This is a genomic window from Myroides sp. TSA_177.3, assembly GCF_052691955.1.
Genome location: NZ_JBQZGD010000002.1, coordinates 230,687 through 288,357, shown reverse-complemented (window position 1 = coordinate 288,357; position 57,671 = coordinate 230,687). Strand labels below are relative to the sequence as shown.

Below are 57,671 nucleotides of genomic sequence, written 5' to 3'. Positions count from 1 at the left end.
CGAGCTGGTGAATTGCGCAATGTTGAATTTTGCCATATTCACACAGAAGGAGAAGCGCCTTATGCAGATCCTGCATTGTCCGAAAGCTTCCACGTCAATTCGTTCTTCATTGGTAAAAACGTACGTCATACATTAGCAGCGGGTAACGGATCGTATACCCCAGTTTTTTTAAGTGAAGTTCCTTTGTTGTTTAGAAAAGGCGTACTAAAAGTAGACGTTGTTTTAATTCAAGTTTCTCCACCAGATGAGCATGGATTTTGTTCGCTTGGGGTATCTGTAGAAGCTTGTGTGGCAGCAATGGAAAGAGCAAGAGTGGTTATTGCACAAATTAACCCGCAAATGCCACGTACATTTGGTGATAGTGTATTGCATAGCTCAAAAATTGACTTAGCTGTGGATTATGATTGTCCAATTTATGCGGCTAAAGAGGTTGTGATTACAGAAAAAGAAGCGACAATTGGAAAATTTGTGGCTAATTTAATAGAAAATGAAAGTACCCTTCAAATGGGGATTGGCTCTATTCCCAATGCTGTTTTGGCTCAATTGAATAACCATAAAAATTTAGGACTACATACAGAAATGTTTTCAGATGGGGTGATTGATTTAATCCAAAATGGGGTGATTGATTGCTCGAAAAAGAAAATTGCCAAAGGAAGAGCGTTAGCTACTTTCTTAATTGGTTCTAAGAAACTCTATGATTTTGTCGATAATAATCCTTTTATTGTGCTAAAAGAATCGAGCTATGTGAACGATACTGCGATTATTCGCAAGAATCCAAAAGTAGTGGCGATTAACTCGGCTATTGAGGTGGATTTAACAGGGCAAATTTGTGCGGACTCTATAGGGCATCGCATGTACTCTGGAGTAGGAGGTCAAATGGACTTTGTTCGTGGGGCTTCTTTGAGTGAAGGAGGAAAAGCAATTATTGCTTTAGCTTCTACGAGTAACCAAGGGCATAATCGAATTGTTCCGTTCTTGCGTCAAGGTGCTGGAGTTGTTACAACACGTGCACACGCACAATATATCGTTACGGAATATGGAGTAGCTGATTTGTACGGTAAAACACTCAAACAAAGGGTAGCAGCGATGGCTGAAATTGCCCATCCAGACTTTAGAGAAGAAATTTTGAAAGCGTATTTCGATAATTTGAAATCGTAAGACTGAATAAGATCTAACTGGAGTTAAAAATAGCACATCATCCTGCTAAGAGGCAAATGGTCATTTGCCTGTTCAGAGGGAAAAAAATAGCGATAGAATAGAAGGAGCGAATAACCATTCGCTCCTTTTTTTTAGACTGTATTCGGGTTTGTGTTGGTTTTGAGGGATTTGTGTATAGTTGTATGAGAAATGGAAAATATTTTTTTTAGATTTTAACCCATAATTTTAAGATTAAGTTGGTTTTTTGTACAATAAAATATAAAGGTATACTGTTTAAAAAGGGTATAAATCGTTATATTTGACACTAAAATAAATAGAAAATCAATGCGTAGAATTAATAGGTTGGCTTGTATAGCTGCACTAGTGGGTAGTATGAGCCTTTATGCACAGCAAACAGCTGTATATACAGGTCCTTATGCAACGTTTAATCATGCAGTAGCGCTGTATAATGAACAAGAGTATTTAGCAGCCCAACTATTGTTTGATAAAATAAAGAAAGAAAATAGTTCAGAGAATAAAGAAATAGAAGCGGATTGTGCGTATTATATCGCCAATTGTGCTATTCGATTGGATCAAAGTGGTGCGGAAAACAAAATTGATGATTTTGTTGCTAATTACCCAACGAGTTCCAAGCAAAATATTGCGTATATCGAAGCAACAGACTACTATTTCACTAGAGGTCAATTTGCAAAGGCAGCTCATTATGCAGCTAAAGTAAAAGATCACGTAATCGAAACAGAAAAAGTAGCTGATCGATTCTTCTTTGAAAAAGGATATAGTTCTTTTTACATGAAGAACAGAAAAGAGGCGAAGAAATACTTAGAAAAAGTAAGTCAAAATGGTGAGTGGGGAGAGCAAGCAACCTATTATTTAGGGTATATCGCTTACGATACCGATAATTTTGATGATGCGAAAAAGCTGTTTGAAAAAGTAGAAAGCAAGGAAAAGTACAAAGAGAAAATGGGGTACTTCCAAGCGGATATGAATTTCAAAACAGGGAATTTTGAGCAAGCGATTGCTGATGGTTTATCGCAAATCAATAAATCCAATCCACAAGAAAAATCAGAACTTTCAAAGATTATTGGGGAGAGTTACTTTAACCTCAAACAATATGACAAAGCCCTTCCTTATTTATTAGAGTATAAAGGGAAAAACGGCAAGTGGAATAATACGGATTACTATCAATTAGGATATGCCTATTATAAGTCGAAAGACTATGAAAAAGCAATTGAGCAGTTCAATAAAATTATCGATGGAGATAATGCGATTGCTCAAAATGCATACTACCACTTAGGAGAAAGTTATTTGCATACGCATAAAAAAACACAGGCTTTGAATGCATTTAAAAATGCTTCGGAGATGCGTTTTGATGCTAGTATTCAAGAAGATGCTTATTTGAATTACGGGAAGTTGAGTTATGATATTGGAAATGCTTACCAAAGTGCACCAAAAGTAATTAGCGGATTCATGGAGAAATACCCAAGTTCACCTTATAAAGAGGAGATGGAAGGTTTATTAATCGATTCGTATATTACTTCTAAAAACTTTTCAGAAGCTTTGGTGCTTTTAGAGAAGAACAAAACAACGGCAAATAAAGAAGCCTACCAAAAGGTAACGTTTTACCGCGGATTAGAATTGTTTGCAGAAGGAAAGTACGACGAGGCTTTAGCTATGTTTACTAAATCTTTAGTAGAGCGTCAAGATGGAGTGTTTACAGCTCGTGCTTATTATTGGCAAGCAGAGTCTAATTATGCGTTGAATAAATTTTCTGAAGCTATATCCTCTTATGTGAGCTTTTTAGGTAGCCCACAAGCTAAAAATACCAATGAATACAAAAATGTAAACTACGGTTTAGGATATACGTACTTCAAGCAGAAGGATTATAGCAATGCAGCAAAGCAGTTTCAGAGTTTTATTGCAACAGCGCCAAAAGATGAGGCAAGACGTGTTGATGCTTACCTTCGTTTAGGGGATAGTCAATTTGTAGAGGGTAGTTATTGGGCTGCTATGGAGTCATATAATAAAGTGATTGAAGCTAATAAGGTAGATGTCGAGTATGCGCGTTTTCAAAAAGCATTGGCTTATGGATTCGTAGATCGTTTACAGAAAAAAGCAGATGATTTAATTGCTTTTACTAAAGATTATTCGAAATCAAGTTTAGCAGACAATGCTTTATATGAATTAGGGATGACGTATGTTGTGATGCAACAACCACAAAAAGCAACGCCTATTTTTGATCAATTATTGAAAAATTTCCCGAAAAGCTCTTATGCTTCTAAGGCCTTATTGCGCCAAGGTTTAATTCACTATAACGCGAATAGACCAGATGAGGCATTGGTTAAATTTAAAGAGGTTGTCGCAAAATACCCTACTAGTGCAGAAGCGATTGAGGCGGTACAAAATGCTCGATTGGTTTATGTAGATCAAGGAAAGGTAGATGAATACGGGGCTTGGGTTAAAGGCTTGTCATTTGTAAGTGTAAGTGACTTGGAGTTAGATAAGGATACGTATGAGTCTGCGGAGAAACAGTATATGCAAAATAATACGCAAGCAGCAATTGCTGGTTTTGAGAAATATTTAGCTGCATATCCAAAAGGATTAAAAGCGTTACAAGCTCATTTTTATTTAGGGCAAATGTATTTTGCAGCAAATAATTCGAAAAAAGCACAAACCCATTATTTAGCAGTTGTTGAAGGCAACAAAAATGAATATGTGGAAGTGAGTTTATCGCGTTTGGCTGAAATATACTTGAAAGATAAAGATACTGACCAGGCTTTATTGATGTTAAGCCGATTGGAAAATGAGGCTGCTCAAGAACAAAATAAAGTTTTTGCGAAGTCGAATTTGATGAAGCTTTATTATCAAGAAGAAGATTATACCAACGCTTTAGATTATGCTGAGCAGGTATTGAAAATGGCAAAAATAGACGATAAGGTTAAGAGTGATGCGCAAATTATTATTGCGAGAACAGCTTTTGCAAATAAACAATACGACAAGGCGAAAAAAGGATATGCAGATGTAGCTAAAATTGCCAAAGGGGAATTAGCGGCTGAGGCCTTGTATTATGATGCGTTCTTTAAGCGTATGGACAACAAGTTCGATGCTTCTAATGAGAGCGTTCAAAAATTAGCGAAAGACTATTCAGCCTATAAGTATTACGGGGCAAAAGGATTGGTATTGATGGCGAAAAACTTCTATAGCTTAAAAGATGCGTATCAAGCGACGTATATCTTGGATAGTGTAATTAAGAATTTTGGAGAATTTTCGGATGTTGTTGCAGAAGCACAACAAGAATTGAACACCATTAAGGGCCAAGAAGCGAAAAGCAATTCATCTGTAGTACAGTAAGGTTTAATCGAATTAGAAAGTAATTATGAAGCAGATAAAAATATTAACCTTTGTATCAAGTGTATTGTTCGTTGGTGCAGCGGTTGCTCAAGATAAAAATAAAAGTGATTTAGGAACAGAAGTTGTGGACGTAGTAAGACGTTATGATGCGACTGTTTCGGAGGCATTCAAAGTGAGAGAAATGCCTAATTTAGACGAAGATGTTAAAGGGAAAAAGAAAGAGGTTGTTTATACGATTACTTCTTTTCCGGTAGCGTCTACCTTTGTACCTACAAAAGGAGAAGCAGCAAAAGTAGAAGCAAAGCGCAATTTAGAGCGTTTTGATAACTATGCCTTATTTGCTATTGGTAATTATACGAATATCAATGGAGAATTGTTTTTGAGTAGTCAAATCGACCCGGATAGTTATATTGCTGGATTCGTAAACCATTTTTCTTCTCAAGGGGGAATTAAGAACTTGTTGTTAGATGATGATTTTTCTAAAACGAAAGCAGGTGTTAATTTTTCTGGACAGAAAAAGAAAATAGGATGGAACACAGAGGTAGGAGGTTCTTATCAAACGTTGAACTGGTATGGTTTACCTCAAGAGGAAATGGGCGATCTGATTCCTCAGAGTACTATAGTTAGCATCAACCCAAAACAAAAGTATAAATCGTTCTATTTTGATGGATCTGTATCTTTTGAAGATTTACCAATCAAAGGAGTGGATGTGTATTACAACAACTTTAGTGATGATTTTGATCGTGCTGAAAACCGCTTTGTATTCAAACCAAGAGTGGAAACGACATTTGATGAAGGAATCATTGGTAAGTTGAACTTGGTTGTGGATTATGTGAGTTCAGATTATAGAAAACAAAACTTTTTAACGGACCAAGGTTGGGACCATGCTAATACTGCTATTGCGACGCAAAAAGTAAGTGATAAGCATTTTAATTTCGGTGCAGAGCCTAGTGTTGTTTTAAAAGGAGATGATTACTTCGTACAATTAGGGGTAGGTTTATACTACAACAATGGTAAAGTAGGAGGAAGTTCAGATAATAGTTTTAAATTTTACCCACAAGTAAAGGCTTCTTATAACTTAGTGCCGAATATTGTAATTGCTTATGCTGGGATTGACGGACGTTTGACGCAAAATTCATTTAAAGATTTCGTTGATCAAAATCCATTTGTATCACCAGAAGCGATGCTTTTACCAACAGATAAGACCTATGATTTTCACGTGGGGATGAAAGGAAAATTAGATCATACGATTTCGTATAATATTAAAGCTTCTTATTTAAAGGAAAATGACAAAGCATTATTTGTTTCTACTCCTTATTCATCAAATACAAAACGTTTAGGGTATTTATATGGCAATGCTTTTAATGTGGCTTATGCTGAGGTAGAAACGCTTCGTTTGTTTGGGGAATTGCGTTTTGATATTGACAATACCTTGCTTTTAGGTGTTCATGGAGAATACAACCACTATGATACGAATACAGCAGAAGCTTGGGGATTACCTAAAATAAGAGTGGGTGCAGATGCCTTGATTAACTTTACAGAGCAATGGTTTGCAGGAATGGATTTACAGTATGTCGGAGAGCGAAAAGATATGTTTGTTAACCAAGATTCTTCATTAGATGGTGGAAATGTAGCGGATGTAGTGAGAAAAGTTGATGGATATGCAGATTTGAACTTAAAAGTAGGGTATAGACCAACGAAAAATTGGACCGTATTTTTAAAGGGAAATAACCTGTTAAATGAAACGTATAATCAGTGGGGAAGCTTCAAATCTCAAGGTATACAGGTAATGGGTGGAGCTATTTATAAATTCGATTTTTGAGAATAATTGCGACTTAAATATTGTTAAAAATCATATTTTTTTAGTTTAAAGCCGTTTTATTCTCAATTTTTAATTTTTTTTCATAGTTTATTGGACTACTTTTGTTGCTCAAACAGCAAAACAGAACCTATAAGGTATTTAAGAAATTAGAAATGACACTAAAACAAGAATTAAAGGCTACATTTTTACAGCGATTAGATGATAAGATTGATGCCCTCCGAGGTATTGTCGAAGATTTAGCGGTGGATGCTCAAACAGATGCAAAAAGCTCTGCAGGGGATAAACACGAAACAGCTTTGTCTATGATGCATTTAGAGCAAGAAAATATTGCCAAAAAAATTAAAGAGAGCCTTGATCTAAGAGAGGTTGTCAAGCGAGTAGATGAGCATAAAAACTCAGATATCGTAGAGTTTGGAAGCATTGTAAAAGTCAATACAGTTTATTTATTTTTGGCTGCTGCCTTGCCGAAAGTATCCGTAGACGACGTATCAGTTTTAGGTGTTTCTATGGATGCACCCATTGCGAAAGCATTGTTGGGACGTAAATTACACGATTCATTTTCTTTTAATAATTGTGATTTTACGGTTAATTTTTTAGAGTAAAAAAAAGAATTAGATTGATAAATAAAACAGGTGTAAGCGAAAGTTTACACCTGTTTTTTTTTGAATCAATACAGCAAAAAATAAAGTAGAACTTTTTTGTGAAAAGATGGAATATTATTGTAATTTGAGACCTTCCGTTTTTTGTTAGAAATGTTTAAATTAAATACGAAAAACGTTGAGATAAGGAGAAGAGAAGTTGATAAATTGTTTAAAAAAAGCTATATTTGTACGTTACTTATTTTAGAAAATTATTATGAGCCAAGAAGTAAATAAGGGAAATTATTCAGCCGATAGTATTCAGGCACTAGAAGGAATGGAGCACGTAAGAATGCGTCCTTCCATGTATATTGGAGATGTAGGAGTGCGCGGATTACACCACCTTGTATATGAGGTAGTAGATAACTCTATTGATGAGGCATTAGCGGGACATTGTGATACCATTAATGTAGTTATTAACGAAGACAACTCGATTTCTGTTGAAGATAATGGTCGTGGTATTCCCGTTGATATTCACAAAAAAGAAGGAGTATCTGCTTTAGAGGTAGTAATGACCAAAATTGGTGCAGGAGGAAAGTTCGATAAAGATTCATACAAGGTATCTGGAGGTTTACACGGGGTAGGGGTATCGTGTGTGAACGCGTTATCTGATTTATTGAGAGCAACTGTTTACCGCGATGGAAAAATCTATGAACAAGAATATTCAAAAGGTAAAGCTTTATTTCCAGTAAAAGTTATTGGTGAAACGGATAAGAGAGGGACAACTGTAATGTTTAAACCCGATCCGACCATCTTTACACAAACATTAGAATACTCGTATGATACATTAGCGTCTCGTTTACGTGAGTTAGCTTTCTTGAACAAAGGATTGACTATCACTTTGACGGATGCACGTGAAGTAGATGAGAAAGGACAGCAAAAAAGTGAGGTTTTCTTTTCTAAAGAAGGATTGAAAGAATTTATCAAGTTTTTAGATGGAAACCGTACGCCTATTATCAATGAAGTAATCTGGATGGAATCAGACAAAGGAGATGTTCCAGTTGAGGTTGCTTTAGTGTATAATGATACGTATTCAGAGAATATCTATTCGTATGTAAATAATATTAATACACATGAAGGAGGTACACATTTACAAGGTTTCCGTATGGGATTAACTCGTACGTTGAAAAAGTATGCAGATGCTTCTGGATTGTTAGATAAGTTGAAATTTGAAATTAGTGGGGATGATTTCCGTGAGGGATTAACCGCTATTATCTCTGTGAAGGTAATGGAACCACAATTCGAAGGTCAGACAAAAACTAAATTGGGGAACAGAGAAGTTGTTTCTCCAGTGAGTCAAGCTGTTGCTGAAATGTTGGAGAATTACTTAGAGGAAAATCCAAATGATGCAAAAATCATCGTGCAAAAAGTAATCTTAGCTGCACAAGCTAGACATGCTGCAAAAAAAGCACGTGAAATGGTTCAGCGTAAAACGGTAATGACTGGAGGAGGTCTTCCAGGTAAATTATCGGATTGTTCTGAGCAAGATCCAACCAAATGTGAGGTATTCCTTGTCGAGGGTGACTCGGCGGGTGGAACTGCCAAACAAGGACGTGATCGTAATTTTCAAGCAATTTTACCCTTGCGTGGTAAGATTTTGAACGTTGAAAAAGCAATGGGACACAAAGTATTCGAAAGTGAGGAGATTAAAAATATCTTTACTGCTTTAGGGGTTACTATTGGAACAGAAGAAGATAGTAAAGCCTTAAATCTTGAAAAACTGCGTTACCATAAAGTAGTGATTATGTGTGATGCCGACGTGGACGGTAGCCACATTGCAACGCTTATTTTGACTTTCTTCTTCCGTTATATGAGAGGATTGATTGAGAATGGACACGTATTTATCGCAACACCACCGTTGTATATGGTGAAAAAAGGACAGCGTAAAGTTTATGCTTGGAGCGATGAAGAGCGTATTGATTTAATGGAAGAGATGGGGAATGGATCAAGTGTACAACGATACAAAGGTCTTGGAGAGATGAATGCAGAACAATTGTGGGAAACTACAATGAATCCTGAACACCGTATCTTAAGACAAGTTAGAATTGACGATTTAAAAGAAGCCGATTTGGTTTTCTCAATGTTGATGGGGGATGAAGTTCCACCACGTAGAGACTTTATTGAGAAAAATGCAACGTACGCGAAAATCGATGCTTAATTAAAAATATCTATAATAAAAGGTCAAGCATATTTGCATTGACCTTTTTTTGTTTAACGAAAACTTTAAAAGCCATTTAATTATGAAAGTATCTGTAATTGGAGCAGGTAACGTTGGTGCAACATGCGCTGAAGTTATCGCATTTAGGCAAATAGCAAGCGAGGTAGTACTCGTAGATATTGCTGAAGGATTAGCTGAAGGTAAAGCGATGGATATCATGCAATGCGCTGCTAACTCAGGATTTGACACCGTAGTCAAAGGGGTAACAAAACAGTATGCCCGTACTGTAAACAGTGATGTTGTTGTGATTACTTCCGGAATTCCAAGAAAACCGGGGATGACACGTGAAGAATTAATTGGAACAAACACCGCAATTGTGAAAAGTGTGATGGAAAATGCATTGACAGTTTCGCCTAATGCGATTTTTGTTATTGTGACCAATCCAATGGATACTATGGCTTTGGCTGCCTTGAAAATATCAGGTTTAGCTAAGAATAGAATTATTGGAATGGGAGGCGCTTTGGACTCAGCTCGTTTCAAGTATTTCTTAAGCCAGAAATTAGATAAACCCGTAGCGGATATCGAAGGAATGGTGATTGGTGGACATGGTGATACAACCATGATTCCGCTTATTCGTTTAGCGACGTATAAAGGAATTCCTGTTACACAGTTGCTTTCAGAAGCTGATCAACAAGAAGTGGTAAAACAAACGATGGTTGGTGGAGCGACATTGACGAAGCTTTTAGGTACATCCGCTTGGTATGCACCAGGAGCAGCAGTTGCACATTTAGTAGATAGTATCTTGCACGATAGAAAAAAATTAATACCTTGTTCAACTTTATTGGAAGGGGAATATGGTGAACAAAATATTTTTATTGGTGTTCCTTGTATTATCGGAAAAAACGGAATTGAAAAAATCGTTGATGTTACTTTAAATAAAGAAGAAAAAGACGAATTTCGTAAGAGTGCGGAAGCTATTAAGGAGGTAAATAAAGAACTTCACAATATACTTTCATAAAATAATTATAACATGTCGAGCAAATAGAAATGGAAATCCTTATTTTTTTAGCGATAAACTTGCTAAAAGAATTGGTTAATCTAGCATCATATTTTATATTTGCTCGTTTTAAAAAAATAATTAATTAATTTTTAGTAATAATGCAAAACAAGGGACTTGTTAAATTTTTTGCAATAATTTTTGCTCTGGTAAGTATTTATCAGTTGTCTTTCACCTTTGTTACAGGCCATTATGAGGACAAAGCGAAAGCTTTTGCTAACGGGGATTCTGAGAAAGAATTACACTATTTAGACTCTATTGGTAATCAAACAGTTTTTTTAGGACAGACATTTAATGAAGTAAGAGCTAAACAAATCAACAAAGGTTTGGATTTAGAGGGAGGTATTAACGTTACGTTACAAATCTCAATCAAAGACATCCTTAAAGGATTAGCGAATAATTCAAAAAATGCTGTTTTTAATAAAGCATTGGCAGAGGCTGAGGCAATGAGACAAGGTAATCAAAGTTACCTTGATGCGTTTTATGCTGCTTTTGAAAAAGAATCAAAAGGTAGCGTGAAATTAGCTTCTGGAGATATTTTTGCAAACAGAAATTTAAGTGAGATTACAGTAGGTATGTCAGATAACCAAGTAAAGGCTATCTTAGACAAAAAAGTAAAAGAATCTATTGAGAGTGCGTACCGCGTATTCAGAGAGCGTATTGACAAATTTGGTGTTTCACAACCGAATATTCAGATGCTTGGTGATACAGGACGTATTTTAGTTGAATTGCCAGGTGCAAAAGATGTAGATCGTATCAAGAATCTTTTACAAAGTACTGCTCAATTAGAGTTTTGGGAAACGTATAAAGTTGAAGAAATTGGAAACTACTTAGCTTCTGCTAATGAGTACTTAAAATCAACGGATAAAGCGGCTAAACCTGAAACAAAAGAAACTGAACAAGTTCAAGATTCAACAAAAACAGATGTTGATGCATTATTAGGTGGAATCAAAGCTGATTCTACTGAGACGGATCAATTGCAAGAATTAGGTCCTTTATTCAGCTTATTCGTTGGAGGTGGACAGCAAGGAAGTCCTATTTTAGGATATGTTCAAACAAAAGATACAGTAAAGGTAAATGGTTTATTAAAACGTCAAGACGTTAGAAACTTATTGCCAGCTGATCAAAAATACGCTCGTTTTGTTTGGGGTAAACCAAGTAAAAAGGCACCAGATATCGTTGAGTTATATGCATTGAAAACAAACCGCGAAGGAGTTCCTCCTTTAAGTGGAAGTGTTGTAACAGGTGCACAAGATGAGTACGATAACTTTGGTCGTCCAGTTGTTGGTATGACAATGAGCCCAAAAGGAGCTAAAATCTGGGAAGAATTAACAGGAAAAGCATTTGCTGAGCGTTCGAATATCGCAATCGTTTTAGATAACGTGGTGTATTCTGCTCCTGGTGTTACTAACGGAGCAATCTCTGGTGGTAGATCATCTATTTCTGGTGACTTCTCTGTTGCTGATGCAAAAGATTTAGCGAATATCTTACGTGCTGGTAAATTACCTGCAGGTGCGGATATCGTTCAATCTGAAATCGTAGGACCATCATTAGGACAACAAGCTATTGATGCAGGTATGTTATCTGCAATCGCTGGTTTAATCGTTGTTTGGTTATGGATGGCATTCTACTATGGTAGAGCAGGTTGGTACGCAAATATTGCGTTATTAGCTAACTTATTGTTCATGTTTGGTATTTTAGCAAGTTTAGGTGCTGTATTGACATTGCCTGGTATTGCTGGTATCGTATTGACCATGGGTACTGCAGTAGATGCGAATATTATTATTTCCGAACGTGCGAAAGAATGTTTGCGAAAGGGTATGAGTTTGGCGGATACAATCAAAGAATCATACAGCTGGCATGGTGCTATGCGTCCAATCGTAGATGCTAACGTAACGCACATCCTTACAGGGGTTATCTTATTCGCTTTCGGATCAGGACCTATCAAAGGATTCGCAACTACTTTATTAATTGGTATCGCTACTTCATTATTTACTTCTATTTTCATCGCTCGTATCTTCATGGATAGAGATGTGAAAGCTGGAAGAACATTAATGTTTGCAACGAATATCACGAAAAACTGGTTTACAAACTTCAACTTTGACTTCTTGAAAATGAAGAAAGCAACGTACGGTCTTTCAGCTGTAATTGTTGTTGTTTCTTTTGCTTCATTCTTTATCAATGGATTTGATGAAGGAACGGATTTCGTTGGAGGTAGAACGTTCCAAGTGAAATTTGACAAAGAAGTTTCTGCTAATGATGTAAGTGAAAAATTAGGAGAGGTATTCGGAGTAAACGTTGAGGCTAAAGTTTTTGGTAACAAAGAGCAGTTAAAAATTACTACGAAATACAAAGTAGAAGAAGAAGGTGCTACAGTTGACCAAGAAGTAAACGAATTGTTATACAAAGGATTGAAACCTTACTATGCAAAAGATATTACATACGAAGAGTTCGTTAATGCTACAGAAGGAAAAGTTTACGGAGTTATTCAAGCTTCTAAAATCGGACCAAGTGTTGCAAAAGACGTGAAACAAAACGCATATTGGGCTGTTTTAGGTTCAATGGCTGCTATCTTCGTTTACTTAGTAATTTCATTCCGTAAATGGCAGTATTCATTAGGTGCTATTGTATCTGTTGCGCACGACGTAATCTTTGTATTAGGAGTTTACTCGTTGACTTACAAATTTATGCCTTGGCACATGGAAATCGATCAACACTTTATTGCAGCAATCTTAACTGTAATTGGTTACTCGATGAACGATACTGTAATTGTATTTGACCGTGTACGTGAATTTATCGCTGGTAAAACAAAAGGAGATTTCAATAAGATTGTAAACGATTCAGTGAATACAACATTATCAAGAACAATTAATACTTCATTGACTTTAATCTTTGTATTATTAATCATGTTCATCTTTGGTGGAGATTCAATCCGCGGATTTATCTTTGCTATGTTGATTGGTATTATTGTAGGTACTTATTCATCTCTATTCTTAGCTACGCCTGTATTAGTTGATACAATGCCTAGAAAAGATAAAGAAGAAATCGAAAGATTACACCAAGAAGCTCAAGAAGAATTAGCTGTTGAAAAAGCATAATAGCTAGCTTCAATCTATAAAAAGAAAACACTCTACGTCAAGTAGGGTGTTTTTTTTTTGCGGATAAGGGGCAAAAATGGAAAATTAGAGGGCATATCTAGACTAATAAACCTCCTTGAGCTAACTATTTATAGGGGTTTGCGCAAAAAAAATGTGTTAATTATTTTTAATTGTTGTATTTTTGATACACGAAAAAGAAAGTTGGTTGAATAAGGATGATAGATTCTTCTCTACCTGCGAATGGAATTAATAGTAACCGTATAGATCCAATTAATAATTGAAAGGGCAAGGCAAGTAGGATTGGCGTTGTTTTTTCATTTTTGGAAGTTATACAAACAAACGAATTGGAAAAAAAGTGCTAGAACATTCTTTACAACAAGCCATCAAAGTATATGCGAATGCAGATGAAGCATCTGCATACGTAGCTGATAAAATTGCGCAAATAATTAAAGCAAAGCAAGAGAAAGGCAACCTTGCTATTTTGGGATTAGCAACTGGATCTACTCCGAAAGGGGTATATAGAGAATTGGTGCGTTTGCATCAAAGTGAGGGGCTAAGTTTTCAAAATGTAGTGACCTTTAATTTAGATGAGTATTATCCTATGCATCCCGTAGAGGAACAAAGTTATGTTGCCTTTATGAAGCAAAATTTGTTTAACCATATTGATATTCCGGCACATCAGATTCACATTCCAGATGGGACGCTAGAATTGAGTGCGATACAAGCTTATTGTGATTTATATGAACAGAAGATTGTTGATTTTGGTGGGTTAGATATGCAGCTATTGGGTATTGGGCGCAGTGGACATATCGGATTTAACGAACCAGGGTCATTGCAGGAGTCTTTAACGCGTTTGGTACAATTAGATGCTATTACACGTGAAGATGCCGCAGATGACTTCGGAGGAGCTGATAAAGTGCCTACGCAAGCAATTACAATGGGAATTCAAACCATCGTACAAGCGAAGCAAATCTTTTTATTAGCGTTGAGTGAGCGTAAAGCTGCAATTATTCAGAAAGCTTTAAAAGGAGAAATTTCGACTGCAGTACCAGCAACTTTTTTACAGCAATTGGAACATGTTGAATATATTCTAGATCAGAAAGCTGCAGCTTTGCTGTAAGAACTAACTGAAAAAGAACGTGATAAAATATAGATAAGCCAATCCTGAGGATTGGCTTTTTTTATCGTTAGTAAGTGGTAAATAGTTTATGAGGCATTATTCCAGTCTATAGGTATCCATAATCGAGCGAAAAAGTTCAGCGTTCGATGGAGGAGTTAAGATGACTGCGCTAATTTTCTTATTTACAATAGAGTGTAGGGAGTCGAAGGTTTTGCCTCCGGTTGAAATAATAGGAAAATCAGGGTAGTTGCGTTGTAAATGTTCAACGATGGCCACCGTATTAGGGCCTCCTGTAACGTTAAAACAAGATACTCCCGCTTGTATGCGTTGATCAAAATCAAAATTCAACGTGGATACACTCGAAATAATAGGGATTGATAATTGCTGTTTCAATTTGGCAATATCTTCATTTTTAAAAGGTTGATTAACGATAACCGCCGCTGCACCATATTTTTGAGCCTGAATCGCTATTTCAATAGCGTGTTCCCCTTGGGTCATTCCACCACCAATACCACAAATAACAGGTCTATTCGAAAATTCGATGAGTGTTTTGATAATCTGTATCGAAGGGGGAAAAGGATATACGGCTAATAGGGCATCTGCATCGTTATTTTCAATCAATGCTAAATCAGTGGAATAGAGAATAGTTTTAATTTTATTTTTCTGCAATTCCAATCCTTTACAGTTTTGGGTGATATGTTTAGGGGTCGGTATTTTGGCTTGTTTCTTAGGCAGAGATTTCCAAAATAAAAATAAGTTCCAGAAACGCCTTTGAGGCATCTTGGAATTCCATATAGAATTTAGATTGGCTGTTGTAGACATGGCTTGCGTGTTTAAAAGATACAACGCAAAGATTTAAAATTTAGGCAATTCTAGAGCTTTACTGTAATTAGTTTGCGTAAAACTGTAATGAATCTCGAATTTTATGTAATGTAATTTAGGTGAAAAATGCAATAATGGGGTTAAATTAAATGGTGATCAGTAGCTATTTTAACCAGTTCAATCATATTTTTAGCCTTAAATTTCTGTAAAAGATTTCTGCGATGGGTTTCGACAGTTACAAGAGAGATAAATAAATTTTGAGCTATAATAGCGGACGTATCTCCTTGAGCAATAGCCAAGAGGATCTGATGTTCTCTTTTCGTTAATCTTGGAATCTCAAAGTGGGTATGCGTAGGTCGAACCATAATTTCTTGGACTTCTTCGCTCAGTGCTAGCTTACCTTCAAGGGCTTTTTCAATGCCTTCGAGAATTTCTTCTGAATCTGCATTTTTTAGGATATACCCCGATGCACCGTGTTCTAGCAATTTAAAGATGATACTGCGTTCCGTTTGATTGCTTAGTCCAATCACTAAAATATGAGGATACTGTTGTTTGATGCTTTTGCAAAAATCTAAACCATTCCCATCACTCAAAATAATGTCAAGCAGGACAAGGTCAACCTGGTTGGTTTGGATAAAATCCAATAAAGCCGTTCCTTTCGTAAACGAAAAGATTTGAAAATTAGAATCACTCAATAGGGATTTTATTCCAGCTATAATCATCGGATGATCATCCACAATTGCTAAGGTGAGTTGTTCTTTTTTATGCATGACAAGTAATGTTTAATGTGGTGCCTTCACCAGGAGCCGTGTTGATTTCTAAATGCCCTTCAATGAGTTCGACGCGATGGGCAATGTTTTTTAAACCTAGACCATAGGTAATCGTTTCTTGGTTGAACCCCATGCCATTATCTTCAATGGTTAGGCTGAGTTCCCCTTCATTTTGACTGATTTGCACAATAATACTAGAGGCCTGAGCATATTTAAGTACATTGCTAATAGCTTCTTGTGTAATGCGATAGAGGGCGAGCTGTATGGAGAAATCAAGACCATCTTGTATATCATAAGCTTCAAATTGAATAGGAAGATGCGGGTGACTCATGGATTCACACAATTCTTGAAGCGCTATTTCAAGCCCAAGGTTTTTAAGTGTTTCAGGCATTAAATTACGAGAGATTCGCCTCATTTCTGCAATGGAGTAATCCAATTTACTCAGTAGATCTTGTTTCGATTCTGGCTGTGTTACATCTTTCGAAACCTTCATTCGAATATTCGCTAAGATACCTCCCATACTATCGTGTAAATCTTGAGCGATGCGCTGTCTCTCTTGTTCTTCGCCTTGTAATATAGCCTGCGTTGCTTCATATTTGCGTTCGTTGTCAATGTGGAGCAGTTGCTCTTCATGTCGCAGGCGAATTTGTTTGTTGAGTTTCTTCTGATTTTTAAAGTTAATCCACGCCAAAAAGGCAATAATCAAACATAAAATAAAGGCAATAATCAGTAAAGTAAACTTTAAATTTTTATTCTTATTCAGCAATTCACTTTCCTTTTTTTCTTGCTCCAATTGGTCTATTTCCTGCTGCTTTTCAGCCGTTTGAAGCTGAATTTCCAATTGATTCATCTTTTCAAACAACTTTTGCTGATGTAAGCTATCACTTAAGATACTCGCTTTTTTCTGCCAATCATACGCACTTTTGAAATCTTGAAGGACTTCATTGACCGATGCTAATTGCGTATAGGTTATTTTGCGGTTGACGGGCTCTTTGACGATGATATTTTCCTTGAGAATTTGCTCCAATAGCGCTTTGGCTTGGAGGTAATCCTTTTGCATCAAGTACACATTATACAGACGGAAATACAACATATTGAGTACTCTCAACTGTTTTTTACTTTTAGCCGAAGCTATCCCAAGATGCAGTGTTTCTAAAGCTTTTTTAAACTCTTGCCGTGTCGTATAGTACATGGCTACTTGGTAGTAGTAGTTGGGATAGTGTTGAGAATTAGGGAACTTTTTTAGCAGCTTCGTTGCTTGATCCAAGTAGATTTTAGCCGATTCACTATCTGGTTTATAGCAATAATTACTTACTAAATTCAAGTAGGTAATTAAATGTACCGTGCTTTGGGGTTCAATTTCACTTATTACCTCTAAGGCTTTATCATGATATTCTTGAGCAGTATCCAGTTGGGCAACAGACATAAAGACAAGTCCCAATTGAGTATAAAAATAGGCGAGTGCCTCTTTATTTCCTGTTTCTTTGGCCCATGGAATACAGGTTTCAGTTAGTGTTTTGACCAAGATATCATAACCTTTCTCTTCAATTTGAAGGTAGGCGTAACTGTATTGGGCTTTGATGCGAATATCTGCTAGATAAGCTTTGGATTTAAGTTGCTCTATGGCCTGGAGATAAGACGCTTTAGCCTGGTCTTTTTTACCCGTATTGGCATAGTATATTCCTTGGTAATAAGCAAGTGTACCTGTGTGAAGTTGTTTAGCAGTAGGTGCTTGAAGAACCTTTTGTAAGGCCTTATAACTTTGAATACTATCAGTCGGCGCCCAATATTCCGCTAAGAGGAGGTAATTTTTTAGTGCAATTGTATCCTGTCCATGTGCTTGGATTTGAGTATTAATTTGCGACAGGTATTGTTCCTCATCTAGAGGAATTAAGTACTGAGCACAGGTTGTATTACAACCCAAGACGAATAGAAATAGAGATAATAGCGTTTTCGGCATTCGATGGTAATTAGGAAACAAATATCTGAATAAAAAAAAAATATTCGCAATAGGTTGTAAAAATCAGGGTAAACCCGTAGAAAAAAATCACGGTATGCGATGATTGTCGAAAAAGTAGAAGATAAAGAAATTTGTCTCTCACAACAAAAACAAAAATTAGTATGAAAAAACTCCAAGGAAAAGTGAGCCTATTAGCAGCGGTAGCTGTTATGGCTACCAGCGCATTTGTTACAAGCTGTAGTTCAAGTGATGACAATGGCGGAATTGATTTACCAGAAAGAGGATCAATTGACGCTGCTGTTGGAACGTATAAAGGATCAATGAGAGTCTATGATGATTTCACAGGAACAGGAAAGTATGAATTTTTCGATGTAATTATCCAGGTGACTAAAGTTGATGCACAACACGTGAAAGTAACAGCAAAATCAGGTGAAATTTATTCTCGTGTTACTGAAAAAGTAATGAAAGTAGAAGGAAATTACAACAATGATATCACTACTGTTACAGGGGATCTATCGGGAATATTTTGGTATCATGCAGATACAAAAACCATGGATGTTCACACAACAAAACAGGCAGAAGGAGAGATTATATACGTATTTGAAGGCGCAAAACAAGCTGGAAAATAAGCAATTCGGATGTTCCCATTAACTGATAAAAACTAGAATTAGTAAGAGGAAAAGCTCTTTTCTACACCTTGTAGGAAAGAGTTTTTTTATGGTGTATTCTGAGGAATGGTCCATTGTGCCATATGCCAATTAACCTGATTAGGATACGATTCGTAATAGGCGTCATCTTCATTGATGGTATAGCCTTGTTTGGCGTTTTCTTGCGCCGCTAGCATGAAATTTTGCGCTTCTGTTTTGTTGTTTTGAGCGAGAAAACACATCCCTTTATAATACTGAGCATCGGAGAATTTAGGGTATTCTATCAATGCTTTATCCAAGTAATACTGGGCTTGGGTGTAATGATAACGATAAGCACCCTGGGTAAGGTATTGATCGATTAATTTTTCTTGCTTGGATTGCCCCCAACTAGCGAAAGATCCCCATAGAAAAAATAACAGTATAAGTGTTCTCATTAGTAGGTGTTAGTGAAGCGTAGGATGTGACGTCTAATGTACAAAAAAAGTATTTTCTCTTTTTATTTTTACTTTTTTAGCTCGTTAATTTTGTATCTTGTTAGGATATAGTGTTTTATGTTGTATAAGCTAGCAATGACTTTATAGGATGAATAAAATAAAAAGTATGCATTAGAACGGTTACTCCCTCAACAACATCATATTTCACGACCTCGCAAAACTCAAAATCTCCCTCCTAATTATTTATCCTATGATAAATGTAATGTAGGGTACGGATCTTAATTTTGTCCCGTTATTTTAACTCAAAAAATAAAAAAATGACAACTAAAAAAGTACTATTATCCGAGATTTTTCCAACTAAAACTAGAATTCGATTAGTAGCTGTATGGCTAATTGTGATTTTATTCCTGCTTTTTGGGCAAAGCTTCTTAGGTGATTCAATCACGGGGATGATTGCATTAGGAACATTCTTAGTTTTACTTTTTACTATTATTGGTGCAGCATTTGGTGTGGTGAAAGAAGCCGATGAATTGGCGCATAAATTAGGTGAGCCTTATGGAACGTTGATTCTAACTTTATCCATTGTGTCCATTGAAGTAATCTTGATTGCAGCAGTGATGTTGGGGCCTGGAGAAAATCCTACTATCGGGAAAGACTCTATTTTTTCCGTGATGATGATTATTATGAACTTGGTTATTGGACTGTGTATCCTTTTAGGCGGTTTAAAGTTTGGTGAACAAGAATACAATGCCCAAGGAACGCTTTCCTATATGGGGATGATTATCATGCTTGGAGGAATTGGATTGATGCTACCTAACTTTATTCAAGGAGCAGGTGGAGGTCAGTTTACAACAACACAAGCTGTAGTATTAGCTGGATTGGTGATTGTACTCTATGGTTTTTTCTTGTTGTTGCAAATGAAGCGCTACAAGCATTTGTATATTCAACCGAAGGCGGGAAACATGGAAATTTTGTTTGCACAACGCCATGAAGTAGAAGAGAAAGAACATGCAGATGTAGAAGCAGTACCCGTGAATAAGAAAGAGATTTGGGTGCGTACCTTGATTTTACTAGGGATGATTCTACCTATTGTTTTGCTTTCTCATAATATGGCTGTAGTGGTAGATTACGGTATTAAAGCAGCAAATTTACCTCCTTTATTAGGTGGAGTGTTGATTGCTATTATTGTTTTTACGCCAGAATCCATGACTGCTGTTAAAGCCGCTTTAAACAACGAATTTCAACGTGCAATTAACTTGTGTCATGGGGCATTTGTATCTACTGTTGGGTTAACAATTCCTGCTGTATTACTTGTAGGGTTAATCACAGGGAAAACCGTGTTGTTCGGAATGACGGCCACAGAGACCATTCTCTTTGTCATCACTTTATTGTTGAGTTTGATGACTTTTATTGGCAAGCGAACCACACCCATTATGGGAATGATGCACCTAGTGCTCTTTGTTGTATTCATGCTTTTAATTTTTAATCCTTAATATAAAAACGCAAAATGGAACAGAATAAAGGACCCGTTTCACAATTTTTAGCAAGTAATTTTTTACATTTTAATGCTGCTTCAACGATTGATGCTGCCAAAGGTTATGAGGCACATCTAGCGGCAGGAGGGAAGATGTTGATTTCATTAGCTGGTGCAATGAGTACCGCTGAGCTTGGTATTTCATTAGCTGAAATGATCCGTCAAGGTAAAGTAGATATTATCAGCTGTACAGGTGCCAACTTAGAGGAAGACATCATGAATCTAGTGGCACATTCACAGTATAAGAGAATACCTAATTACCGCGATTTAACGCCTCAGGATGAATTGGATTTGTTGCAAAATAAATACAATCGCGTAACGGATACTTGTATTCCAGAAGAGGAAGCTTTCCGCAAGATTCAACATCACATTGAAAAAATATGGAAAGATGCAGAAGCACAAGGAGAGCGTTATTTTCCACATGAGTACATGTATAAATTGTTGTTGAGCGGTGTACTAGAGCAAGAGTATGAAATTGACCCTAAAAACTCGTGGATGCTTGCTGCAGCAGAACGCAATTTGCCAATTGTAGTTCCAGGATGGGAAGACTCAACGATGGGGAATATTTTCGCTTCTTATGTAATTAAAAGAGAGCTACAAGCCTCAACAGTAAAAAGCGGTATTGAATATATGGTTTGGTTGGCTGAGTTTTACGAACAAAATGCTGTAGACCAAGGGATCGGATTTTTCCAAATTGGAGGAGGTATTGCAGGTGATTTCTCGATGTGTGTCGCTCCAATGCTCGTACAAGATTTAGAGAAAGACAACGTATTAAAATGGAGATATTACTGTCAGATTACTGATTCTACAACTTCGTATGGTTCGTATTCTGGTTGTATTCCAAATGAAAAAATAACTTGGGGAAAACTCGATGTCGATACGCCAAGCTATGTCATTGAATCTGATGCTACTATTGTAGCCCCACTTATATTTGCTTGGATTTTAGGTAAATAGTTTAATTCTTTACCCGTAGTTTGTCTGTGTTGTCAAACTACGGGTTTTCTTTTGTTATTCCCCTTTATTTTTAGTGATTGATGCCCTACTATTGATGAAAAAAGCCTACATTAGTTCTGTATGCTAAAGGACACACCATCATGGCTTTAAAAATTTATCCCGAATACCCTCTTGATGAATTAGAACAACTGATTATCAACGGCAATAAAGTACCCTACGGGGAATTTTTAATTTATGGAGACTTGGTGGAATCGCTGAGTAAAAGCGAACACGATTGGTATGTGTGGTACAGCTTGCGCTTGCCTTTTCACGATAATACGAGAATTCAACGGGCCAAAGCCGATGCAGAACTCGATTTTATCATTGTTTCTCGTTTTGGTATCATTGTGTTAGAGGTAAAAGGAGGGAATGTCTTTATTGACCAAGGACGTTTCTGCTTTAAAGATGGTGATCACACCAAATGGTTGCCTCAAAACCCTTTTGAACAAGTAAAAGGCTACAAATACACCTTAATGAACAAGGTGTTTCCAAACTTCAAGCAGGTGCAATTTTGTGAAGCTGTTGCTTTTCCAACGACTAAAATAGCGATTGAAAGTACCATTTACGATAAGAACTTGATTTACAGTGATTATACACGAAAAAATGACTATGAAAACATAGAGCATTTTCTCTTGCATATCTATAAATACACCAAAGAAAAACTAGAAAGTGTGCACCCTATTTCATTTAAAAAGTTGAAGAGGAGTGACTTGAGCTATATCGTAAATACCTTTAGCCCTAAAGTACAAGATACCAATGTATTTGCTTCGAGAAATTCATTCCAATGGCTCAAAGAGCGAAACTTAGATTATTTGTACTCGTTGGCAGAGAATCCGCGCTTGATGATTGAAGGATCTCCTGGAACAGGAAAAACAACAATGGCAATGGCCTATGCAGAGATGCAAGTGGAGCGCGAAGGAATTTACCTGTGTTGGAACGCTTTACTTTGTGCATATAATCAACAACGATTCAAAGAGCGAAATGTGCGTATTGATTGCATTACTTTCAAACAATTTATTGCAAAATATCACCCTCATGTAAACGAAAAAGAGGTGTACTATTTAAAACCATTGTCTTGTGCCAAATTAGTACAAGAAACAATGGAATATCTAGAGCAGCAAGAACAATTGCCCGATTATGATTATATGATTATCGACGAAGCCCAAGATCTATTTGATCGAAATTTAGCGCTTTTGATTGACAAGCTTTGTGGTGATGCACAAGGATTAACACAAGGTAATGTGATGTTGTTGTACGATTTAGACCAAAGTTTTTCTCTTTTTGGCCGTGACGTCACGGAATATGCGTACTTTTTGAAAGACTATTTTACCCATTTCAAATTGCATAAAATAAGGCGAAGTGCACAGAAATCGCAAATTCGCCAAATTGCAGAACACATTCAGGAATCGCCAGAAGAATGGGAAGAGATAACGGTACATCAAGCGGAATACGATGAGATAGAATTGCGTTCTTTTGATGAGGTATCCGTATTAAAAGAGGCGATTAAAGCTGTGATTGACAATATTAATGATCCGCATTCGTCTCTAGAAGCTCAGGATGTAATTGTCTTGGTGCAAAGTAAAGTTTGGCAACGCAGAAACAACGTAGCGGATTTGATCGCCGAACTACAAATGGAAGAGCTAACACCTGCGAATTTGACACTTGAACCTACGCAATTACAGTATACAACAGCATTGAAATACAAAGGACTAGAGCGTAAAAACGTGATTCTCATCGTCGATAAACCCGATCAGTTCACTCCTTTTGAATGGTATGTAGGCTGTACGAGGGCGATTGATAATTTAAATATTTGGCAGTTGCATACGTATCAAGAGCTTGAGGAAGACTAATAGATTTGTGCGATTTCGTTGAAACAAGTATTTTTGCCCTAGAATAACCCGTGAACTATGAGTGTAGCAGCATTATTAAAAAAGAGAAAAGAACAGTTAGAACAAGCCAATAAAGAAGAAGGAGCTCAATTTTTAGCTGCTTTTGCTCAAGGTGAAGAGGTGGTCGTTTTACCCTCGGGAATTGCGTATGAAATTTTGACTTTAGGAACAGGGGAAAAGCCTACACTTGCAGATAAAATCGTTTGTCACTATCATGGAACTAATACTAAAGGAGAAGTGTTTGATAGCTCTATTGACCGTGGCCAACCGAGTACATTTACGTTGCAAAAATTAATTAAAGCTTACCAAGAAGTGGTTCCTCTACTGCCAATAGGAACGAAATTCAAAATGGTTACTCCACCTGAATATGCGTATAAAGAAGAGCATATCAGCAAACAAATCGGACCATATAGTACCTTGATGTTTGAAGTGGAGTTACTCGAAATTGTATCTTAACCAGTAGAATATAAGCTATTTATATATTGCCTTTCTTTGCCTTTTGACGTAAGACATACACATATAAACTTTCCGTTTTTTCTCTGGCCCACGGTGTTTTTCTCAAGAATTTTAAAGCAGAATTAATACTTGGGTCATGGGTGAAACAGCGGATATTAATTTGCTTGCCCAAGCCTTCAAAACCTTGATAATAATCGACTAATTCTTCGAGAATATCAGCGAGTTTTTTTCCGTGTAAAGGATCTTTTGAAGTTTCCATACGAGTTGTTTTTTGGCAAATATACCGTTTATTCTTTGTTTGAGGATGAGAGGATGCATTTCAAGTCAAGATAAACTTGGTTTTCACGCTAATCAAAAATTTAATTCCAAGGCTACTCTAGAGTCTTTTCTGCTAAGATAAAAATAACAAAATGAGCGTTTCAAGCAATCGAATTTGAGCTTTTGAGGGAAGTTGTATTGTAGTTTTACCACTACTTTTACTTCAATTTAAATCCAATAAAAACGTGAAAAATAAAAGGAAATACGCCAAAAGAATCGGATACTTTTTTGTTGGATTATGTGTACTAACCAGTTTATATATGATGCATCCAAAGTTTGGTAAACGCCCATCAGGAGAACGTTTACAACGAATCAAAGAATCTGTAAATTACAGTCAAGGGAAATTCCAAAATCAAAGCCATACCCCTCAATTAACCCAATCCATAACGACAGCACTGTACGACTATTTCTTTGCAAAATCAACCGAGACTAAACCTCTCAATCAAATTCCGACTCAGGTTATTGATTGGAAGGCATTGGAAGGAGATCAACCGCAATTAGTTTGGTTTGGTCATTCGTCTTATTTGATGCAGATAGAAGGTAAATTTATCTTGGTGGATCCTGTGTTGAGTGGTAGTGCTTCTCCTATACCAGGAGGAACTAAATCGTTTAAAGGAACGGATATTGCAACAGTGGCTGAATTGCCAATTATTGATGTATTGTTTCTTACCCATGATCACTATGATCACATGGATTATGAAACATTAAAAGCTTTGAAAACGAAGGTAAAACAGGTTGTTTGTGGGTTAGGAGTAGGTGCACATTTGGAGTATTGGGGGTATTCTCCTCAACAACTTATTGAAAAAGATTGGTGGGAGGAGATTGTATTGGATACTGGGTTTAAAGTAACGCTAACTCCAGCGCGTCACTTTTCAGGACGAAGTATTTTTTCAGCCAATACGCTGTGGACTTCCTTTGTATTAGAAACAGCGCATAAAAAGATTTTCATTGGTGGAGATAGTGGATATGATACGCATTTTAAAGAAATCGGAGAGCAGTTTGGCCCTTTTGATTTAGCAATTTTAGAGAATGGACAATACGACAAGAGTTGGAAATACATTCACATGATGCCGGAAGAAGTTGTTCAAGCTGCTAAAGATTTGCAAGCACGTGTTTTATTTCCCGTTCATTCCGCAAAATTTGTATTGGCCAACCACGCTTGGAACGAACCTTTAGAACGCATAGCTTTAGAGAGTGTAAAAGAAAAGATGCCTTTGCTGACTCCTCAAATTGGAGAAAATGTTAATTTAGATGCTATGCATACCCAACCAACGTATTGGTGGAAAAACTAATTTGTTTATGGTACAATCAATCGACTTATTTGGCATTCAATTAGCTTGTTACACACAGAGTAAAAAATCTGGGGAGCAACTCATGAAACACCATGGGGTTTCTTTTTTGATTTCAGGTGAATTAGAAGCATTTGACGGTAAAACAAAATACTACTATCGAAAAGGAGATCTAATTGTATACCGAAAAAACACGCTCATCCGATTCGTTAAATACCCGTATAAAGGGGAAGCTTTTCAGGCTATTTCTGTCGTCTTGGACGATGCGATGTTACAAGAGTTTGCTTTAAATCAAGGCTATAAAGCAGAAAAGAAAACGGAAGCTAATCTCATTCGCTTAGAGCAAGATGATTTACTACAAGGTTATTTTACTGCTTTGAGAGGATGGTTTACCCAAGCAATAAAGGATAAAAACCTAATTGATCTCAAAAAGAGAGAATTGATTTATTTGCTCTTGCATCACAATCCTAATTTAGCCTCCACCTTGTTCCATTTTGCACAACCTGGAAAAGTCGACTTAGAAAACTATATGAATACGCATTTTCGCTTTAATATTCCTTTAGTTGAATTTGCTTTTCTAACAGGAAGAAGTTTGGCGACATTTAAACGAGACTTCGAAAAGATTTTTCATCTTTCTCCCAATAAATGGTTAGTAAATAAACGATTGGAAGAGTCGTATTACTTGTTGGAACATAAAAAAATGAAGGTAAAAGACGTGTATGTAGAGGTTGGATTTGAAACGCTATCTCACTTTTCGCATGCCTTTAAACAACGCTTTGGAGTGAATCCGTCGACTATTTAGCCACCAAACTTCAATGTAACCAATACAACACTAGAAGTTACGAAAAAAAAAGGGATATAAAGCTGTTAAGTATCATGTTTTTACAATTTTTATAGGGGGAACTTTATCCTAGAAAATAAGAAAACTATGAAACAAAGAGTACCCATTTCGCAAATCATGACGAAGGTATTAATTGCAGTACCTACGACTAAAAAAATTAGTGAAGTCAATCAATTATTTACCGATTACAACATCCGACATATTCCCGTAGTAGAAGGGGAGCAGTTAGTCGGTATTATATCGAGTAATGATATTTTAAAGATTGGGTATAGCACTGCTAATATGGATGTAGAAGCAATCAATGCCATTTATGACGCTTATAAATTAGAGGATATTATGACGGTTAATCCCGTTGTAATTGAGGATGATGTAACGATAAAAGAAGTAGCCGAATTATTAGTTGAACAACAATTCCACTCATTACCAGTGGTGGATAAAAACAAAGCCTTGGTCGGAATTGTTACAACAACAGACCTCATTAATTATTTAATCGCTCAGTATTAAACAATACATGAGATTTGCTTTTTTGCCTTCTATTCTCAGAATAGAAGGCTTTTTTTGTGGATAAACAGCAAGGAAAATGAAAGGATACAAAAGGACAAGCCGTAAAAATCCCATAAAAAATAAAGGATGCCGTACAAAAATCCTACCTTTGTGGGGAAACCAAGTGAAGTGAAAATGAATTCTTTTGTTGCTTTAGATTTTGAAACCGCCAATCAACATAGAAGTAGTGTATGTAGTGTTGGGTTAGTCTTTGTTGAGAATAGACAAATTGTCGATAAGTATTACGAGTTAATCAAACCTATCCCTAACTTTTATAGCTATTGGAATACCAAAGTGCACGGATTAACGGAAAGAGATACCGCCCGAGCGGAGGAATTTCCTGAAATATGGGATTATTTACGCATGCGTATCAAAGATTTGCCTTTGGTGGCGCATAATAGTGCATTTGATCAGAGTTGTTTGAAAGCGGTATTAGCGAGTTATAATCTACCCATTCACCAAAATCCATTCTATTGTACGTTTCGAAAATCGAAGCAAGTATTTCCTACCTTGCCCAATCACAAGCTCAATACCGTATCAGAATATTTGGGCTTTACACTAGATAATCACCACCATGCACTAGCAGATGCAGAAGCTTGTGCGCATATTGCATTACACGTTTTCTAGTTGATGCTTGAAGTAAACTACGAATTGAAAAAGGTAAAAATTAACTAGATTAAAAAGATGAATTACTTCATTATAGGTGATATTCACGGGTGCTATTATACGTTGAATCAGCTCTTAACTCATTGGAAGAAAGAAGAAGAAACGTTGATTTTAGTCGGTGATTTAATCGATCGCGGAAAGTATAGCGCTGAGGTTGTTTTAAAAGCGATGGAATTAACCAGCACCTATGACAACTGTATTGTTCTCAAAGGCAATCACGAAGCGGAGCTCATTCAATATATTATAGAGGGAAGCAATGAAAATTGGACTCGTCAAGGCGGAGAGGAAACTTTAGCTCATTTTGCACAAAAGGGGATTCAAAATGAGGTTATTTTACCTTGGCTTGTACAGCGCCCGTTGTGTTATGAAACCCCTCATTTTATAGTGACACATGCAGGTATTGCTGAAACGGAAGATCCTTTTTTAGAAGAAGGAGATGACAGTGTACTCTGGAATAGAAAACCCTTGAAAGCGATAGGAAAATTGCAAATACACGGACACACTCCTTTGAAATCGAATCAAGCGCAATATACGCCTGATTCTGATTCGTGGAATATTGATACTGGAGCGTATTATGGGTATGGGTTAACAGGACTTAGAATTGCTGCTGATGCCACAGTAAGAGAATGTTTGACCATTCCTACAGATCAACGCGATATTCGCTAATTAGCAGTTTAAAAACAAGACGATTGCCATTCCTTGCTGCAGGTTGGATTGAATCTTTAATTCCGCTTGAATAAGGGTCGCTCGTTCCGCCATATTATTTAAACCAATCCCGCGATGGGTTGTTTTTTTCATCCCAGAACGATTATCCTTTACTTCAAAAATAAGATGGGTATCATTCGTGTATATCTTCAATTTGCAGGTACTCGCTTGGGCGTGTTTATTGACATTTTGAAGTGCTTCTTGAATAATTTGATAGATGTTTACCTTTTGTAACGTCGATAACTGATTCAGGCTTACATTATCCTCAACTACAATAGAGAAATCCGTTTTGTATTTATTCGATTGCTTGTGAACCAATTCTATTAATAAGTTTTCAAACGATTTATTTTTAAAAATATTAGCCTGTGAAAAAGAATGAGAAATATCGCGGATTTTATTTTCCAAATATACCAATTCATTCACTAGCATTTCTTTTAAACTCTTGTTGGGAATTTCGAGCAATTGCGTATTAAAACGCAAGGTAAATATGCTGTTGATGACCCCATCATGGAGATCTTTGGCAATGCGATTGCGTTCTTTTAGTGTCGTTACATGTTCGATAGAGTTATTCTCAATCAGTAAGTTTAAGATTTGTTCGTTTTTAGATTTTTGACTATTGGTGTGCTCTAATTCTCTATTCTTTGATTTTAGTCGAAACCAAATAAGGAAGAAAAGCAAACTGCCAATCACAGCAAAAGCACTTACATATAAGAGGTATATTTTTTGCTTCAACGTCTCGTTTTCTTGTTCCAAAAGAAAAGAGTTGTATTCAATTTTAGCAAATTTACTTTTGGTTTCAACCTGTGTGTTTTCTAAGAGTTGTGTTAAGTCAACTAATTCTTTAATTAACTCGGTCGATTGTTGATCAGCATGAAAGAGCAGGAGTTCTTGTACAGCAAATTTCTTTTGCTTGTAAAACTTATTCTCATCCGCTAAATTATAGGCTTTTTGTAGCCAAAACAATGCTTGTTCGGGTTGATCGAAATCGTTATATATATTTGCAATTTCATGACAGATATCAATGGCATAAAAGGGGTGATTGAGTTTGGTATAAATTTCATAAGATTCAGTCAAATGCTCAATAATATTGTCGTCTTTCCCCTGATTATAGAGGGAGAGGTAATACGTCGTTTTTAGATGGGCATATAATTGTTTTGGGGCATTGCTCTTCTCAAAGTATTCAAGGGCTTTTAAAACAAAAAATTCAGCTTGTTTCAAATCATTTAACTCTTCATAATAGACGGCTATATTACCTAATAAATTAGACATTGCCAGATTGTATTTCTCTTCGGGCAGCGTTTTGTATTTTCCTTCGTCTTTTTTCAATATTTCATAGGTATCCAAAAGCGTTTGCAAAGCCTCAGGATGTTGAAAAAGATCTGTTACATAGAAGGTTTTTAATTGATTGGATTCGATGTGAATGGGATGGTCAGGCGTTTTTTCCAATAGTTTTAATGCCTGATATAGCTTGTTTTCAGATTCCTTGTGAAAACCCACCTCGTATAATAATCGCGCTTGATAGTAAATGTTTTCAGCTAAGGCTAAACTATCCGCACTTTTGCCATAAAATCTTTCTGCTTTTAAGTAGTATGCATATACGCTATCCAATTGTTGATTGTCGTGATAGAAAACAGCAATATCTTCATAGATATCAGCTAAACGGGTATAATCTTTTTGTTTTTTCGCCTGTTTTTCAGCCATAGTAATCAAAGTGAAAAAGGCTTCTTGATTGCTGCTCCAACGCAATTGATTAATTAAATGATCCAATTGTTCACGAGGCTGATCCTCGGATTGAAGGAACGTAGTAACTTCAGCTTCATATTTTTGTGAAATGCTGTCTTTTTGAGCCGATGTTCGCTTATAAGCAAAGAGGTTGTCTAAATCCGTTTCGTGTTTGGATTGCTTGGGCTGACAACTGCTGCAAAGAAGTGACACAATAAACAAGATGTAAAAGGAGGGGGCTAATATCTTTTTGTAAATCATGAAAAAATAAGAATGTTGTTGTTTATGTATTGCAAGCTATGCTTTAGGTAGTCGAATGGTAACTAAAGTATAGTGTTCAAGTTCAGATTCAATTGTTAAATGTCCTTGATGTATCGTTATAATTTTAAAAGCTAATGATAGGCCTAATCCCGTTCCTTGAATAGGAAATGCATTCGATGAACGATAGAAAGGCAGCGTTAATTTTTCCAAATCCTCCGCTTTAATTCCGATGCCACTATCTTTAATTTGGATGATAATCGACGTCTCTGAACTATCTAAAAGAAGGTCTATGGTTTGATTAAAGGAGAATTTATCTGCATTTAATATAATATTGGATAGGGCAAGACCTAACAGTTGTTGGTTGCCTTGAAGGTGTAATTTATGTAACTCTTCTTTTGTTTTTAGAATGAAATTTAGTTTTAAATCCTTGTGATGAAGCATGAGGTTGTCAATCGTCTGCCACCAAAAAGACTCGAAATCAATAGGGGATACATCGTAATTTACTTGATCTAGTTTAGCTAATGTGAGCAAGTTATTGATGATTTGATCCGTGTAAATGGTATCCTGAATGATGGATTGTAAAGCTTGCTGATAGGCTTGCGGATCTCGCTCTTGGGTTAAGGTAATTTCTGCGGTTCCCAATACAGCGGCAATCGGCGTTTTTAATTCGTGTGACGCATGGGCAACAAAGGCTTTTTGACTTTCAAAGGATTCGTGTAATCGCTCAAATAAGGTATTAATTGCCTCACTCAAGGTGCGGATTTCATCCCTGGACATTTCCGTAGTCGAAATCGGCTCCGCCAAAGTATCTACATTTCTCGATTGTACGTGATGAATGATTTTCTTGATGGGTTGTAGAAACGACTCTGCAAAGAAGCGAGATAGAATAAAAGTAATTAACAAGGCAATCAACAAGCTGATTAACATGATAGAACGCAACTGTTTTAGGGCATCTAATCCCGTTTGGTCAACAGCCTTAGCCATCACGATATAATCACCAGAATTATCTTTGTACAATACACCGAAAACGTATTCGTCTCCCTGTTTGAACCACACCTTATTGTCATCCACAACTGCTTGTAATACATCCTTATCCCATTTCAATTCATTTTCTGCAATGAAAATAGGATTAAAATCAAGGGTATAAATTCGAATTTGTTCTTGGGGGAGTGTGCGTGGAAATTTGCGCAATACTTCTTGAAATTCTGCATACGTAAAATTGTCTTCTGCTAAATAGTTGTGTCCAACAATATACGCTCGGTCCTCCAGTTGTTTGAAAAAGTTTTTCTGCCAATGATTCGCTACCACAAAATAAATAGCGACTAGTACAATAGAAAGTAATATGGTGAATAGACCTAAGAATTGGAGGGATAGTCGAGTGCGAATTTTCATTACAAAGTCTTTGTCTGTTAGTTCCAGTTCATCTTCCTAATTGGAGGGTGAATTGTTCTTCTTTAGTATTCGTTTCTATCTCAAACGCATAGCCTGTCTCTTTCTAGTTGGACTACAGTAGCAACTTTCAACTAGCTAAGGAATGAATGACCCCTAAAGTAAGCATTTATCCTTAAATCACAACTGCATTCAATAGGGTTTACGTTAATTCATTGGACAGCGCAAATGTATGATTTATTTTTAATGCTCCAGTAGGAACTAATAAAAGCGGATAAATAGTTATATCAGAGTGGAATAGGTATAAAAAAACGGAGTAAAAGATAGCTTTTACTCCGTTTATAAAGGACCACATCAGGGTGTTGTCTTATTTTTTTATGCGAATTTCTTGTGCTTCGTATTCGTCTTGATCTGCTGTAAAGATTTTAAATTTTACGTCAAATCCTTCTGGTACGTAAATTACGATAGGCATTCTTCCATTGTAACGTGTTGTCTCTGGTTGACCTGATACAAATAAATTTCTTTTTGGAGCATCAGGACACCCCATTTGAGTAGAGAATGCATCCCCATTGCTTTGGAATACATAGTAGTCATACCCCCAACCTTGTAAGTCTTTTTTCTCTAAAGTTCCCATTAAGCCGTAGTTGTTGCAACCATCTACTTCCATCATTTTTCCTACTCGAAATTCAATCTTTTTATTGCCATCTTGAGCAGAATGAGGTACTTCAATTACCATTTGTTTGTACCCTTTTTCTGGCTTTGGAAAAACAGATACATCTACTTTTTGCGCCATACTTGCTGTAGTTAAACTTAAAAAAACAATTAAAAATCCGATTACTTTTTTCATACTAAACTTTTGTTATTAAGAATTAATATGATAAAAGTAGTGAATTATATGCCCACATGTGAATTTTTAATAAAAGATTATCGTTTTACATTTACTGTTTGTGTAGAGATTCAACGTGAGACTTCGCAAATAGAATAGTAAAACAATGGCGATTAGCGGTATAGGAATATTGAATGGTCCATTGGTGTAATTTGACAATTTCACTTACAATGGCTAAACCTAATCCTGTTCCATTTTTCTCTTCTGTTGCTCGATTAAAACGCAGAAAAATACGTTCAGGATCCAAGGCAGCCTCTCCGGTATTATAAAGTTGAACACCTGTATCATTCAAGTTGAGGTGAATACTTCCTCCAGCAGGACAGTATTTAATTGCATTGGATAATAAGTTACTAAATAGCGATTCAAGCAAGAAGTAGATGCCTTCTACATTGATGGTTGCATCTAGTGTTTGGGTAATTTGAATCTCTTTTTCAGCCGCTAATTCTTCGAAAAAACTCCATTGCGTAGCGAGTAACTCCGCGAGGTTGATGTGTTGGAACTGTTGAAATTGATTGTTTTCAATTTTAGCGAGCAGCAAAAGATTTTTGTTTAATCGATTGAATCGAGAGGAAACGTTATAAAGCGATTGCAACAAGTGCATTTGTTTTTGCGTGAGATCTGTATCCTGTAAAAGTAAATCCAATTGAGAGCGAAAAACGGCCAAAGGCGTTTGTAACTCATGGGAAGCATTGTCTATAAATACTCTTTGCTGTTTGAAAACAGCCAAGTTGTTTTCAATTAGATGTTGTAGGTTGTTATTTAATCGATTAAATTCTAGTGTCTTAGTAGGTTTGAAAACAGGCACATTGCCTTTTTCCAAGTTGTAATGTTCAATTTGATTCAACGTTTGATAAAAAGGAGACCACAGTTTTTTGGCTAATAATTTTTGAATCAAGACAATGGATAAAAAGAAAATCAACACGATTAACCCATATTCATACAGTAGGGTATGGAATAAGTCAATGGGTTCCACCATGGCAATTCTCGAGAGTAGGAGATAGGGTTGATTTTCAATGGTAATAGGCGTGTATAGGGTTCGATATCCTACTTCATATCCTTCTGCTGGGTTGAAAAAGGAAATCAATTGAGGTTCATTAACAAGGATAGCGGTATCATGGGGGATAATTTGCAAATCGTAATTGTATTTATTCCACATGGTGATGTCTTGCTTCGTAAGCTCAGGCAGTTGATTATGCGTAAAATCATGGGTGCGATATTCGATTAATTCATCTAAATCTTCCGCATAACAAAACTCCATGACCCAATAAAATAAAGGAGCACAACCCATCAACAAAAGACTCGTGTAAAGGATAAAATAACGCTGATATGTACTTAATAAACTCTTCATTCTTCGATCCATTGATAACCAATTCCGTATATGGTTTTTATTGTACAGTCACATTGATGATCCTGTAATTTTGCTTTGACATTTTTGATATGAGCATAAACAAAGTTTTGATTGTCTAGCATATCGGCCATATCTCCAGAGAGATGTTCTGCAATCGCATTTTTTGAAACTACTCGTTTCTTATTACCAATAAGAAATAAAAGTAAAGCATATTCCGATTTGGTCAACAAAACGGGGCTATTATTTACAGTTACTTGTTTACTCAATAAGTTAATAGTCACATTACCGGAGATTAAATCATTGGTGGCAGTAGCTAATCGACGTCTTAATTGAGCGTGAATGCGGATGCTTAACTCAGGTAGAGCAAAGGGTTTCGCTAAATAATCATCGGCTCCTAATTCAAGACCTTGAATTTTATCTTCTAGGGCATTGCGAGCAGAAATAATCAAAATAGAACTGTCGATGTTTAGTTTCTTAATTTCTTCTAGTAGTAAAAGACCATCACCTCCAGGTAGCCCCAAATCCAACAAAATGCAATCATAGGTATATAATTTCAATTTATCCATGGCTTCACGGAACGTAAAAGCTTGTTCACATACATAATTAGCCTCTAAAAATTGAACTATGTTGTGGGATAGTTCGCGTTCATCTTCAACAAGTAATAGCTTCATAAGGAATGAATTTGAAACAAAGATAGTAGGCAAATTTATAGAAATTTTGAATTTCAGTTTTTGTTCTGCTTTTGGATTAAAAAAGTGAAATTTTTCTAAAATTCAAATTTTCTACAAAATGAGTTCTTCCTTTTGTATATAAATTCTAACGAATAGAATGAATTAAATGTACAACTAAATTTAAAATTACTTGTCGTATGATGCATGTAAATCGCTGGAGCAACACATCCGCAACTTCTTGTTTTGACTTACTTGGACGCACGGTTAAGCGCTTAATTGGGCTTGCAGTCGTGATTGGTTTCTTACTTCGAATGGTTTTAGCTTTTCAAGTAAGGGAAGATTTGACTTTACTCTCTCTCTTTAAATTGAGTGTGCTAGGCATCATCAATGATGTTAGTTTGACGTTACTAGTCTGCTTGTTTCTCGGAATACAATTCGTGGGAGTTTCCCATTTTAAATATAAAAAACCTTGGGGCTATCTCATTTTTGGATGCTATGCGTTGTTACTTGTTTACGTGTTATTCTTTACAACTATATTTCATGAGTATGGCAGTGTAGTACCAACAATTGCTCAAGGTTTTTTCTTGTATAAAACGCTGAGTTTTGGTTTGCGTTTATTTATACCTAAAATTCGAAGCGCTTGGAGCTATGGCATTTATTGTGGTATTATATTTATTTATGCGGTTGTTTTTGTTCAATTTGTAGGGTTAGGAGAGTATTTGTTTTGGGATGAATTTGGGGTGCGTTATAATTTTATTGCGGTTGATTACTTGATTTATACCAATGAGGTTGTCGGAAATATTGCGGAATCATATCCCATAAAAACGATTCTGATTGGCGTTGCAGCCATAGCAGGTGTATTGACCTATTGGATTATAAGAGGAGCTCGTCCCGCATTTGAACAACCAATGGAAGCGAAACAGAAGGTGAGTGTTGTACTGGGATATTGTATCTTGAGTTTAGGTTGTGTCGGAATTCTGAACTATACCACGAAATTCCAAGCCACAGATAATGTTTATTACAACGAATTACAAGCCAATGGCGGGTATAAGTTTTATCAAGCATTTAGAAGTAGTCGTTTGGATTACAACCATTTTTACGAAAAATTAGATGAAAAACAAGCACAAGCTATTGTCAATACCATGTACAATAGTAAAGGCGTTGAAAATATACAAACCATCGTGGATTCTTTACCTGCGCGTAAAAAAAATATTGTTTTAATTACGGTGGAGAGTTTAAGTGCTTCCTTTATGGAACGCTATGGAAATACAGATCAAATCACACCGCATTTGGATCAATTAGCCAAAGAAAGTTTAGTCTTTGACAATTTATTTGCAGTGGGAAATCGCACCGTTAGAGGGTTAGAGGCTGTGACCTTATCTCGCCCACCTAGTGCGGGTGAGAGTTTGGTGAAACAAGAAGATAATGCTGATTTGTATTCGCTAGGGAAAGTATTAAAAAATCAAGGGTATCAAGTACAGTATTTATATGGAGGTGATAGTTATTTTGATAATATGAAAACCTTTTTTGGAGGGAATCACTATGAGATTATTGATAAAAGCGATTTAAAACCCAATGAAATTACGTTTAGCAATATTTGGGGTGTTTGCGATGAGGATATGTTTGATAAGGCGTTGAAAACGTTTGATGCCAATAGTGAGAAAGGGCAGCCTTTTTTCAGCCATATTATGACGGTAAGTAATCATAGACCTTATACATATCCAACGGGTAAAATTACTATTGATGGAGAGGAACAATCCCGTGATGGAGGAGTCAAATATACGGATTATGCGATTGGAAAGTTTATCGAAGAGGCAAAAACGAAACCGTGGTTTAAAGACACTGTTTTTGTTGTAATTGCAGATCACTGTGCATCTAGTGCTGGAAAAGCAAGTTTACCCCTAGAGCGCTATCGTATCCCAGCCATGATTTATGCGCCAGGATTCATTGAGCCGAAAGAAGAAAAGCGATTGGTTTCTCAAATTGACGTAATGCCCACTTTGCTTGGCTTGCTACATTTTTCGTATGATTCTCGTTTTTATGGACAAGATATCTACAAGAAACAATATGAAGAAAGAGCCTTTATTGCTACATATCAGAATTTAGGGTATTTGGAAAACAATGTTTTAACCGTTTTATCGCCTAATCGAAAAGTAGAACAGTTTCAAGTATCTGAGAATGAAGAGGGCGGTTATCTCATGGAAAAACAAAATCAATTGGATGAATATTTAGTTCAACGAGCAGTAGCGAATTATCAAATATCGAGTATAGTAAGGTGAGGTAGGTGAAGATTGAAGACGTGAAGTTGGAGGTGAGTTTGACATTTTTGTAGTTTGGTTTTTAAGAGGTTATTTGTGATGTTTTTGGTTCATCACAGATAGCCTCAATTTTTAGTACAAAATAGTCTACTTTTACGACAAAATAGATTTAATTAAATACTTCGACTATGTGGTTTGTTTACGCCTTATTATCTGCTTTTTTTGCTGCACTAACAGCAATATTTGCCAAAATAGGAGTTGCTAATATTAATTCCAATCTGGCAACGGGAATTCGAACCATTATTGTATTATTTATGATTTGGGGAATTGTCTTAGTTAAAGGAGAGGCTAAAGGAATTAGTAGCCTTTCCAAAGAGAATTTAATCTTTTTAACCATTTCAGGTGTAGCTACTGGTCTATCCTGGATTTTTTACTTCAAGGCACTACAGCTTGGTGATGTTTCACAAGTAGCTCCTGTTGATAAATTAAGCGTAGCCTTGTCTATTATTCTTGCCGTTTTATTTCTAAATGAATCACTTACGTTGAAAACCGCAATTGGTGCTGGTTTAATTATCGCTGGAACTATTGTATTGGCAATAAAATAGAGAGGGGTGTTTCTTTTTGTGTGAAGTGTTTTTTGGAGGTTGCTTTTTTGTGGACTTGTATGACAATAGGTGCGTTTACGAGATGATTCATAAAAAAACAACTTTACGACTTTACAAATAGCAACTTCACTCAATAAAGACTACTTCCACAATTCCTTTAAAAACACCGTTTAAATTTTATTAGTTTTCAAAGAAAGATTGATTATAATCAATGATATACTTCTGTTCTATATAATCTCCCGATTTAAAAAATTTTCTTACTTTACGAAAATCTATACTTATGCTATCACCTTTATTATTCAAGTATTTCTCGTAATAACGAGGTAAATCTCTTTTAAATTCTTTAAGCGTGATACCCTCTATTAAATTATCTCTGCTCTTTCCTTTCTTTTTAAAATAATCCCTAATCTGATTTTTATCTTCCTTCTCAATACAATGCAAAATACCATAGTAGTAATAGCAATAATCGTCTTTTATCATTACATTTCTTCCGTGATAGGGTACAAATCTATCTACTTCCTCTCTTTCTATAGGATAAACAGAAAGATTATAACCACCACTACAACTGTAATATTCTCCTTCAAAGCTTACTAAGGTTATACTAATAATATCTGAAGGTTTTCGAGGTGTTATAGATAATTTTATTTTATTATCCAGTTTATAGATTGTATCTATAACCTTATCATTCTCAATCTCCAACTCATATTGTAAAGCAATAGAATCTTCTATTTCAAATTTCACCTTAATTCCCTTTCTACTAGTACAACTACTGAGTAAACAAAAACAACACAATAGTAGAACCACTTCTCTCATATACTAATCTTTTAAAAATATTGAATCAATTATACTTACTTCCGGTCCTCGGCGTTTGGCTATAATCTAAAAATACTTTTGCAAGTACATTTTCGGATATTCCTAACAATTTATAGCTATACTTCTTTGCTGTTAGAGTTTTTAAAAAATTGTTCTGCAAATTTCTCCCTCCTCTATTTGTTATAAAAGGCACATGTTATGAAGGTGTGCTATGAAGTATTAAAAGTAGGTACATCGAATAATTGAAATTTCACTCATAACCTTAATCCATAACCCATCACCCTTTTCCATCAAGAAATATAATTCCAGATGCTAGTACTTTGATTCAAGCGGTTTAATTTCTCTTTGATTTTCGCGTGATTGGGTTGTTCCAAGGTTGGATCTTCTTTGAGTAATTGAATAGCTTGATGTCTTGCGTAGTGTAAAATCTCTTGATCTTGTACAATATCTGCAATCTTTAGCGGTAGGGTACCACTTTGTTGAGTTCCCATAATATTTCCAGGACCACGGAGTTTTAAGTCTACCTCCGAAATCTCAAAACCATCGTTGGTGCGACACATGGTTTCCATGCGTATTTTACTGTCGTTACTCAATTTATCCCCTGTCATAAGGATACAGAAACTCTGTTCAGCACCTCGACCAACACGGCCTCTTAACTGGTGTAATTGCGATAAACCGAAGCGTTCCGCACTTTCAATAATCATAACGGAAGCATTGGGTACATTTACACCCACCTCAATCACTGTAGTGGCAACCATGATATTGGTTTCACCACGAGCAAAACGATCCATTTCTTTGTCTTTTTCTGCGGGAGTCATTTGCCCATGAACAATACTCACGCTGTATTGTGGAAGGGGAAAATCTCTTGAAATTCCCTCATATCCTTCCATTAGGTTTTTGTAATCCAAGGTTTCACTTTCCTCAATTAGAGGATAGACAATATACACTTGTCGACCTTTTGCTATTTCTTGTTTGATAAAATGCCAAACAGCCAAGCGTTTTCCCTCAAAATAATGCATGGTTTGAATCGGCTTACGACCTGGAGGTAATTCATCAATCACAGAAATATCCAAATCTCCATATAAACTCATGGCTAAGGTTCGCGGAATAGGTGTAGCCGTCATTACTAAAATATGCGGTGGAATTGTATTTTTCTTCCACAGTTTGGAGCGTTGTTCAACTCCAAATCGATGCTGTTCATCAATAATGGCTAACCCTAAGTTTTTAAAGATTACTTTATCCTCAAATAGGGCATGTGTACCAATCAATATCTGTAGGCTACCTTCTTCTAAATCGTGATGAATTACTCGTCTTTCTGCTGTTTTAGTGGATCCCGTGAGTAATTTTACCTGAATTCCCAAGGGAGCAGCTAATTCAGAAATACCAATAAAGTGCTGCGTTGCTAAGATTTCAGTAGGTGCAACAATACACGCTTGAAACCCATTATCTAAAGCAAACAGCGTACTGATAAACGCCACAATGGTTTTTCCCGATCCTACATCTCCTTGTAATAGGCGGTTCATTTGGGCGGGAGCTCCCACGTCATTGCGAATTTCTTTAATTACCCTTTTTTGAGCATTGGTCAGTGGAAAGGGAAGGTGATGGTTGTAAAACGTATTGAAATACTCGCCTACTTGCGTAAAGGGAAAACCTTGAATCTTGCCTTTACGCGCAATATTTTTAATCAGCAATTGCATTTGAATGTAAAATAACTCTTCAAATTTCAAACGAAATTGCGCTTTGTTTAATTCATCTGGATTTTTAGGGAAGTGAATATTCACCATGGCTTGATTCATTGGCATTAATCCCAACTTCGTGCGAAAATCTTCTGGTAAAGAATCGCGAAAGAGTGGGTGCGTTTCTTGAACCAATTGGTGCATTAATTTATTCATGGCCTTATTGGATATTCTAGCGCCAAGTTTCTCTGTAGAAGGATAGACCGCTTGCATACTTGAGGCGATATTATTCTTGTGTTCTTCTACGGTTTCCATCTCAGGATGAGGCATCGAATACACATAGTTAAAATGGTTGAGTTTACCGAAAATAACATAGGGTGTATTGAGCTTTAAATTTTCTTGTATCCATTTGAACCCTTGAAACCACACAAGTTCCAATTGGCCGGTGCCATCCGTAAACGTAGCGACTAATCGTTTGCCTCGTTTTTGTTCCACCGTTTTGAGGTGAATAATTTTACCCACCAATTGCACTTCTGCTAATGTAGTTGCAAGCTCATTCACCTTGTAATAACGCGTGCGATCAATATATCGATTGGGATAGAGGTGCAGCAAATCACTGTATTTAAAAATACCCAACTCTTTTTTGAGTAAATCACCACGTTGAGGTCCAACGCCTTTCAAGTATTCAATAGGGGTGTCAAGTAAATTATTATACATTTTGGATGAATGTCAAATTAAAAACCTCTAAGATACGGGTTTTTCAGTGAAAAGATAAAGGAGTTTTGGATAGAATCTGTCGCAATTTATTCTATTAATTTTGTTTTGTTTATGTTTTTATTTAGTTAGATTTAACAAAAAATAAAAGAAATGAAATACTTTGCTTTGTTGCTGATGGTGTTGCTGTTAACTTCTTGTGCAACAGTTCTTAATAAAGATTTACGATCCGTTTATTTTTATTCTCAAAAAAATGTGGAAACTATAAAGGTGAAGGATTCTATTTACGAATTACCTGTTCAACTTAATTTACCTCGTGCAAAAGAAGATTTGAAGGTTGTTATGATGACCGATTCAACCGATTTAAATTATTCAATCAAATCGCAACTAGATAATAAATTTATTGCTTTAAATTTAACCGGACTTATATTTGCGCCAGTCAATTATGCTGTAGATTTAACGAATCACAGGCGATTTGAATACCCGCGTATTGTTTATTTGGATCCGATGATGGCTGATGGAATGCCTCTCATAGAGGAGCAAATACCAAAGCGCATAAACAAATATATGGGCTATAAACCAAACACGAAAAAAGGTGAGATCTATTTTTATGGAACATTTACGCCGTATAGTTATATGTCTTTAGATATTCCTGACGTGAATGACAGACAAGAAGGGATAGGTTCTGGATTGGGCGAAATTGGATTTTCATATTACTACAGCAATACAAGTTATCTTAGTTTAGGGGCTGGATTAAATACCACAATTAGGATTTTACCTATTTTTAATGATTTTATTTTATATGCTTATACTATTAAACTAGCTAATTTTCATCAAATTAACCGTTTAAATGTAGGTTATGGTGTTTTTTGGGGACGCAACCAACGCAGCGAAGATACTGAAGTAATAGGACATGGTGATGACGACTACGTCAAAATTAATAGCCATAATACTGTAGGATTAGTAGCCGCAGCGAATGTTGAAGTGCTGAAAAATTTTCATATCGGATTGAGTTATAAACCCTCTTTATATCGTGTAAGTGCACCTAAAGGTCACGTGAACAATCACTTACTTAGTTTAGAGCTTACTTATAAATTGCGATTGCGCAGCAAATAGGAAGTTATCTTTAAATTCCTATACTTCACAAGAAGTTAACAGGATTAATTGGCATAGTTGGGTTATTTGGCGTATTTTAGAAGGAAACTTAACGTAGGTTAAGTGCTGAGGTAAAAAAAGGAATGTAGTTTTACTTCAGAGAAAAATAAACGTTTAAAAAACCACGCAAATTATGTCAAATGTAGATTTAGTTATTGAAGAAAGAGCGGCAAGTATTGGTAATTTTCTAGTAGGACGATTACTGCCTTTCCGTCAAAAGAGAACCGTAGGTCCCTTTGCCTTTATTGACCACATGGGTCCAGCAGCAGTAAAAGAACATGATAATTTAGATGTTGACCCTCATCCGCATATTGGTTTATCCACGTTAACCTATTTATTTGAAGGCTCCATCATGCACAGAGATAGCTTGGGGAGTCATGTCGAAATTACACCTGGCGCTGTCAATTGGATGACTGCAGGTCGTGGGGTGGTTCACTCAGAACGCATGCCTGTCAATATACGCCAGGAAAAACCAGATACCGTATTGCACGGTTTGCAAATCTGGATTGCTCTACCTAAAGAGCTAGAAGAAATCGAACCTTCATTCGTACATATCGAAGCTAGTGAATTGCCAAGTTGGCAAGAAAATGGAGTGGATTATAAATTAATTGCAGGAAAAGCTTTAGGGCATGAATCTCCTGTTCCTGTGCACAGTCCGTTATACTATATCGAAATTAAATCCAAAGACGCAGCAACAATCAATATTGGTGCGGGTTTATTTGGAGAAGCAGCTCTGTATATTCTCGAAGGAGAAGTGAAAAGCGGGGAACATACCTATGGAAATAAAAATATCTTAATCGCCAATGATAGTACGTTGTGTGAATTTGAGATGGCTCCGAATACGACCGTTTACATTTTTGGAGGAGATCCCTTACCAGAAGAGCGCTACATTCTTTGGAACTTTGTTTCGCATGATGTAGAACGCCTAGAAAAAGCAAAGCAAGATTGGATTGACCAAAATTACGACGCTTTCCCTCTTATTGAAGGGGATGATAAGAGTTATGTCCCTTTCCCAGAAGGAATGAAGAATTTTAGAAACAAAACGAGTTAAATCAGTAAAAAAAACATGGAAGTAAAAGTAATAGCCACATTAGGTAGTACCCTATATCAAACAGAAGTAAAAGCAGGAAAAAACAGCATCATCAGTGACGAACCAGCCGATTTGGGTGGTGGAGATACAGGATTGAATCCATTTGAATTATTAGCCTCTTCTTTAGCTACGTGTACAGCGGCAACATTGCGCATGTACATCAACATGAAGAAATGGGAAGTAGGCGAGATTATCGTACAGGTAGAAATGGAGGATGATAAACCCAATCAAGTTGCTAATTTTAAACGTGAAATTACATTTACGGGTGCTTCTTTGGATGAGGCACAAGAAAAAAGACTATTAGCAATTGCTGAAAGATGTCCTGTACATCGAATTATAACAGGGAACGTAACAGTTGCAACAACCCTAAATAACTAAGAAGTGATGGAAATAAAACACGAACAAAACGAAAGTAAAGGTGCTTTTACCGCTTGGATTGACGGTAAAAAAGCCGGAGAGATGACGTATAGCGTTGCAGGAACTGCTATGATTATCGTTGATGCGACTCACGTAGATGAGGCCTTTAAAGGTCAGGGGGTTGGACAAAAACTGCTCCAAGAAGGGGTTGTGCCATTCGCAAGAGAAAAAGGAGTGAAAGTAATGCCTTTATGTCCTTTTGCTAAAGCCATGTTTGACCGACATGCAGAATTAGCAGATTTACGTGCATAAACAGAAAAATAAGTAGTAATAATTGAAAGAAAAGACTTAGTGGACAAAAAAGGAGGCCAGGCATTCCTTTGTCTGCTAAGTTTTTTTACCTTTGCACCTACGTTTAACTGCTAATAATATTGCTTTATGAATGAAAAAACATCATTTGGATTAACCACAACAATAGAAGTACCTTTTGCTATTCAAGCTATGGGAAGTTGTTGGGCTAAAAAAGGGTTATTAGTAGCGAACTATGTATCAACAGATGCAGAAGATCCTTCCGCTTTTGAATTGGTGTATACCTTGATTGATGAGGAAGGAAATAAAAGAGAGATTGTAGAATCAGAAGGGGTTTTACCTACGTTGTTTTTAAACCCATTAGCTGCAAATTACGTGGCTGTAGTAGGGGATAAGGACGAAAGTGAATCTCGACAAATTCTGCCTATTTTTAAACGCAATACAGTAGAACAGTTTTGTTTTGATAAGGATTTAGCAGGGCGTTTTGTCGGTTGTACAAAAGCATCTACTATTTTCTATGAAGTGGATATCTGGAAAGAAAGCAAACAAGACGTTATGACTTGTTTGACTTTTAATGAACATGCAATTGTAGGATGTAAACAGATTACGGTACCTATGCCTAAAGGCAATAAGGTATGTGTGCAAAACAATGAAATACACCTGATTACGGAAGTGGAATCAGGCTGGTTACACCGTCAAATTAACGAAAGCGGACAAGAAATCCGCAGTCGTGTTTTAGATTTTGATTTTCCTTTTGTACATGAAGCTTTAAGCCTGTCTTTTGATCATAAATCATATTTATTATGTGAGGAAAATGGAGAAATTGGCTTGGTAGAAATTGATGAAGAAGGCAATTGCCTTTATGCTGAATTGTATAATTTAGGAGATGAATTCTTCGGTACTTGGCATCCTCAACACCTTAATGCGGAAACAAGTGCCATCCAATTTACAACGGAACACGGGAATGGCTGGTTAGTTGTACGCAACGATAGCTTAGTGGAATTGGTGTACAATAAAAATAAAAGCGGGTATAAAAACCTACTGTCTCAAGAGGTGTTAAACCTAGAGACGAATGATTTGGCTGTTTCTTCGATCAGCCCAATCTCAGATACTAAAATCGGAATTGTATTCCACCCTCGTAAATCACGTAAAGAAAAATACCAGAAGATTTTCGTGTTGCAACATGGGGTTTAGTTGATGGTTTTTTGTGAGGTTTGTTCTTTGTGAGGTTTGTTCTTTGTGAGGTTTGTTCTTTGTGAGGTTTGCTCTTTGTGAGGTTTGTTCTTTGTTAGATTTATCGATTAAAGTAGCTTATTGCAAAAAAGCGAAAAAGCAAAAAAACAACTCTCCACCCTGTATCCCATTTAGTATGTCATGCTGACGAAGGAAGCATCGCATCCGTTACTCAACGCTTGTTATATGAATCAGTCGCTCTACAGTATTTTGTGGGGCTTGCGCTTTGTGAGGCGGTGAGATTGGTGAGGCGATGAGGTTGTAAGATTTATTGATTAAAGCAGATTGCTGCAAAAAAGCCTCTTGTAAAAAACAACTCTCCACCCTGTATCCCATTTAGTATGTCATGCTGACGAAGGAAGCATCGCATCCGTTACTCAACGCTTGTTATATGAATTAGTCGCTCTACAGTATTTTGTGGGGCTTGCGCTTTGTGAGGCGGTGAGATTGGTGAGGCGATGAGGTTGTAGGATTGATCGATTAAAGCAGATTGCTGCGAAAAAGCAAAAAAACTCTTCATGAGGCGATGAGAGGATGAGGTTGTAAAGTTGTAGGTCGCTTTTTTGTTTTTTCGTGAAGTCGTAAGATTTATCGATTAAAAAAATCACCTTTAACTCCTAATCCAAAACTCCTAACCTATAACCCTTAACCCACAACCCTTAACCCACAACCCTTAACCCACAACCCATAACTCTTCACCCATAACTCTTCACCCATAACCCTCTACCCCCCACAAAAAAATGTTAAGTTTTCTGTTTTTCTTTTCAATTCCTCTACTTTTGGAAACTTGAGTAAAAAGTAGAGACAAAAGAAAACAGATGAGTATAAGTTTAGCTACGTGGAACGTAGATCCAGAGATTTTTAGAATAGGGGATTTTGCTGTTCGCTATTATGGTGTATTATTCGCTATTGGTATGATTTTGAGTTATCAATTCATGAAGCGAATTTTTAAACGAGAGCAAATCGGAATTCAATATCTAGATAAACTTTTGATCTATATTGTTGTAGGAACGGTAGTAGGGGCTCGATTAGGGCATTGCTTGTTCTATGATTTTGCCTATTATTCACAACATCCTTTAGAAATCATTTTACCTATTGCCAAAGTAGATGGCAGTTACCATTTTGTCGGCTTTATGGGCTTAGCGAGTCATGGAGGAGCTATTGGTGTATTATTGAGTTTGGCGTTATTTTGTAAAAGATATAAAACGAATTTATTACAACTCTTGGATCGCTTGGTGATTGCAATTCCTATCACTGGTGCATTTATTCGCTTTGGGAATTTTATGAATTCCGAAATTTACGGTAAACCGACAGATTCTATCTTTGGAATTGTCTTTTTACGTGATGATACTATTTCGAGACATCCAACCCAATTATATGAAGCTTTCGCTTATTTAGCTGTAACGATTCTCTTGTATGTTTTATATCAAAAGAAATACAGCGAGTACAAAGGATTGCTTTTTGGACTTTTCTTGATTCTGATGTTTACAGCGCGTTTTGTTCTGGAGTATTTCAAAGAAAATCAAGTTGCTTTTGAGAATGAGATGGCTTTGAATATGGGGCAGATTTTGAGTATTCCATTTATGATTGTTGGATTGGGCTTGGTTATTTGGAGTTTGCGAAAACCCAAAGAGGAGTCGAATCTGCGTATTGTAGATCCAAAAGGGATACAAGATAAAGCGGAAGATACTGAAGCAGATGCAACACAGGATAAAACACAGATTTAAATAAGCGATACAATCGAATAATATAACACAATCAAACCTTCTAACCACTGCGGTAGAAGGTTTTTTTTATAGGAGTGAACTTAATGTAGGTTAAGCATTTTATTGGTTTAGATGTCGTAATTTTATAGTGTACTAAAAAACAAGAAGTTATGGAAATAGGAATCAGTATGTTTGGAGATTTGCGTTTGAATAAACAAACGAATACTTATCAAGCTCCACAACAACGTTTAAACGAGTTAATTGAAGAAATCAAACTCATGGATCAAGTGGGACTTGATGTGTTTGGAATAGGGGAGCACCACCGTCCGGATTATGCCGTTTCAACTCCCGATATTATTTTAGCTGCGGCAGCTAGTGTTACGGAAAAAATCAAGCTAACCAGTGCAGTAACTGTTTTGAGTTCTAATGATCCGGTTCGCGTGTATCAATCGTTTTCAACTATTGATTTATTGTCGAAAGGACGCGCTGAAATTACGGTTGGACGTGGTAGCTTTATCGAATCATTTCCGTTGTTTGGTTATAATTTAGACGACTATAATGAGTTATTTACAGAGAAATTAAATCTCTTATTGAATATCAATGCTACGGAAGAACCCTTGACTTGGACAGGGAAGCATCGTGCTTCACTACAGGCTCAACAAGTATTTCCACGTGCAGAAAAGCCATTGGATGTTTGGATTGCAGCTGGTGGAACGCCAGAATCGGTATTGCGTGCTGCTAAATTAGGTTTGCCTTTGGTATTTGCAATTATTGGAGGAATGCCAGAACAGTACAAGCCTTTCTTTGATTATTATAAAGCAGAATACTTGGCGGCAGGACATGATCCTAAAGCGATGCAAATTGCGACGCATTCCCACGGTTTAGTTGGGGTAGATGGTAGTCAATTGTCTAAAGAATACTTTGATTTATACAAAGGACAAATGGACCGCATTGGTGCATCAAGAGGATGGCAACCGTATACGTTTGAGCAATATGAAGGGGGTAGAAGTAGAGATGGGGCTTTGTTTATTGGTGATGCCAATCAAGTGACAGATAAAATTTTGTACCACCAAGAGATGTTTGGATTAACCCGTTGGTTGATGCACATGGACTTAGGGGCACCGGATCATAAAACGATGATGAAATCCATCGAATTGTTGGGAACTAAAGTAGCTCCAGCAGTTAAAAAAGCACTGCAACAATAAGAAAATTCAACGAAATAGTTAAATTTGTTTTTTATAGATTTTTGGTTCGAAGAGATTGGAGTATTCCAATCTCTTTTTGCTATTTAACTAAGACACCATGATATACATAGAAACAGAACGATTAATACTCAGACCCTACAAACAAGAGGATGTAGCGGCTTTTATTCGCTTGAATAGTGATCCAGAAGTGATGCGCTATTTTCTTGAAAAGAAAACACCTGAGGAATCGGAGGTAATGATACAAAAATTTAACCGCAACATAGAAGCGGATGGATTTGGGGCATTTGCAGTAGAGGAGAAGGCAACGCAACAATTTATCGGTTTTATTGGGTTGAACACTTTTACTTTTGAGGCGGATTTCGCTCCAGCAGTAGAAGTGCTTTGGCGTTTATTACCTGAATTTTGGAACAAAGGCTATGCGACAGAAGGAGCTAAGGCTTGCCTGGATTTTGCGCAGAAGCAATTGAACTTGAATCGCGTATATGCTTTTACTACGGTGTCAAATAAGGCTTCAGAACAGGTGATGATCAAAAGTGGTATGACGTATGTCAAAAATTTTAATCATCCGTTGGTTCCTATAGATCATCCACTCTTGGAACACAAACTGTATGTAAAAGAATATAACTAGAACCCATAAAAAAAGAGCACCTAAAGTGCTCTTTTTCTGTATTAAATCGTTTGATTATGCTTTCGTTTTTGAAATTTCTTTCACTAAGATATAGCGAATAGAAGGTGCATCAGCAGGAGGGTTTGGTACGTCTTCTTTGCGTACTTCTAACGTGTAGTTATACCCTTCTTCGTATTCAAAACCTTGGATTGATGAATAGAATAACGTCCATTCTCCATCTTCTGTTTCTCTTACTTGTAAACATTTCATAGGTCCAACTCCTGTACAATCTACTTGTTTAGGTCCTACATACATCGTTACAATGTTTTGTACTTCTTTTGTTTCAGGTGTTTCTGTTTGATTCATCGTTTCTTCTACGATTACTTCTTCTTTTTGGTCTTTTTTCTCTTGACAGCTTACAAAAGCAAACATACCTACCAAACTAGCAATTAAAAATGTTTTTCTCATAGTAACTAAAAATTTTACTGTAAAAATACGGATAATATTTAAGAAAATTTACTTTTTTTAGTTAATTGTATGGTAATTAGGGGGTGGTGAGATCGGTGAGGGGGTGAGATTGGTGAGGTTTGTGCTTTGTGAGGTTTGTGCTTTGTGAGGTTTGCTCTTTGTGAGGTTTGCTCTTTGTGAGGTTTGTGCTTTGTGAGGTTTGTGCTTTGTGAGGTTTGTGCTTTGTGAGGTTTGCGCTTTGTGAGGTTTGTGCTTTGTGAGGTTTGTGCTTTGTGAGGTTTGCTCTTTGTGAGGTTTGCTCTTTGTGAGGTTTGTGCTTTGTGAAGTCGTAAGATTTATCGATTAAATGGGAATATGCTATTTGTTACTGCATCCAATTATTCCAATCCGTTAATCCGTTCAGTTAATCCGTCTAGTCAATCCGTTCAGTATGTCATGCTGACGCAGGAAGCATCGCATCTGTTAGTAGGTTGCTTTTTTGTTTTTTTGTGAGTTGTGGGTTATATCGATTAAATGGGAATACGCTATTTGTTACTGCGTTCAGTTATTCCAATCCGTCAATCCATTCAGTTATTCCAATCCGTCAATCCGTTCAGTATGTCATGCTGACGCAGGAAGCATCGCATCTGTTAGTAGGTTGCTTTTTTGTTTTTTTGTGATGTTGTGGGTTTTATCGATTAAATGGAAATTCGCTATTTGTTACTGCATCCAGTTATTCCAATTAGTCAATCCGTTCAGTTATTCCAATCCGTCAATTCGTTCAGTATGTCATGCTGATGCAGGAAGCATCGCATCTGTTAGTAGGTTGCTTTTTTGTTTTTTTGTGAAGTCGTAAGATTTATCGATTAAATGGGAATATGCTATTTGTTACTGCATCCAATTATTCCAATCCGTTAATCCGTCTAGTCAATCCGTTCAGTATGTCATGCTGACGCAGGAAGCATCGCATCTGTTAGTAGGTTGCTTTTTTGCTTTTTCGCGAAGTTGTGGGTTTTATCGATTAAATGGGAATACGCTATTTGTTACTGCATCCAATTATTCCAATCCGTTAATCCGTTCAGTTAATCCGTCTAGTCAATCCGTTCAGTTATTCCAATCCGTCAATTCGTTCAGTATGTCATGCTGACGCAGGAAGCATCGCATCTGTTAGTAGGTTGCTTTTTTGTTTTTTTGTGAAGTTGTGGGTTTTATCGATTAAAGAAAAATTCACCTCACAAAATGCAAAGCACAAACCTCACAAATAACAAACCTCTAGATGCGTTGTTTTTTCAAGGATTTAACGAGTGGACTGACGTGTTAATTAAAGTATTTTACCTACTAAAGTGTTAGTTTTATTACTTATATTTGCGTTTATTTTAAAACTAAAACCGTATTAAAATCTAGATAATGAGTTTAGACGAAAAATTTCATGACGATATGGGAGATAACCACATTGCTTCTAGCGATGCGACTCCATTAAGAAGTGATGCGTTTGATCGCACAGACGAAGAAAAGATAGAGTTAATTAAAAAAGACGTTGAAAATATTTTAAATACACTGGGGTTAGATCTAACTGATGACAGTTTGAAAGGAACGCCAAATCGTGTAGCAAAAATGTTCGTGAAGGAAATTTTTGGTGGATTAAATCCAGCAAAAAAACCAAGTTCTTCTACGTTTGATAATAAATACAAGTACAACGAAATGCTGGTAGAAAAAAACATCGTTGTTTATTCTACTTGTGAGCACCACTTATTGCCAATCGTTGGACGTGCGCACGTAGCGTATATTTCAAATGGTACGGTTGTTGGTTTATCTAAAATGAACCGTATTGTTGATTTTTATGCAAAGAGACCGCAAGTACAAGAGCGTTTGACGATTCAAATTGTAAATGAATTAAAACGCGTATTGAATACAGAAGATGTTGCTTGTGTAATGGATGCAAAACATTTATGTGTAAATTCTCGTGGAATTAAAGACATCGAAAGTAGTACGGTTACTGCTGAATTCGGTGGGCGTTTTAAAGAAGAAAGCGTAAGAAAAGAATTCTTAGATTATATTAAATTAGATACTACATTCTAGTATTCCCTTATTAAATCAGAACTATGGCATTATATCAAGAACAACAATTAAAAGTTTACAACTCTCTTTCGGGAGAAAAGGAAGTTTTCGTACCGATTCACAATGGAAAAGTAGGAATGTATGTTTGTGGACCAACGGTTTACAACTATGTGCATTTGGGAAACTGTAGAACTTTTATCTCTTTTGACTTGGTATTCCGCTATTTGAAACATTTAGGATATCAAGTGCGCTATGTACGTAATATTACGGATGTGGGGCATATGGTTGACGATGCGGATGAAGGAGAGGATAAAATTGCTAAACGCGCGCGTATTGAGCAAATTGAACCGATGGAGATCGTACAGAAATACACAGTGAATTTCCATAATATCCTGAAACAATTCAACAACTTACCACCGAGTATTGAACCTACAGCAACAGGGCATATCATTGAGCAGATTGCTATTATTCAAGGAATTATTGATAATGGTTTTGCTTATGAAGTAAATGGATCTGTTTACTTTGATGTAGAGAAATACAACAAAGAACACCATTACGGTATCTTAAGTGGACGCAAGATTGAGGATTTACTGTCAAATACAAGAGATTTAGATGGTCAATCGGATAAACGCAATCCATTGGATTTTGCGCTTTGGAAAAATGCAGAGTCTCAACACATCATGCGTTGGCCTTCTCCATGGGGAGATGGATTCCCAGGATGGCACTTAGAGTGTACCGCAATGAGTACTAAATATTTGGGTAATCACTTTGATATTCACGGAGGAGGAATGGATTTAAAATTCCCTCACCACGAATGTGAAATTGCTCAAAATGAAGCTTGTACAGGTAATACACCCGTAAATGTTTGGATGCATGCTAATATGTTGACGTTAAACGGCAAGAAAATGGCAAAATCTACAGGAAATAATATTTTACCGAATGAGTTATTCTCTGGAGAGAACGCTATTTTGAGTAAAGCATTTGCACCTGCAGTTGTTCGTTTCTTTATGTTACAAGCACACTACAGAAGTGTATTGGATTTCTCTGATGAGGCTATCTTAGCTTCTGAACGCGGATTCAATCGCTTGATGGAAGCGGTAAAACACAGCAGTGAATTGCCTGTTTCTGCTCAATCTACGGTTGATATTCAAGGATGGAGACAACAGTGTTATGACGCAATGAATGACGACTTTAATAGCCCGATTTTAATCTCTCATCTTTTTGAAGGGGTGCGTTTAGTGAATGTAATTAAAGAAGGAAAAGAGCAAATCAATGCAGAAGACTTAGCCTTGTTTACTTCGTTGTTACACGCATTTGTATTTGATGTATTGGGATTAGAATCAACTAACATCATGGCAGCAAATAACGACAAATTAGAAGGCGTTGTGAGCATGTTAATTCAAATGCGAAATGAAGCCAGAGCAAATAAAGATTTCGCTATGTCTGATCACATTCGAGATGAATTAGCAAAACTAAATATTCAATTAAAAGACGGCAAAGAAGGAACATCCTTTTCTTTATAATCTCATAAAAGCTATAGGAGTGATTCTATAGCTTTTTTTTCTTAATCTCATAATCTTATTTTATGTTGCGAAAGATACTCATTGCACCTTTTATCTTATTGGTGCGCTTTTACCAAGGGGGGATTTCACCGTTTTTTCCACCAACATGCCGCTACACGCCCACGTGCTCGCATTATACGATTGATGCATTGAAGAAACACGGCTTGTTTAAAGGGGGATGGTTAGCAATAAAGCGAATCAGTAGTTGTGGACCCTGGGGAGGGAAAGGGTATGATCCGGTACCTTAATGTTTTTTTACCCTTGATTGTTAAATAATTTTTCTATTTTTACGTATTCACTGAAGCGGAATACCGCAATAACAATATAACAAATTCGAATAGTATGATTTGGAATCCTTCGGAAGGTTTTGATTTAGGTTTTATGCAATTGCGTTACTACAGCTTGATGTTTGTAGTGGCATTTGGTTTAGGTTGGGTCGTAATGAAAAAGATATACGACCGCGAAGGATTAAGTGTAGATAAATTGGATAAGCTATTCATTTATACCGTGTTGGCAACTTTGATTGGTGCGCGTTTAGGACACGTGTTTTTCTATGATTGGGATTATTTTAAAGATCATTTACTTGAGATTATCTTGCCTGTTCGCTTCTCACCTAAATTTGAAATCGTTGGATTTAGCGGGTTAGCAAGTCATGGTGCTGCTATAGGGATTATCGTTACGATGTACTACTACAGCAAGAATGTCATTCAAAAACCAATTTTGTGGATTCTAGACCGCGTAGTTATTCCGGTAACATTAGGGGGAATCTTTGTGCGTTTAGGGAACTTTTTTAACTCAGAGATTGTTGGACACGAAACGACAAATGCAATGGGAATTCGCTTCATTCGCGATACGTATAGTCCGCGTAAAGCGATGGAAATAACGGGATTAAACAATCCAAATGCAGCTTATGATGCGATTCAACACAATCCGCAATTTGCACAAGCATTAGCAGAAGTATTGCCTAAACACCCCACGCAACTATACGAAGCATTCGGATATGTGATTGTGTTTCTAATCTTATACTTTATGTATTGGAAAACTGATGCTAGAAAATACGGCGGATATATCTTTGGGGTATTCTTAGTATTGCTATGGACCGTGCGTTTTATTGTGGAGTTTGTAAAGGGAAGTCAAGGTGGATTTGAATCTACTTTAGGATTACTATCAACAGGACAATGGTTGAGTATTCCATTTATCCTTGCAGGGGTTTACTTGTGGGCAACAGCTAAAAAGAGAGTATACGCATAGTATATTCCACTATTGATATCAGATAGCACTTCTTTATTCTAAGAGGTGCTATTTTTTTTTGAGTGTAATTGTTTTGTTCTAAAATACTTACGATTTTACCTGATAAAAAGAGTAAAAATTATTGCGTTATTGTTTGCCAAAGTCAGTAAATGCGCTATATTTGCACTCGCAATACAGAAGTAAAGCAGACTACTGGAGAAATGGCAGAGTGGTCGATTGCGGCAGTCTTGAAAACTGTTGACTGTAACAGGTCCGGGGGTTCGAATCCCTCTTTCTCCGCTGATTTATAAAAGATAACTTTTCAAAAGTCATCAAAAAAGCACAAAAACCTATGATTCACAATGAGTTATAGGTTTTTTCTTTTTTAGGGGTATCACATTCTTTTTAAAAGTGCACCTAAAAATATTCTTGATTCGGTGCACAAAAAAATATCCAAGCAATGTGCACCTTTCAACTTGGCAAACCTAGACGCCAAAGAGTGCCAGAGAGTTTTAAACTGTGTTTTTGGAACGTTTTAATTCGACATTTATTAATATTTAAAAACAGTTGAATTATGTTAGAAAAACAGTTATCAATTAATTTCTTTCTCAAACCAACTAGAGAGAAAAGTAATTTAAGAGGTGTTTACCTTAGAATTACAGTAGATGGTATTCGCAAAGAGACTTCTCTTAGTCACAAATGGGATATCAAAAGATGGAACCAAAAAGCAGGTCGTGCTAATGGCTCTAAAGAAGATGCCAAAACGCTAAACTATATTTTAGATACAATCGTATCTAAGATTACTAAGTACAAATTAGAGCTCTTAAGTAATGAAGAACCTATTACAGCTAGCGTGCTTATGGATTATATCCAAGGTAAGGGAACAAGTAAAGCTAAAGTTTTAGAAGAATTCCAAAAGCATAATGATGAAGTTTTTAAGTTAGTACCTAAAGAGTACGCTATTGGAACACATGAAAGATACGTAACAGCAAGATCACATGTAGGAGAATATATCCGTTATGTATATGGTAAAGAAGATATTGAGTTTAGAGAACTTAACTATGAGTTTGTAATTGGTTATGAACACTATTTAAAGACCGTTAGAGCGTGTTCTAATAATACAACTATAAAGTATATCTCAAACTTCAAAAAGATTGTTTTACGAGCAGTTGCTAAGGGAATTATTCCTTCGAATCCATTTGTGCAATACAAACCTAAAAAGACGAAGCTCAACAAGAAACCATTAAGTAAACAAGAACTATCTACTTTAGAGAATAAGGAGTTTCAAAATGATAGAGTAAATACAGTAAGAGATGTATTTGTTTTTCAATGTTATACAGGTCTTGCCTATATCGATGTATATCAGTTAAAGAAAAGTGATATTACAAAGGATGAAGAAGGTAATCTATGGATTAGAACCAATAGACAGAAGACAGATGCTAATATTACTATACCTCTACTTCCAAAAGCTATTGAGATAATGGAAAAGTATAAAGATCATCCTGATTGTATTGGTAAAGATATTGTACTTCCCGTTCGTTCAAATCAAAAGATGAATGAGTACTTAAAAGAAATTGCATCACTTTGTGAAATCAGTGAGTTAAACACACATAAGGCAAGGAGAACTTTTGGAAGTACTGTCACTCTTGGCAATGGTGTGCCTATTCACGTAGTAAAAGAAATGTTGGGGCATCACTCTGTTAAGCAGACTGAGGAATACGCTCTAACAGAGGAAGAATCTATCAAAACCGAAATGCAGAAATTAAAAGGTAAACTTGAAGGAAAAGCAAATAAACAAACTGATAATTTTACTGACTTACTCGAGAGTTTAAAAAATCTAAACGCTAATAAATTAGCTCAGCTAACTACTTTTATTAATCAGTTAAATGGATAGCAAAACCTCCCTTGAATTCTCTACAATTTCTAATAATTCAACTGTTATATTTGTAGTAAGGAATTTGAGGGAGTTAATTTTCAACCTTTTTAATGAGTAGAAGTTAACTTCTACTCATTAAAAAGGTTCATAATATCTTTTCTGTTGTAGTAATATGAACCAAGTATTTTGCGATACTGTAATTTCCCACTGATGCGCAGTGTTTGTAAGGAAGCTGGAGAGATGCTTAGTAATTGCCTTGCTACTTTAGCCTTTACCCAATCAAGAGAATTCTCTTTGTTTTGCTTAGCTAAGATTTCTTTTAGCTCACCAATAATTGTTTGAGCAAACAATCTTAAATCGTCCTTTGTAATCTGATTTTCCATGATAGTTGTTTTTTAGGTTAAACAACTAAGGTAAAATCTGTATAGAATAATAAGTTTCTTTATGTAGTTATAGGGATATTTTGGCTATAACTACATAAATTATTCATTCTGTATATCAGATATATCAATAAGCTTTATACTAAAATCATACTCTTGCATTTCTTTAACTACTTGTACAAGCGAGTATTTTGCGATATTTGATTTACAAAGATCAATCCTATCGATTATATTCTTATTTAAATAATGATTATTTCTGAAAGCCATAACAAACGTAATATTAAGTTTTTTAGTCTTTATTTTTTCAATAAAACCCTTAATATCTATTTTATTCAATGGTTGTCTTTTATTGTATTCAATAAGTGTTTTCTCTAAATAGCTTATACCATTATTATTTTTTAAATCATTTGAAAGTCTTTTTGCAGCTAGTACAACTTGTATGTATAAATCACGCATTTTAGTATTAAAACCATTTTTAACATGGATAAAATAGGCAATATCATCTTGTATAGTGAGAATATCACACAACTCTATATTTTCGTTTATTACTTTATCTAAGATATAATAACCGTCCAAATCCTCATGACTCTTATTATAAGTGTCTTCATTATCTCCTTTGTTCCAAACGTTTAAAATATCTTTCTCAAGCATATATTTGTTATAGTATGATTTTGCATCTTCATTCATTCTAGATAAAAACTCATCTTCTAATAAATACCAGCGTCCATCTATTTTAAAATACTTGTATCCGTGATAATCAATTTCCGCTGTGATATGTGATATAAAATTAGCGTATGTTTTTTGATTATTATTTACTTGACCAGAAATATTAAGTTTGTAAATATCTTGAACTATTTGTTGCCTATTATTAATATCCTCTTGTGTTTCGTAAATATATTTTGTTGCATTATAATATAAATCCCCTCTATCAAATACCTCTAAGTCACTTTTACCTCGGCTATTTTTGTAACGAATTATAAATTTATCACATTCATAGAATCTTTCTAACTGAGTAGGATGTACTAACTCTATTATATCGTTTAAATTATTATTTGCAGTTGATTTGTCAACATGTACTAATACATCATTTACTACTAATTCTAATAGATAATTGTCTAAAGATTTTTCTAAATCACAATTATTTACTTTCGAAAATAATGTTAGCTGTTTTTGTTCAAGTTCATCTTCTATCTTATAAAGATCTTTAATTAATTCCTTTAATTCTTCAAAATCAATTTTTTTACGCAAATAAAAATATGCTCCCACTTCCATGATTACAAGATTTGTATTGAGATCATATTTCTTGAAGATGTTTTTTTTTAATTCATCTCTGACTTTTAATTTTATTTTAGTAGGTATATTAGAATAATCTAAAGTCTCTGAAATTGTTTGATTTAGGTTATATGTTTCTTTTTTCGAAGAGATGTTATTAGCAATACTTCTAGTATAAACTTCAATTATATTATCCATCATTGGTTCACATAATCTCTGATATATCTGAATACCAAACGATGGATTAAGGTATTTTTTAATAACGTTTATACCACTTCCACTAATTATACAGTATAGTTCATCTTTATACTTAATAAATAAAACGTAGGAAAATTCAATAATATTAAAATCTTGATTTTCAGTTAGTCCTTCAGGCAAAAACACTTTCCAATAAAATTTTTCTTTGGGCTGATTGAAACAATAAGACCAATACAGAAAATCATCGTCTTTATATTTTGTAACCTGAGGATCAACAGTTTTTGTAAGATCAATGTCTTTAAATTTATGTCTTAATTTTTTAATATGATTTTCTTTTATTGTTTCTATTATTTCATCTACACTCTTCTCTCTTAATT

Annotated in this window: 48 protein-coding genes and 1 tRNA gene (2 of these 49 running past the window's edge); 34 read left to right on the top strand and 15 right to left on the bottom strand. The window is 36.0% G+C overall.

Going from position 1 to position 57,671, the window contains the following annotated elements; translation table 11 throughout:
- From ACUTSE_RS03330 to nagB, 8 genes are all read left to right on the top strand, one after another.
- Window positions 1-1,158 carry the 3' portion of an acetyl-CoA hydrolase/transferase family protein gene (locus tag ACUTSE_RS03330; RefSeq protein WP_445639232.1) on the top strand. The gene continues 111 nt to the left of window position 1, outside the view, so 1,158 of the gene's 1,269 nt are visible here — the last part of the coding sequence; its start codon lies off the left edge, out of view; its stop codon occupies window positions 1,156-1,158.
- 324 nt (window positions 1,159-1,482) lie between these two features.
- On the top strand, window positions 1,483-4,506 hold the full coding sequence (locus ACUTSE_RS03325; protein WP_445639231.1) for a tetratricopeptide repeat protein: 3,024 nt from the start codon (window positions 1,483-1,485) through the stop codon (window positions 4,504-4,506).
- 25 nt (window positions 4,507-4,531) lie between these two features.
- A complete protein-coding gene (locus ACUTSE_RS03320; RefSeq protein WP_445639230.1) occupies window positions 4,532-6,328 on the top strand; it encodes a TonB-dependent receptor in 1,797 nt (598 codons plus the stop codon).
- Window positions 6,329-6,480: 152 nt separating this feature from the next.
- Window positions 6,481-6,930: a hypothetical protein gene (locus ACUTSE_RS03315; RefSeq protein ID WP_002985625.1), complete on the top strand. Its 450-nt coding sequence runs from the start codon at window positions 6,481-6,483 to the stop codon at window positions 6,928-6,930.
- A gap of 253 nt (window positions 6,931-7,183) precedes the next feature.
- Window positions 7,184-9,124 carry a DNA topoisomerase (ATP-hydrolyzing) subunit B gene (gyrB, locus tag ACUTSE_RS03310; protein WP_445639229.1) on the top strand — a complete coding sequence of 647 codons (1,941 nt, stop codon included), beginning with the start codon at window positions 7,184-7,186 and terminating at the stop codon, window positions 9,122-9,124.
- Between the two features lie 82 nt (window positions 9,125-9,206).
- Entirely contained in the window at window positions 9,207-10,142 is a 936-nt protein-coding gene (locus tag ACUTSE_RS03305; protein WP_002985617.1) for a malate dehydrogenase, read from the top strand.
- Window positions 10,143-10,282: 140 nt separating this feature from the next.
- Window positions 10,283-13,279 (top strand): protein translocase subunit SecDF, encoded by a 2,997-nt coding sequence (gene secDF, locus ACUTSE_RS03300; RefSeq protein WP_445639228.1) that lies wholly within the window; start codon window positions 10,283-10,285, stop codon window positions 13,277-13,279.
- 355 nt (window positions 13,280-13,634) lie between these two features.
- Window positions 13,635-14,399 (top strand): glucosamine-6-phosphate deaminase, encoded by a 765-nt coding sequence (gene nagB / locus ACUTSE_RS03295; protein ID WP_002985614.1) that lies wholly within the window; start codon window positions 13,635-13,637, stop codon window positions 14,397-14,399.
- A gap of 96 nt (window positions 14,400-14,495) precedes the next feature.
- Here nagB and ACUTSE_RS03290 read toward each other — a convergent pair whose 3' ends face one another.
- From ACUTSE_RS03290 to ACUTSE_RS03280, 3 genes are all read right to left on the bottom strand, one after another.
- A complete protein-coding gene (locus ACUTSE_RS03290; protein WP_445639227.1) occupies window positions 14,496-15,221 on the bottom strand; it encodes a hypothetical protein in 726 nt (241 codons plus the stop codon).
- Between the two features lie 140 nt (window positions 15,222-15,361).
- Window positions 15,362-15,991 (bottom strand): response regulator, encoded by a 630-nt coding sequence (locus ACUTSE_RS03285; RefSeq protein ID WP_445639226.1) that lies wholly within the window; start codon window positions 15,989-15,991, stop codon window positions 15,362-15,364.
- On the bottom strand, window positions 15,984-17,951 hold the full coding sequence (locus tag ACUTSE_RS03280) for a tetratricopeptide repeat-containing sensor histidine kinase (RefSeq protein ID WP_445639225.1): 1,968 nt from the start codon (window positions 17,949-17,951) through the stop codon (window positions 15,984-15,986). Before ACUTSE_RS03280 ends, ACUTSE_RS03285 begins: the two co-directional genes overlap by 8 nt.
- A 161-nt stretch (window positions 17,952-18,112) precedes the next feature.
- Between ACUTSE_RS03280 and ACUTSE_RS03275 the strand changes: the two genes are divergently transcribed.
- Window positions 18,113-18,580, top strand: a complete 468-nt coding sequence (locus tag ACUTSE_RS03275) for a hypothetical protein (protein ID WP_002985607.1) — start codon at window positions 18,113-18,115, stop codon at window positions 18,578-18,580.
- Window positions 18,581-18,666: 86 nt separating this feature from the next.
- Here ACUTSE_RS03275 and ACUTSE_RS03270 read toward each other — a convergent pair whose 3' ends face one another.
- The gene (locus ACUTSE_RS03270) at window positions 18,667-19,032 is read right to left on the bottom strand and encodes a tetratricopeptide repeat protein (protein ID WP_445639224.1); all 366 of its coding nucleotides are present in this window, start codon (window positions 19,030-19,032) and stop codon (window positions 18,667-18,669) included.
- A 317-nt stretch (window positions 19,033-19,349) separates the two neighbouring features.
- On the opposite strand from ACUTSE_RS03270, the gene ACUTSE_RS03265 reads away from it, so the two are divergent.
- From ACUTSE_RS03265 to ACUTSE_RS03250, 4 genes are all read left to right on the top strand, one after another.
- Window positions 19,350-20,525, top strand: a complete 1,176-nt coding sequence (locus ACUTSE_RS03265) for a calcium:proton antiporter (RefSeq protein WP_002985601.1) — start codon at window positions 19,350-19,352, stop codon at window positions 20,523-20,525.
- A 14-nt stretch (window positions 20,526-20,539) separates the two neighbouring features.
- Complete coding sequence (locus tag ACUTSE_RS03260) at window positions 20,540-21,520, top strand: deoxyhypusine synthase family protein (protein WP_002985599.1); 981 nt, start codon at window positions 20,540-20,542, stop codon at window positions 21,518-21,520.
- Window positions 21,521-21,660: 140 nt separating this feature from the next.
- A complete protein-coding gene (locus ACUTSE_RS03255; protein ID WP_445639223.1) occupies window positions 21,661-23,409 on the top strand; it encodes an NERD domain-containing protein in 1,749 nt (582 codons plus the stop codon).
- Window positions 23,410-23,466: 57 nt separating this feature from the next.
- Window positions 23,467-23,904, top strand: coding sequence for an FKBP-type peptidyl-prolyl cis-trans isomerase (locus ACUTSE_RS03250; protein ID WP_445639222.1), 438 nt, complete (start codon window positions 23,467-23,469; stop codon window positions 23,902-23,904).
- Window positions 23,905-23,923: 19 nt separating this feature from the next.
- On the opposite strand, the gene ACUTSE_RS03245 is transcribed toward ACUTSE_RS03250, so the two are convergent.
- Window positions 23,924-24,163: a VF530 family protein gene (locus ACUTSE_RS03245; protein WP_259187978.1), complete on the bottom strand. Its 240-nt coding sequence runs from the start codon at window positions 24,161-24,163 to the stop codon at window positions 23,924-23,926.
- Window positions 24,164-24,482: 319 nt separating this feature from the next.
- Between ACUTSE_RS03245 and ACUTSE_RS03240 the strand changes: the two genes are divergently transcribed.
- From ACUTSE_RS03240 to ACUTSE_RS03220, 5 genes are all read left to right on the top strand, one after another.
- Window positions 24,483-25,514, top strand: coding sequence for an MBL fold metallo-hydrolase (locus tag ACUTSE_RS03240; protein WP_445639221.1), 1,032 nt, complete (start codon window positions 24,483-24,485; stop codon window positions 25,512-25,514).
- Window positions 25,515-25,521: 7 nt separating this feature from the next.
- Window positions 25,522-26,313 (top strand): helix-turn-helix domain-containing protein, encoded by a 792-nt coding sequence (locus ACUTSE_RS03235; RefSeq protein WP_445639220.1) that lies wholly within the window; start codon window positions 25,522-25,524, stop codon window positions 26,311-26,313.
- A 126-nt stretch (window positions 26,314-26,439) separates the two neighbouring features.
- Window positions 26,440-26,856, top strand: a complete 417-nt coding sequence (locus ACUTSE_RS03230) for a CBS domain-containing protein (protein ID WP_445639219.1) — start codon at window positions 26,440-26,442, stop codon at window positions 26,854-26,856.
- Between the two features lie 126 nt (window positions 26,857-26,982).
- Window positions 26,983-27,522 carry a 3'-5' exonuclease gene (locus ACUTSE_RS03225; protein WP_445639218.1) on the top strand — a complete coding sequence of 180 codons (540 nt, stop codon included), beginning with the start codon at window positions 26,983-26,985 and terminating at the stop codon, window positions 27,520-27,522.
- 57 nt (window positions 27,523-27,579) lie between these two features.
- The gene (locus ACUTSE_RS03220) at window positions 27,580-28,227 is read left to right on the top strand and encodes a metallophosphoesterase family protein (RefSeq protein ID WP_445639217.1); all 648 of its coding nucleotides are present in this window, start codon (window positions 27,580-27,582) and stop codon (window positions 28,225-28,227) included.
- On the opposite strand, the gene ACUTSE_RS03215 is transcribed toward ACUTSE_RS03220, so the two are convergent.
- From ACUTSE_RS03215 to ACUTSE_RS03195, 5 genes are all read right to left on the bottom strand, one after another.
- Window positions 28,228-30,201: a sensor histidine kinase gene (locus ACUTSE_RS03215; RefSeq protein ID WP_445639216.1), complete on the bottom strand. Its 1,974-nt coding sequence runs from the start codon at window positions 30,199-30,201 to the stop codon at window positions 28,228-28,230.
- Window positions 30,202-30,285: 84 nt separating this feature from the next.
- Entirely contained in the window at window positions 30,286-31,641 is a 1,356-nt protein-coding gene (locus ACUTSE_RS03210) for a sensor histidine kinase (RefSeq protein WP_445639215.1), read from the bottom strand.
- Between the two features lie 364 nt (window positions 31,642-32,005).
- Window positions 32,006-32,485 (bottom strand): ecotin, encoded by a 480-nt coding sequence (locus ACUTSE_RS03205; RefSeq protein ID WP_445639214.1) that lies wholly within the window; start codon window positions 32,483-32,485, stop codon window positions 32,006-32,008.
- 91 nt (window positions 32,486-32,576) lie between these two features.
- Complete coding sequence (locus ACUTSE_RS03200) at window positions 32,577-33,872, bottom strand: sensor histidine kinase (RefSeq protein ID WP_445639213.1); 1,296 nt, start codon at window positions 33,870-33,872, stop codon at window positions 32,577-32,579.
- Complete coding sequence (locus ACUTSE_RS03195) at window positions 33,869-34,543, bottom strand: response regulator transcription factor (RefSeq protein ID WP_115090701.1); 675 nt, start codon at window positions 34,541-34,543, stop codon at window positions 33,869-33,871. The genes ACUTSE_RS03200 and ACUTSE_RS03195 overlap by 4 nt, the downstream gene beginning before the upstream one ends.
- A gap of 197 nt (window positions 34,544-34,740) precedes the next feature.
- On the opposite strand from ACUTSE_RS03195, the gene ACUTSE_RS03190 reads away from it, so the two are divergent.
- Complete coding sequence (locus ACUTSE_RS03190; RefSeq protein WP_445639212.1) at window positions 34,741-36,822, top strand: LTA synthase family protein; 2,082 nt, start codon at window positions 34,741-34,743, stop codon at window positions 36,820-36,822.
- Window positions 36,823-36,989: 167 nt separating this feature from the next.
- Window positions 36,990-37,406, top strand: a complete 417-nt coding sequence (locus tag ACUTSE_RS03185; RefSeq protein WP_002985567.1) for an EamA family transporter — start codon at window positions 36,990-36,992, stop codon at window positions 37,404-37,406.
- Window positions 37,407-37,586: 180 nt separating this feature from the next.
- Here ACUTSE_RS03185 and ACUTSE_RS03180 read toward each other — a convergent pair whose 3' ends face one another.
- Complete coding sequence (locus tag ACUTSE_RS03180) at window positions 37,587-38,219, bottom strand: hypothetical protein (protein WP_445639211.1); 633 nt, start codon at window positions 38,217-38,219, stop codon at window positions 37,587-37,589.
- Between the two features lie 290 nt (window positions 38,220-38,509).
- Window positions 38,510-40,612, bottom strand: a complete 2,103-nt coding sequence (gene recG / locus ACUTSE_RS03175; RefSeq protein ID WP_002985566.1) for an ATP-dependent DNA helicase RecG — start codon at window positions 40,610-40,612, stop codon at window positions 38,510-38,512.
- Window positions 40,613-40,762: 150 nt separating this feature from the next.
- Here recG and ACUTSE_RS03170 point away from each other — a divergent pair, with 150 nt between their 5' ends.
- The 8 genes from ACUTSE_RS03170 (at window position 40,763) to ACUTSE_RS03135 (ending at window position 48,292) form a co-directional block, all read left to right on the top strand.
- Complete coding sequence (locus ACUTSE_RS03170) at window positions 40,763-41,725, top strand: hypothetical protein (protein ID WP_445639210.1); 963 nt, start codon at window positions 40,763-40,765, stop codon at window positions 41,723-41,725.
- Between the two features lie 172 nt (window positions 41,726-41,897).
- Window positions 41,898-42,815: a pirin family protein gene (locus tag ACUTSE_RS03165; RefSeq protein WP_002985563.1), complete on the top strand. Its 918-nt coding sequence runs from the start codon at window positions 41,898-41,900 to the stop codon at window positions 42,813-42,815.
- Window positions 42,816-42,830: 15 nt separating this feature from the next.
- Complete coding sequence (locus ACUTSE_RS03160; protein ID WP_353102475.1) at window positions 42,831-43,232, top strand: OsmC family protein; 402 nt, start codon at window positions 42,831-42,833, stop codon at window positions 43,230-43,232.
- A 6-nt stretch (window positions 43,233-43,238) separates the two neighbouring features.
- The gene (locus ACUTSE_RS03155) at window positions 43,239-43,523 is read left to right on the top strand and encodes a GNAT family N-acetyltransferase (protein WP_002985558.1); all 285 of its coding nucleotides are present in this window, start codon (window positions 43,239-43,241) and stop codon (window positions 43,521-43,523) included.
- A 126-nt stretch (window positions 43,524-43,649) separates the two neighbouring features.
- Complete coding sequence (locus ACUTSE_RS03150) at window positions 43,650-44,714, top strand: hypothetical protein (protein ID WP_445639209.1); 1,065 nt, start codon at window positions 43,650-43,652, stop codon at window positions 44,712-44,714.
- A gap of 857 nt (window positions 44,715-45,571) precedes the next feature.
- Window positions 45,572-46,480 (top strand): prolipoprotein diacylglyceryl transferase, encoded by a 909-nt coding sequence (gene lgt, locus ACUTSE_RS03145; protein ID WP_445639208.1) that lies wholly within the window; start codon window positions 45,572-45,574, stop codon window positions 46,478-46,480.
- Between the two features lie 149 nt (window positions 46,481-46,629).
- Window positions 46,630-47,664, top strand: coding sequence for an LLM class flavin-dependent oxidoreductase (locus tag ACUTSE_RS03140; protein WP_445639207.1), 1,035 nt, complete (start codon window positions 46,630-46,632; stop codon window positions 47,662-47,664).
- 97 nt (window positions 47,665-47,761) lie between these two features.
- Complete coding sequence (locus tag ACUTSE_RS03135) at window positions 47,762-48,292, top strand: GNAT family N-acetyltransferase (RefSeq protein WP_445639206.1); 531 nt, start codon at window positions 47,762-47,764, stop codon at window positions 48,290-48,292.
- A gap of 54 nt (window positions 48,293-48,346) precedes the next feature.
- On the opposite strand, the gene ACUTSE_RS03130 is transcribed toward ACUTSE_RS03135, so the two are convergent.
- A complete protein-coding gene (locus ACUTSE_RS03130) occupies window positions 48,347-48,739 on the bottom strand; it encodes a DUF4377 domain-containing protein (protein ID WP_353102483.1) in 393 nt (130 codons plus the stop codon).
- Window positions 48,740-50,125: 1,386 nt separating this feature from the next.
- On the opposite strand from ACUTSE_RS03130, the gene folE reads away from it, so the two are divergent.
- The 6 genes from folE to ACUTSE_RS03100 all read left to right on the top strand — a co-directional run bounded on the left by folE (window position 50,126) and on the right by ACUTSE_RS03100 (window position 55,462).
- Window positions 50,126-50,797 (top strand): GTP cyclohydrolase I FolE, encoded by a 672-nt coding sequence (folE, locus tag ACUTSE_RS03125; protein ID WP_060873444.1) that lies wholly within the window; start codon window positions 50,126-50,128, stop codon window positions 50,795-50,797.
- A 23-nt stretch (window positions 50,798-50,820) separates the two neighbouring features.
- Complete coding sequence (cysS, locus tag ACUTSE_RS03120) at window positions 50,821-52,299, top strand: cysteine--tRNA ligase (RefSeq protein WP_445639205.1); 1,479 nt, start codon at window positions 50,821-50,823, stop codon at window positions 52,297-52,299.
- 62 nt (window positions 52,300-52,361) lie between these two features.
- Entirely contained in the window at window positions 52,362-52,586 is a 225-nt protein-coding gene (yidD, locus tag ACUTSE_RS03115) for a membrane protein insertion efficiency factor YidD (protein ID WP_002985543.1), read from the top strand.
- A gap of 94 nt (window positions 52,587-52,680) precedes the next feature.
- Complete coding sequence (gene lgt / locus ACUTSE_RS03110; protein ID WP_445639204.1) at window positions 52,681-53,589, top strand: prolipoprotein diacylglyceryl transferase; 909 nt, start codon at window positions 52,681-52,683, stop codon at window positions 53,587-53,589.
- Window positions 53,590-53,783: 194 nt separating this feature from the next.
- Window positions 53,784-53,868, top strand: a tRNA-Ser gene (locus ACUTSE_RS03105).
- A gap of 274 nt (window positions 53,869-54,142) precedes the next feature.
- Window positions 54,143-55,462 (top strand): site-specific integrase, encoded by a 1,320-nt coding sequence (locus ACUTSE_RS03100; protein WP_445639203.1) that lies wholly within the window; start codon window positions 54,143-54,145, stop codon window positions 55,460-55,462.
- Window positions 55,463-55,572: 110 nt separating this feature from the next.
- On the opposite strand, the gene ACUTSE_RS03095 is transcribed toward ACUTSE_RS03100, so the two are convergent.
- Both ACUTSE_RS03095 and ACUTSE_RS03090 read right to left on the bottom strand, forming a co-directional pair.
- Window positions 55,573-55,827, bottom strand: coding sequence for a DNA-binding protein (locus ACUTSE_RS03095; RefSeq protein ID WP_267740843.1), 255 nt, complete (start codon window positions 55,825-55,827; stop codon window positions 55,573-55,575).
- 99 nt (window positions 55,828-55,926) lie between these two features.
- Window positions 55,927-57,671, bottom strand: partial view of a DUF6119 family protein gene (locus tag ACUTSE_RS03090; protein WP_445639202.1) — the 3' portion only. 61 nt of this gene lie beyond the right edge of the window; the window shows 1,745 of its 1,806 coding nt (coding positions 62-1,806); its start codon lies off the right edge, out of view; its stop codon occupies window positions 55,927-55,929.

What these genes read in the sequence shown, in the direction of transcription:
- ACUTSE_RS03135 (WP_445639206.1), top strand. Translation starts at nt 47,762, where the DNA reads ATGATATACATAGAAACAGAACGATTAATACTCAGACCCTACAAACAA.
- yidD (WP_002985543.1), top strand. Translation starts at nt 52,362, where the DNA reads ATGTTGCGAAAGATACTCATTGCACCTTTTATCTTATTGGTGCGCTTT.
- ACUTSE_RS03205 (WP_445639214.1), bottom strand. Translation starts at nt 32,485, where the DNA reads ATGAAAAAAGTAATCGGATTTTTAATTGTTTTTTTAAGTTTAACTACA.
- ACUTSE_RS03165 (WP_002985563.1), top strand. Translation starts at nt 41,898, where the DNA reads ATGTCAAATGTAGATTTAGTTATTGAAGAAAGAGCGGCAAGTATTGGT.
- ACUTSE_RS03190 (WP_445639212.1), top strand. Translation starts at nt 34,741, where the DNA reads ATGATGCATGTAAATCGCTGGAGCAACACATCCGCAACTTCTTGTTTT.
- cysS (WP_445639205.1), top strand. Translation starts at nt 50,821, where the DNA reads ATGGCATTATATCAAGAACAACAATTAAAAGTTTACAACTCTCTTTCG.
- ACUTSE_RS03220 (WP_445639217.1), top strand. Translation starts at nt 27,580, where the DNA reads ATGAATTACTTCATTATAGGTGATATTCACGGGTGCTATTATACGTTG.
- ACUTSE_RS03230 (WP_445639219.1), top strand. Translation starts at nt 26,440, where the DNA reads ATGAAACAAAGAGTACCCATTTCGCAAATCATGACGAAGGTATTAATT.
- ACUTSE_RS03225 (WP_445639218.1), top strand. Translation starts at nt 26,983, where the DNA reads ATGCCGTACAAAAATCCTACCTTTGTGGGGAAACCAAGTGAAGTGAAA.
- ACUTSE_RS03155 (WP_002985558.1), top strand. Translation starts at nt 43,239, where the DNA reads ATGGAAATAAAACACGAACAAAACGAAAGTAAAGGTGCTTTTACCGCT.
- ACUTSE_RS03245 (WP_259187978.1), bottom strand. Translation starts at nt 24,163, where the DNA reads ATGGAAACTTCAAAAGATCCTTTACACGGAAAAAAACTCGCTGATATT.
- ACUTSE_RS03275 (WP_002985607.1), top strand. Translation starts at nt 18,113, where the DNA reads ATGAAAAAACTCCAAGGAAAAGTGAGCCTATTAGCAGCGGTAGCTGTT.
- ACUTSE_RS03160 (WP_353102475.1), top strand. Translation starts at nt 42,831, where the DNA reads ATGGAAGTAAAAGTAATAGCCACATTAGGTAGTACCCTATATCAAACA.
- ACUTSE_RS03130 (WP_353102483.1), bottom strand. Translation starts at nt 48,739, where the DNA reads ATGAGAAAAACATTTTTAATTGCTAGTTTGGTAGGTATGTTTGCTTTT.
- folE (WP_060873444.1), top strand. Translation starts at nt 50,126, where the DNA reads ATGAGTTTAGACGAAAAATTTCATGACGATATGGGAGATAACCACATT.
- gyrB (WP_445639229.1), top strand. Translation starts at nt 7,184, where the DNA reads ATGAGCCAAGAAGTAAATAAGGGAAATTATTCAGCCGATAGTATTCAG.
- ACUTSE_RS03280 (WP_445639225.1), bottom strand. Translation starts at nt 17,951, where the DNA reads ATGCCGAAAACGCTATTATCTCTATTTCTATTCGTCTTGGGTTGTAAT.
- ACUTSE_RS03180 (WP_445639211.1), bottom strand. Translation starts at nt 38,219, where the DNA reads ATGAGAGAAGTGGTTCTACTATTGTGTTGTTTTTGTTTACTCAGTAGT.
- ACUTSE_RS03195 (WP_115090701.1), bottom strand. Translation starts at nt 34,543, where the DNA reads ATGAAGCTATTACTTGTTGAAGATGAACGCGAACTATCCCACAACATA.
- ACUTSE_RS03210 (WP_445639215.1), bottom strand. Translation starts at nt 31,641, where the DNA reads ATGAAAATTCGCACTCGACTATCCCTCCAATTCTTAGGTCTATTCACC.
- ACUTSE_RS03185 (WP_002985567.1), top strand. Translation starts at nt 36,990, where the DNA reads ATGTGGTTTGTTTACGCCTTATTATCTGCTTTTTTTGCTGCACTAACA.
- lgt (WP_445639208.1), top strand. Translation starts at nt 45,572, where the DNA reads ATGAGTATAAGTTTAGCTACGTGGAACGTAGATCCAGAGATTTTTAGA.
- ACUTSE_RS03315 (WP_002985625.1), top strand. Translation starts at nt 6,481, where the DNA reads ATGACACTAAAACAAGAATTAAAGGCTACATTTTTACAGCGATTAGAT.
- ACUTSE_RS03260 (WP_002985599.1), top strand. Translation starts at nt 20,540, where the DNA reads ATGGAACAGAATAAAGGACCCGTTTCACAATTTTTAGCAAGTAATTTT.
- ACUTSE_RS03170 (WP_445639210.1), top strand. Translation starts at nt 40,763, where the DNA reads ATGAAATACTTTGCTTTGTTGCTGATGGTGTTGCTGTTAACTTCTTGT.
- ACUTSE_RS03235 (WP_445639220.1), top strand. Translation starts at nt 25,522, where the DNA reads ATGGTACAATCAATCGACTTATTTGGCATTCAATTAGCTTGTTACACA.
- ACUTSE_RS03305 (WP_002985617.1), top strand. Translation starts at nt 9,207, where the DNA reads ATGAAAGTATCTGTAATTGGAGCAGGTAACGTTGGTGCAACATGCGCT.
- ACUTSE_RS03290 (WP_445639227.1), bottom strand. Translation starts at nt 15,221, where the DNA reads ATGTCTACAACAGCCAATCTAAATTCTATATGGAATTCCAAGATGCCT.
- ACUTSE_RS03095 (WP_267740843.1), bottom strand. Translation starts at nt 55,827, where the DNA reads ATGGAAAATCAGATTACAAAGGACGATTTAAGATTGTTTGCTCAAACA.
- secDF (WP_445639228.1), top strand. Translation starts at nt 10,283, where the DNA reads ATGCAAAACAAGGGACTTGTTAAATTTTTTGCAATAATTTTTGCTCTG.
- ACUTSE_RS03240 (WP_445639221.1), top strand. Translation starts at nt 24,483, where the DNA reads ATGATGCATCCAAAGTTTGGTAAACGCCCATCAGGAGAACGTTTACAA.
- ACUTSE_RS03270 (WP_445639224.1), bottom strand. Translation starts at nt 19,032, where the DNA reads ATGAGAACACTTATACTGTTATTTTTTCTATGGGGATCTTTCGCTAGT.
- lgt (WP_445639204.1), top strand. Translation starts at nt 52,681, where the DNA reads ATGATTTGGAATCCTTCGGAAGGTTTTGATTTAGGTTTTATGCAATTG.
- ACUTSE_RS03100 (WP_445639203.1), top strand. Translation starts at nt 54,143, where the DNA reads ATGTTAGAAAAACAGTTATCAATTAATTTCTTTCTCAAACCAACTAGA.
- ACUTSE_RS03255 (WP_445639223.1), top strand. Translation starts at nt 21,661, where the DNA reads ATGGCTTTAAAAATTTATCCCGAATACCCTCTTGATGAATTAGAACAA.
- ACUTSE_RS03150 (WP_445639209.1), top strand. Translation starts at nt 43,650, where the DNA reads ATGAATGAAAAAACATCATTTGGATTAACCACAACAATAGAAGTACCT.
- recG (WP_002985566.1), bottom strand. Translation starts at nt 40,612, where the DNA reads ATGTATAATAATTTACTTGACACCCCTATTGAATACTTGAAAGGCGTT.
- ACUTSE_RS03325 (WP_445639231.1), top strand. Translation starts at nt 1,483, where the DNA reads ATGCGTAGAATTAATAGGTTGGCTTGTATAGCTGCACTAGTGGGTAGT.
- ACUTSE_RS03320 (WP_445639230.1), top strand. Translation starts at nt 4,532, where the DNA reads ATGAAGCAGATAAAAATATTAACCTTTGTATCAAGTGTATTGTTCGTT.
- ACUTSE_RS03200 (WP_445639213.1), bottom strand. Translation starts at nt 33,872, where the DNA reads ATGAAGAGTTTATTAAGTACATATCAGCGTTATTTTATCCTTTACACG.
- ACUTSE_RS03285 (WP_445639226.1), bottom strand. Translation starts at nt 15,991, where the DNA reads ATGCATAAAAAAGAACAACTCACCTTAGCAATTGTGGATGATCATCCG.
- ACUTSE_RS03250 (WP_445639222.1), top strand. Translation starts at nt 23,467, where the DNA reads ATGAGTGTAGCAGCATTATTAAAAAAGAGAAAAGAACAGTTAGAACAA.
- ACUTSE_RS03140 (WP_445639207.1), top strand. Translation starts at nt 46,630, where the DNA reads ATGGAAATAGGAATCAGTATGTTTGGAGATTTGCGTTTGAATAAACAA.
- ACUTSE_RS03265 (WP_002985601.1), top strand. Translation starts at nt 19,350, where the DNA reads ATGACAACTAAAAAAGTACTATTATCCGAGATTTTTCCAACTAAAACT.